Annotated in this window: 53 protein-coding genes and 1 tRNA gene; 21 read left to right on the top strand and 33 right to left on the bottom strand. The window is 72.7% G+C overall.

The genetic code is table 11. From position 1 onward, the window contains the following. Nucleotides 1–4 precede the first annotated feature (4 nt). Both NDW01_RS38710 and NDW01_RS38705 read left to right on the top strand, forming a co-directional pair. Nucleotides 5–211 carry a hypothetical protein gene (locus NDW01_RS38710; RefSeq protein ID WP_252829426.1) on the top strand — a complete coding sequence of 69 codons (207 nt, stop codon included), beginning with the start codon at nucleotides 5–7 and terminating at the stop codon, nucleotides 209–211. Nucleotides 212–258: 47 nt separating this feature from the next. Next, on the top strand, nucleotides 259–1,068 hold the full coding sequence (locus tag NDW01_RS38705; protein WP_252829425.1) for a YoaK family protein: 810 nt from the start codon (nucleotides 259–261) through the stop codon (nucleotides 1,066–1,068). 2 nt (nucleotides 1,069–1,070) lie between these two features. Here NDW01_RS38705 and NDW01_RS38700 read toward each other — a convergent pair whose 3' ends face one another. The 4 genes from NDW01_RS38700 to moaA are packed head-to-tail and all read right to left on the bottom strand — an operon-like array spanning nucleotide 1,071 to nucleotide 3,191. Further along, nucleotides 1,071–1,316, bottom strand: coding sequence for a DUF6457 domain-containing protein (locus NDW01_RS38700; RefSeq protein WP_252783593.1), 246 nt, complete (start codon nucleotides 1,314–1,316; stop codon nucleotides 1,071–1,073). Next, nucleotides 1,309–1,893 (bottom strand): molybdenum cofactor guanylyltransferase, encoded by a 585-nt coding sequence (gene mobA / locus NDW01_RS38695; RefSeq protein WP_252829424.1) that lies wholly within the window; start codon nucleotides 1,891–1,893, stop codon nucleotides 1,309–1,311. Before mobA ends, NDW01_RS38700 begins: the two co-directional genes overlap by 8 nt. Next, entirely contained in the window at nucleotides 1,880–2,191 is a 312-nt protein-coding gene (locus tag NDW01_RS38690; RefSeq protein WP_252783595.1) for a DUF3467 domain-containing protein, read from the bottom strand. Before NDW01_RS38690 ends, mobA begins: the two co-directional genes overlap by 14 nt. Before the next feature lie 10 nt (nucleotides 2,192–2,201). Next, nucleotides 2,202–3,191 carry a GTP 3',8-cyclase MoaA gene (moaA, locus tag NDW01_RS38685; protein WP_252829423.1) on the bottom strand — a complete coding sequence of 330 codons (990 nt, stop codon included), beginning with the start codon at nucleotides 3,189–3,191 and terminating at the stop codon, nucleotides 2,202–2,204. 216 nt (nucleotides 3,192–3,407) lie between these two features. Between moaA and NDW01_RS38680 the strand changes: the two genes are divergently transcribed. Continuing rightward, nucleotides 3,408–3,896, top strand: a complete 489-nt coding sequence (locus tag NDW01_RS38680; protein WP_252829422.1) for a DUF4232 domain-containing protein — start codon at nucleotides 3,408–3,410, stop codon at nucleotides 3,894–3,896. Between the two features lie 247 nt (nucleotides 3,897–4,143). Here NDW01_RS38680 and NDW01_RS38675 read toward each other — a convergent pair whose 3' ends face one another. The 4 genes from NDW01_RS38675 to selA form a co-directional block, all read right to left on the bottom strand. Continuing rightward, complete coding sequence (locus NDW01_RS38675; RefSeq protein WP_252829421.1) at nucleotides 4,144–4,998, bottom strand: class I SAM-dependent methyltransferase; 855 nt, start codon at nucleotides 4,996–4,998, stop codon at nucleotides 4,144–4,146. A 113-nt stretch (nucleotides 4,999–5,111) separates the two neighbouring features. After that, on the bottom strand, nucleotides 5,112–6,305 hold the full coding sequence (locus tag NDW01_RS38670) for an RtcB family protein (RefSeq protein ID WP_252829420.1): 1,194 nt from the start codon (nucleotides 6,303–6,305) through the stop codon (nucleotides 5,112–5,114). 92 nt (nucleotides 6,306–6,397) lie between these two features. Further along, nucleotides 6,398–8,128, bottom strand: coding sequence for a selenocysteine-specific translation elongation factor (gene selB / locus NDW01_RS38665; protein WP_252829418.1), 1,731 nt, complete (start codon nucleotides 8,126–8,128; stop codon nucleotides 6,398–6,400). Further along, a complete protein-coding gene (selA, locus tag NDW01_RS38660; RefSeq protein ID WP_252829417.1) occupies nucleotides 8,119–9,423 on the bottom strand; it encodes an L-seryl-tRNA(Sec) selenium transferase in 1,305 nt (434 codons plus the stop codon). Before selA ends, selB begins: the two co-directional genes overlap by 10 nt. Before the next feature lie 313 nt (nucleotides 9,424–9,736). Here selA and NDW01_RS38655 point away from each other — a divergent pair, with 313 nt between their 5' ends. After that, the gene (locus tag NDW01_RS38655) at nucleotides 9,737–10,678 is read left to right on the top strand and encodes an ornithine cyclodeaminase family protein (protein WP_252829415.1); all 942 of its coding nucleotides are present in this window, start codon (nucleotides 9,737–9,739) and stop codon (nucleotides 10,676–10,678) included. Between the two features lie 201 nt (nucleotides 10,679–10,879). On the opposite strand, the gene NDW01_RS44570 is transcribed toward NDW01_RS38655, so the two are convergent. From NDW01_RS44570 to NDW01_RS38635, 4 genes are all read right to left on the bottom strand, one after another. Next, the gene (locus NDW01_RS44570) at nucleotides 10,880–11,014 is read right to left on the bottom strand and encodes a DUF397 domain-containing protein (protein ID WP_406567802.1); all 135 of its coding nucleotides are present in this window, start codon (nucleotides 11,012–11,014) and stop codon (nucleotides 10,880–10,882) included. Between the two features lie 25 nt (nucleotides 11,015–11,039). Continuing rightward, entirely contained in the window at nucleotides 11,040–11,915 is an 876-nt protein-coding gene (locus NDW01_RS38650; RefSeq protein WP_252783604.1) for a helix-turn-helix domain-containing protein, read from the bottom strand. Nucleotides 11,916–12,187: 272 nt separating this feature from the next. Next, nucleotides 12,188–12,787, bottom strand: coding sequence for a DJ-1/PfpI family protein (locus NDW01_RS38640; RefSeq protein WP_252829413.1), 600 nt, complete (start codon nucleotides 12,785–12,787; stop codon nucleotides 12,188–12,190). Next, nucleotides 12,784–13,740, bottom strand: a complete 957-nt coding sequence (locus NDW01_RS38635) for a GlxA family transcriptional regulator (RefSeq protein WP_252829411.1) — start codon at nucleotides 13,738–13,740, stop codon at nucleotides 12,784–12,786. Before NDW01_RS38635 ends, NDW01_RS38640 begins: the two co-directional genes overlap by 4 nt. A gap of 99 nt (nucleotides 13,741–13,839) precedes the next feature. Between NDW01_RS38635 and NDW01_RS38630 the strand changes: the two genes are divergently transcribed. Beyond that, entirely contained in the window at nucleotides 13,840–14,364 is a 525-nt protein-coding gene (locus NDW01_RS38630; RefSeq protein ID WP_252829410.1) for a DinB family protein, read from the top strand. Nucleotides 14,365–14,528: 164 nt separating this feature from the next. On the opposite strand, the gene NDW01_RS38625 is transcribed toward NDW01_RS38630, so the two are convergent. Both NDW01_RS38625 and NDW01_RS38620 read right to left on the bottom strand, forming a co-directional pair. Next, nucleotides 14,529–15,194: a hypothetical protein gene (locus NDW01_RS38625; protein WP_252829408.1), complete on the bottom strand. Its 666-nt coding sequence runs from the start codon at nucleotides 15,192–15,194 to the stop codon at nucleotides 14,529–14,531. Nucleotides 15,195–15,728: 534 nt separating this feature from the next. After that, a complete protein-coding gene (locus NDW01_RS38620; protein WP_252829406.1) occupies nucleotides 15,729–16,124 on the bottom strand; it encodes a MarR family winged helix-turn-helix transcriptional regulator in 396 nt (131 codons plus the stop codon). 85 nt (nucleotides 16,125–16,209) lie between these two features. Between NDW01_RS38620 and NDW01_RS38615 the strand changes: the two genes are divergently transcribed. After that, nucleotides 16,210–17,724: an MFS transporter gene (locus NDW01_RS38615; RefSeq protein ID WP_252829405.1), complete on the top strand. Its 1,515-nt coding sequence runs from the start codon at nucleotides 16,210–16,212 to the stop codon at nucleotides 17,722–17,724. A gap of 18 nt (nucleotides 17,725–17,742) precedes the next feature. On the opposite strand, the gene NDW01_RS38610 is transcribed toward NDW01_RS38615, so the two are convergent. Then, on the bottom strand, nucleotides 17,743–18,498 hold the full coding sequence (locus tag NDW01_RS38610; protein ID WP_252829403.1) for a protein phosphatase 2C domain-containing protein: 756 nt from the start codon (nucleotides 18,496–18,498) through the stop codon (nucleotides 17,743–17,745). Between the two features lie 625 nt (nucleotides 18,499–19,123). Between NDW01_RS38610 and NDW01_RS38605 the strand changes: the two genes are divergently transcribed. Then, on the top strand, nucleotides 19,124–19,849 hold the full coding sequence (locus NDW01_RS38605) for an acetate uptake transporter family protein (protein ID WP_252829402.1): 726 nt from the start codon (nucleotides 19,124–19,126) through the stop codon (nucleotides 19,847–19,849). A gap of 344 nt (nucleotides 19,850–20,193) precedes the next feature. Continuing rightward, nucleotides 20,194–20,394, top strand: coding sequence for a hypothetical protein (locus NDW01_RS38600; RefSeq protein ID WP_252829400.1), 201 nt, complete (start codon nucleotides 20,194–20,196; stop codon nucleotides 20,392–20,394). A 97-nt stretch (nucleotides 20,395–20,491) separates the two neighbouring features. Here the strand turns inward: NDW01_RS38600 and NDW01_RS38595 are convergent, their stop codons facing one another. After that, the gene (locus tag NDW01_RS38595; RefSeq protein WP_252829398.1) at nucleotides 20,492–21,019 is read right to left on the bottom strand and encodes a hypothetical protein; all 528 of its coding nucleotides are present in this window, start codon (nucleotides 21,017–21,019) and stop codon (nucleotides 20,492–20,494) included. A 141-nt stretch (nucleotides 21,020–21,160) separates the two neighbouring features. On the opposite strand from NDW01_RS38595, the gene NDW01_RS38590 reads away from it, so the two are divergent. From NDW01_RS38590 to NDW01_RS38580, 3 genes are read left to right on the top strand one after another with little or no spacing between them, the layout of a single operon-like run. Beyond that, complete coding sequence (locus NDW01_RS38590) at nucleotides 21,161–21,991, top strand: alpha/beta fold hydrolase (protein WP_252829396.1); 831 nt, start codon at nucleotides 21,161–21,163, stop codon at nucleotides 21,989–21,991. A 2-nt stretch (nucleotides 21,992–21,993) separates the two neighbouring features. Further along, nucleotides 21,994–23,235 (top strand): hypothetical protein, encoded by a 1,242-nt coding sequence (locus NDW01_RS38585; RefSeq protein WP_252829394.1) that lies wholly within the window; start codon nucleotides 21,994–21,996, stop codon nucleotides 23,233–23,235. Nucleotides 23,236–23,295: 60 nt separating this feature from the next. Next, complete coding sequence (locus tag NDW01_RS38580; protein WP_252829392.1) at nucleotides 23,296–23,715, top strand: winged helix-turn-helix transcriptional regulator; 420 nt, start codon at nucleotides 23,296–23,298, stop codon at nucleotides 23,713–23,715. Between the two features lie 181 nt (nucleotides 23,716–23,896). Here NDW01_RS38580 and NDW01_RS38575 read toward each other — a convergent pair whose 3' ends face one another. The 5 genes from NDW01_RS38575 to NDW01_RS38555 all read right to left on the bottom strand — a co-directional run bounded on the left by NDW01_RS38575 (nucleotide 23,897) and on the right by NDW01_RS38555 (nucleotide 29,511). Next, a complete protein-coding gene (locus tag NDW01_RS38575; protein ID WP_252829390.1) occupies nucleotides 23,897–25,423 on the bottom strand; it encodes an alpha/beta hydrolase domain-containing protein in 1,527 nt (508 codons plus the stop codon). 156 nt (nucleotides 25,424–25,579) lie between these two features. Further along, nucleotides 25,580–27,778, bottom strand: a complete 2,199-nt coding sequence (locus tag NDW01_RS38570; RefSeq protein WP_252829389.1) for an alpha-L-rhamnosidase C-terminal domain-containing protein — start codon at nucleotides 27,776–27,778, stop codon at nucleotides 25,580–25,582. A gap of 537 nt (nucleotides 27,779–28,315) precedes the next feature. Continuing rightward, nucleotides 28,316–28,411 (bottom strand) — tRNA-Sec (locus NDW01_RS38565). 14 nt (nucleotides 28,412–28,425) lie between these two features. Further along, entirely contained in the window at nucleotides 28,426–29,130 is a 705-nt protein-coding gene (locus NDW01_RS38560) for a YidC/Oxa1 family membrane protein insertase (protein ID WP_252829387.1), read from the bottom strand. A gap of 123 nt (nucleotides 29,131–29,253) precedes the next feature. Beyond that, the gene (locus NDW01_RS38555) at nucleotides 29,254–29,511 is read right to left on the bottom strand and encodes a DUF6412 domain-containing protein (protein ID WP_252829385.1); all 258 of its coding nucleotides are present in this window, start codon (nucleotides 29,509–29,511) and stop codon (nucleotides 29,254–29,256) included. A 104-nt stretch (nucleotides 29,512–29,615) separates the two neighbouring features. Here NDW01_RS38555 and selD point away from each other — a divergent pair, with 104 nt between their 5' ends. The 3 genes from selD (at nucleotide 29,616) to NDW01_RS38540 (ending at nucleotide 32,262) form a co-directional block, all read left to right on the top strand. After that, complete coding sequence (gene selD, locus NDW01_RS38550; protein WP_252829383.1) at nucleotides 29,616–30,623, top strand: selenide, water dikinase SelD; 1,008 nt, start codon at nucleotides 29,616–29,618, stop codon at nucleotides 30,621–30,623. A gap of 69 nt (nucleotides 30,624–30,692) precedes the next feature. After that, the gene (locus NDW01_RS44110) at nucleotides 30,693–31,334 is read left to right on the top strand and encodes a trimeric intracellular cation channel family protein (protein ID WP_252785916.1); all 642 of its coding nucleotides are present in this window, start codon (nucleotides 30,693–30,695) and stop codon (nucleotides 31,332–31,334) included. Between the two features lie 151 nt (nucleotides 31,335–31,485). Then, nucleotides 31,486–32,262, top strand: coding sequence for an LppU/SCO3897 family protein (locus tag NDW01_RS38540; protein WP_252829382.1), 777 nt, complete (start codon nucleotides 31,486–31,488; stop codon nucleotides 32,260–32,262). Nucleotides 32,263–32,371: 109 nt separating this feature from the next. Here the strand turns inward: NDW01_RS38540 and nrfD are convergent, their stop codons facing one another. From nrfD to fdh, 3 genes are all read right to left on the bottom strand, one after another. Further along, entirely contained in the window at nucleotides 32,372–33,280 is a 909-nt protein-coding gene (gene nrfD, locus NDW01_RS38535) for an NrfD/PsrC family molybdoenzyme membrane anchor subunit (RefSeq protein WP_252829380.1), read from the bottom strand. 89 nt (nucleotides 33,281–33,369) lie between these two features. Continuing rightward, entirely contained in the window at nucleotides 33,370–34,206 is an 837-nt protein-coding gene (locus NDW01_RS38530; protein ID WP_252829378.1) for a 4Fe-4S dicluster domain-containing protein, read from the bottom strand. Nucleotides 34,207–34,211: 5 nt separating this feature from the next. Further along, the gene (gene fdh / locus NDW01_RS38525) at nucleotides 34,212–37,484 is read right to left on the bottom strand and encodes a formate dehydrogenase (RefSeq protein ID WP_406567801.1); all 3,273 of its coding nucleotides are present in this window, start codon (nucleotides 37,482–37,484) and stop codon (nucleotides 34,212–34,214) included. 113 nt (nucleotides 37,485–37,597) lie between these two features. Here fdh and fdhD point away from each other — a divergent pair, with 113 nt between their 5' ends. Both fdhD and NDW01_RS38515 read left to right on the top strand, forming a co-directional pair. Next, nucleotides 37,598–38,407, top strand: a complete 810-nt coding sequence (fdhD, locus tag NDW01_RS38520; RefSeq protein WP_252829374.1) for a formate dehydrogenase accessory sulfurtransferase FdhD — start codon at nucleotides 37,598–37,600, stop codon at nucleotides 38,405–38,407. 22 nt (nucleotides 38,408–38,429) lie between these two features. After that, nucleotides 38,430–39,335, top strand: coding sequence for an alpha/beta fold hydrolase (locus NDW01_RS38515; RefSeq protein ID WP_252829372.1), 906 nt, complete (start codon nucleotides 38,430–38,432; stop codon nucleotides 39,333–39,335). 55 nt (nucleotides 39,336–39,390) lie between these two features. Here the strand turns inward: NDW01_RS38515 and yczR are convergent, their stop codons facing one another. Next, nucleotides 39,391–40,809 (bottom strand): MocR-like transcription factor YczR, encoded by a 1,419-nt coding sequence (gene yczR / locus NDW01_RS38510; RefSeq protein ID WP_252829370.1) that lies wholly within the window; start codon nucleotides 40,807–40,809, stop codon nucleotides 39,391–39,393. 122 nt (nucleotides 40,810–40,931) lie between these two features. Between yczR and yczE the strand changes: the two genes are divergently transcribed. Further along, the gene (gene yczE, locus NDW01_RS38505; RefSeq protein ID WP_308211866.1) at nucleotides 40,932–41,591 is read left to right on the top strand and encodes a membrane protein YczE; all 660 of its coding nucleotides are present in this window, start codon (nucleotides 40,932–40,934) and stop codon (nucleotides 41,589–41,591) included. Between the two features lie 3 nt (nucleotides 41,592–41,594). Here the strand turns inward: yczE and NDW01_RS38500 are convergent, their stop codons facing one another. Next, a complete protein-coding gene (locus NDW01_RS38500) occupies nucleotides 41,595–43,160 on the bottom strand; it encodes an MFS transporter (protein WP_252829368.1) in 1,566 nt (521 codons plus the stop codon). 151 nt (nucleotides 43,161–43,311) lie between these two features. On the opposite strand from NDW01_RS38500, the gene NDW01_RS38495 reads away from it, so the two are divergent. Further along, nucleotides 43,312–45,114: a glycoside hydrolase family 15 protein gene (locus tag NDW01_RS38495; protein ID WP_252829367.1), complete on the top strand. Its 1,803-nt coding sequence runs from the start codon at nucleotides 43,312–43,314 to the stop codon at nucleotides 45,112–45,114. A gap of 117 nt (nucleotides 45,115–45,231) precedes the next feature. Here the strand turns inward: NDW01_RS38495 and NDW01_RS38490 are convergent, their stop codons facing one another. The 4 genes from NDW01_RS38490 to NDW01_RS38475 all read right to left on the bottom strand — a co-directional run bounded on the left by NDW01_RS38490 (nucleotide 45,232) and on the right by NDW01_RS38475 (nucleotide 50,373). Next, the gene (locus tag NDW01_RS38490; RefSeq protein ID WP_252829365.1) at nucleotides 45,232–48,003 is read right to left on the bottom strand and encodes a M48 family metalloprotease; all 2,772 of its coding nucleotides are present in this window, start codon (nucleotides 48,001–48,003) and stop codon (nucleotides 45,232–45,234) included. Further along, complete coding sequence (locus NDW01_RS38485) at nucleotides 47,990–48,457, bottom strand: hypothetical protein (RefSeq protein WP_252829363.1); 468 nt, start codon at nucleotides 48,455–48,457, stop codon at nucleotides 47,990–47,992. Before NDW01_RS38485 ends, NDW01_RS38490 begins: the two co-directional genes overlap by 14 nt. 99 nt (nucleotides 48,458–48,556) lie before the next feature. Beyond that, complete coding sequence (locus NDW01_RS38480) at nucleotides 48,557–49,420, bottom strand: hypothetical protein (protein ID WP_252785925.1); 864 nt, start codon at nucleotides 49,418–49,420, stop codon at nucleotides 48,557–48,559. Next, the gene (locus NDW01_RS38475; protein WP_252829362.1) at nucleotides 49,417–50,373 is read right to left on the bottom strand and encodes a S66 peptidase family protein; all 957 of its coding nucleotides are present in this window, start codon (nucleotides 50,371–50,373) and stop codon (nucleotides 49,417–49,419) included. Before NDW01_RS38475 ends, NDW01_RS38480 begins: the two co-directional genes overlap by 4 nt. Nucleotides 50,374–50,712: 339 nt before the next feature. On the opposite strand from NDW01_RS38475, the gene NDW01_RS38470 reads away from it, so the two are divergent. The 3 genes from NDW01_RS38470 (at nucleotide 50,713) to NDW01_RS38460 (ending at nucleotide 53,909) form a co-directional block, all read left to right on the top strand. Continuing rightward, nucleotides 50,713–51,468: a glucose 1-dehydrogenase gene (locus NDW01_RS38470; protein WP_252829360.1), complete on the top strand. Its 756-nt coding sequence runs from the start codon at nucleotides 50,713–50,715 to the stop codon at nucleotides 51,466–51,468. 200 nt (nucleotides 51,469–51,668) lie between these two features. Next, entirely contained in the window at nucleotides 51,669–52,838 is a 1,170-nt protein-coding gene (locus tag NDW01_RS38465) for a glycoside hydrolase family 3 N-terminal domain-containing protein (RefSeq protein ID WP_252829358.1), read from the top strand. Between the two features lie 168 nt (nucleotides 52,839–53,006). Then, nucleotides 53,007–53,909, top strand: coding sequence for a sulfotransferase family protein (locus NDW01_RS38460; protein ID WP_252785929.1), 903 nt, complete (start codon nucleotides 53,007–53,009; stop codon nucleotides 53,907–53,909). 295 nt (nucleotides 53,910–54,204) lie between these two features. Here the strand turns inward: NDW01_RS38460 and NDW01_RS38455 are convergent, their stop codons facing one another. The 3 genes from NDW01_RS38455 to NDW01_RS38445 all read right to left on the bottom strand — a co-directional run bounded on the left by NDW01_RS38455 (nucleotide 54,205) and on the right by NDW01_RS38445 (nucleotide 55,463). Beyond that, the gene (locus tag NDW01_RS38455; protein ID WP_252829357.1) at nucleotides 54,205–54,606 is read right to left on the bottom strand and encodes a hypothetical protein; all 402 of its coding nucleotides are present in this window, start codon (nucleotides 54,604–54,606) and stop codon (nucleotides 54,205–54,207) included. 24 nt (nucleotides 54,607–54,630) lie between these two features. After that, entirely contained in the window at nucleotides 54,631–55,158 is a 528-nt protein-coding gene (locus tag NDW01_RS38450) for a hypothetical protein (RefSeq protein ID WP_252829355.1), read from the bottom strand. Between the two features lie 128 nt (nucleotides 55,159–55,286). After that, a complete protein-coding gene (locus tag NDW01_RS38445) occupies nucleotides 55,287–55,463 on the bottom strand; it encodes a hypothetical protein (protein ID WP_252829353.1) in 177 nt (58 codons plus the stop codon). Nucleotides 55,464–55,630 lie beyond the last annotated feature (167 nt).

The following is a 55,630-nucleotide window of genomic DNA, read 5'->3' as shown; positions in this document are numbered from 1 at the left end:
GGAGGTGACCGCTGCCGAACCCCTCCAGTGCTCCGCCAAGGGCTGCCGGGCCGACGCCCGGTGGGCACTGCGCTGGAACAACCCGAAGATCCACGATGCCGAACGGCGCAAGGTCTGGCTGGCCTGCGACGACCACAAGGAGCATCTGAGCACGTTCCTGGCACGACGCGGCTTCCTCCGCGACATGATCCCGGTCGACGATCTGCCTTAGCCGGCGGCAGCCTGCACGGCCACGCACCTGCACGGCCACACACCGGGATGGGAACGACGGCGGGCGGGAACACGACCTGCGTGAGCCCGCGGAGACGATTCGCATGGCCGGCGCGGGCCCGGGGGTTCGCCCGGCCGCTCCGTTCCGGGTGGGAGGTACGTCCGGCGGTCGCGCCACGGGCGGGGGCCGTCACGGCGGCCGTCATCCTGCTCGCGCTGGGCTCGGGGGCTGCTGACGCGTTCAGTTTCGTGGCGCTCGGCGCGGTGTTCACCAGCGTCATGACCGGCAACCTCGTGCTGCTCGGCGTCGCCGTCGTGCACGCCGACGCGGGCGGCGTCGTACGCTCCGCGGTCTCTCTGGCGGCGTACGCGGCCGGAGTGCTCGGCGCCGCCCGGTGGCTGCGGGACACGTCGCCCGCGGGCTCCGGGCCATGGCCGGGCCGGGTGATCACGGCGCTGGCCGCCGTGCCCACGGCGCAGACCGCCGTGCTCGCCGGCTGGCTCGCCGCGGCGGGCCGTCCCGGCACCGGCCCGCAGGTCGCGTTGATCGCCGTGGCCGCCGTGGCGATGGGCGTTCAGGGCACGGCGGTCAACGCCCTGGCCGTGAGCGGAGCCGCGACCACCTACCTCACCGGAACGCTGACCGCGCTCATGACCGAGACGGCCACCACCGGAGCACCGCACGTCATGCGACGGCGCGCCGCGGCGCTCGCGGCCGCGTTGAGCGGTGCGGCCCTGGAGGCGGCCCTGCTCGCCTGGCTGCGCCCGATCGCCCCGGCGCTGCCCCTGGCCGCCGCCCTCACGGCCGTGGCGGCCATGGCCGCGGGCCGGGGCGTTCCCCGGCCCCGGCGGTCATGAGGCTACGAGGGCCGGGCCTCACGGCGTGCGGGCCACTCGTTCGCGAGCGCGGTGACGCGGGCCGCAGCGTCCCGCGCGGGCTCGCCGCGGCCCACGGCCAGGCCGAGCAGGTAGGCCGTGAGAGGAGCGGCGGGCCGGGCCACGCCGTGCGCGACGTCGCGGGCCAGGTCGAGGACCAGATCACGGTCGACCTCCGCGCGGTCGATGCCGAGTTCGGCGCATGCCGTGTCGAGCCACTCGTCAAGCATTGTTCTCCTCGATCAGCCGGGACGCCTGCGCGACGTCGTCCTCCGTGTCACAGTCGTACCACGCGGGCCGGCGGCGTTCGGCGGCCCGTACGCGGACCGGATCGAGCGGCGTCATCAGCCCCCGCAGCGACGCACCGGGATATCCGGCCAGAGCGGTGCGCAGGGCCGCGGTCCGCCACATGCCGGTCAGCCACTGGGACCGGCCTTCGCCGTCGACGTACACCGCCCCGTCCCGGCCGCGGGCGCGTCGGTGCAGAGCCGCCACGTCGTCCGCGGTGAGGAACGGCAGGTCGGCGGCGAGTACGGCCACCCAGGGCTCCTCGACCCGCGCCAGACCGGCGCGGAGGGCGGGCACCGGCCCGCCTCCCGGCGGGTCCTCACGGACGCTGATCGCGGCGGGCAGCTCGGGGCGGCTCGGCCCGACGAGCACGATCCGCCGCGCGTCCGCCACGGCCGCGCCGACGCGCTCCACCAGCGTCCGCCCGCCGACGAGCAGGCCGGGCTTGTCGGCGCCGCGCAACCGTGACGCGGCCCCGCCCGCGAGGATCACGGCGTCGTACGCGTCATCCCTCGTCATGCGCGCTCTTGCCGCTCTCCCGCTCGTACGCGCTGAGATTCTGCTCGAGGGACTTCATCAGCTCCCAGACCTGGCTCGGCGGAATCCGCACCCGGGACACCACCTGCGCGGGGACGTGGACGTACGAGGCGCCGCTCTCGTCGTCCCGCATCACCTCCGGCGGGCGCACCGCCGTGGAGAAGTCAATGACGAACGAGTCCTGAGTGCGCCACACCGACGCGAACCCGGCGTACGCCCCCACCTCGTGCTCGGGCGGCACGGTTATCTCGACCCGGTGTTCCTGCGGCTGCTCGGTCACGCGTCCCTTTCTACCCGCCGATCGCGGACATCGGGCGCGCGGGCTGCAGGAAGCCGACGTCGTCGATGCCGTGACCGGCGCGCTTGGCCGCCACCGCGGCCGTCCAGCGCTCGGCGAGGTCGTCGTCCGAGGCGCCGGACCGCAGGGCGGCGCGCAGGTCGGACTCCTCCCGGGCGAACAGGCAGTTGCGGATCTGGCCGTCCGCGGTCAGCCGGACGCGGTCGCACGCTCCGCAGAACGGCCGGGTGACCGAACCGATGACGCCGACCCGCGCGGGGCCGCCGTCGACGACGAACGTCTCGGCCGGCGCGCTGCCGCGTACGGCCGTGTCGTCCGGCACGAGCGTGAACTCCGGCGCGAGCCGGTCGAGGATCTCGTCGGCGGTCACCATGTCCTCCCGCCGCCAGCCGTGCTGGGCGTCGAGCGGCATCTGCTCGATGAACCGCAGCTCGTACCCGTGCTCCAGGCAGAACCGCAGGAGGTCCGCGGCCTCGTGGTCGTTGACGCCGCGCATCAGCACGGTGTTCACCTTCACCGGCCGCAACCCGGCCCGCTGCGCCGCGGCGAGCCCGGCGAGGACGTCCGCCAGCCGGTCCCGGTGCGACAGGCGTACGAAGGTGTCGCGGTCAAGGGTGTCGAGGGAGACGTTCACCCGGTCGAGGCCGGCCTCGCGCAGCGGCTCGGCCAGGCGGACGAGCCCGATGGCGTTCGTGGTCAGCGACACCTGCGGGCGCGGGCGCAGCGCCGTGGTGCGGGCGACGATGTCGACCAGACCGCGGCGCAGCAGCGGCTCGCCTCCGGTGTAGCGGACCTCGGTGATGCCGAGGCGCTCGACGCCCACCCGCACGAGCCGGACGACCTCGTCGTCGGTGAGCAGCTCCGGCTTGGGCAGCCACTCGAGGCCTTCGGGGGGCATGCAATACGTGCAACGCAGGTTGCACCGGTCGGTGAGGGACACGCGAAGGTCCGTGGCCACCCGGCCGAACCCGTCCATCAACAAGGACGAACCCCCTCTTTCGATACGGACACTCAAGCCTATGCCGTCGCGCCGACAACGCGCGGCCGCCGCCGGGCCCTCCCGGACAACCGTCCTCATCACTTATCCCGAAATCGCCCCTCGTACCGCCCCTCTAAATGATCATGGTCTCTGGACGGGGCACCCGTCCCTCCCGCGCGCAGCGGGAGCCGTATCCGATGGAGAGTGAGAGTCACCCAGGTGAAGCTCAGCACCACGCTCGCGATGACCGGCGTCGCCGGCGCCATCGCGGTAGCCGGTCTCGCGTCACCGGCGCAGGCCGCGACGACGGCGAAGGCGCCGGCCTGCTCGGTCGCCAAGAACAAGCTGGTCCTCCAGTTCGCCCACGGCTACGTCGTGGGCAAAAAGGTCGACCAGCCGCTATCGATCAGCACGAAGAGCAAGAAGACCTGCCTGCTCAGCGGCCGGCCGGTCGTACGGCTGCTGAACAAGAAGCACAAGGTCATCGGCGTCTACCAGGGCGCCAAGGGCCAGGCCCTGGTCGGTGCCGGGCGAGAGGCGGTGTTCCATCTGACCTTCACGACGGGCGGCAAGCACCCCTTCCACCCGGCGTACGTCCGGGTCACGGTGTCGCCCAAGGCCGGAACCTTCAAGACGATCCGCTGGACCTCGAACACCCCGAGCTCCAAGAAGATCAAGGTAGGCGCCCTCAAGCCCTGGCTGGACTGAGCACCCCGTAGCCGTCCCCGTCTTCCCGGCGGGGACGGCTCTACGGCTCCCGGTGAGCCGTTCAAGGCGCTCGCCGGGCCCGGCGGAGATTTTGTGCTTTGCCCGCATGCCGCTCATCCGCCCGCCGGCTACATCGCAGGGTTGACGCCTCGGAGTATGGTCCGGTCTCGGACAAGAGCTGAGCCGACTCCTGTCAGGACCAGGCGTGCCGCCGTACCAGGGCATGCTCCCGCTCGGGTGCTTCGGTTCACGAACCGGAGTCGGCGGGTGTGCGGCCGACGGCCAGGATGTGGGAGCTGGAGGCGATGAGAGCAGGGTCGGACTCGGCGATACGGGCGGCGGTGAGGGCCGATTCGAGCAACGGAGAGTCGGTCGGCGACTCGCCGGTATGCGTCTCGATGCCCTTGAGCGTAGGCCACGCCGGTCCTTCGATTCCGTAGAGCCGGACGTCGGTGAACCCGGCGTCGATCACCTCCGTCCTGAGCTCGTCGGCGGTGTGGAAGTACGCGGTCGTGAATCCGAGCCGGCCGTCATGGCGTCCAGATGCGAGCACGGGAAGCAGGCTGTCAGCGGAGTCCGGTTCCAGACGAGCGGTCGCCGCCAGGTCGAGCAGCCCGGCGTGCCTGCTGATCGCTGCAGCCGCCATCAACCCGGAAGGCCGGAGCACCCTCCGTGCTTCGCGCAGGGCCTGGATGCGGTCGGTCCGCTCAGTCAGGTGATAAAGGGGGCCGAGCAAGAGAACAGTGTCGTACGAGCTGTCCGTGGCCGTAAGGGCTCGGGCATCGCCGAGCTCGGCGGTACACGCGGTCGAGGCAAGGGCTTGCTGTAGGTGTCGTTCGACCGGATCGACCAGGTGCACCGTATAGCCGTGGGAGACGAGCCACCGCGCGTGGACCCCAGGACCGCCTCCCACGTCGAGCACGGCGGCCGGTGCTGCGGGCAGATGGCGTCGAAGCAGCTCCTGGGTGCGGAGGAGCTCCAGCCGCCCGTGCGCCACGGACGACAGGCGAAACACCTCGTCGTAGGCCGAGGTGTAGTAATCGATGATCTCTGGCGCGACCTCAGGTGTCTCCATCGCCCAATCCTTGCCTCGCGCGGCCACCCCCCACGTCATGGATACGCCGGAGCCGTCCCCACCTTCCCGGTGGGGACGGCTCAACGGCTCCCGGTGAGCCCTTCGAGGTCCCCGCCGGGCCGCGACCCGGCGGGAATCTCTCAGCCCTTCACGCAGATCAGCTGGCGCAGGTGGGCGACGACCTCCACGAGGTCGGACTGCGCCTCGATCACGGACTCGATGTCCTTGTACGCCCCCGGGATCTCGTCGATCACCCCGGAGTCCTTCCGGCACTCCACGCCCCTGGTCTGCTCGATCAGGTCGTCCACGGTGAACGAGCGCTTCGCCTGGTTACGGCTCATCCGCCGGCCCGCGCCGTGCGACGCGGAGTTGAACGCCTTCTCGTTGCCGAGGCCGCGCACGATGTACGTGCCGGTCGCCATCGAGCCGGGGATGATGCCGAGGTCGCCGTCGCCCGCGCGGATCGCGCCCTTGCGGGTGACGAGCAGCTCGACATCGTCGTAGACCTCCTCGGCCACGTAGTTGTGGTGGCAGGAGATGACGTCCTCCCAGCGGACCCGCTTGCCGGCGAAGAACCGCGTGACGACGTTCTGCGTGAGGGCCATCATCACGGCGCGGTTGCGCCGCGCGTAGTCCTGCGCCCAGAACAGGTCCCGGCGGTACTCCTCCATCCTGCGCGTGCCGTTGACGAAGACCGCCAAGTCGCGGTCGGGCAGATCCTGGTTGTGCGGCAGGCGCATCGCGGCCTCGATGTGGTACTCCGCCAGTTCCTTGCCGATGTTGCGGGAGCCGGAGTGCAGCACGATCCAGACCGAGCCCTCGTCGTCGGCGCACACCTCCAGGAAGTGGTTGCCCGAGCCGAGCGTGCCGAGCTGCGATGACGCCTTGCCCCGGCGGGACCGCGCCACCGGCGCCAGCTCGTCGTACCGGCTCCAGAAGTCGTACCAGCCGCGTTCCTTGAGCCCGGGGATCGCGGACGGGTCGATGGGCGTCTTGTGCGCCCCGCGCCCCACCGGGACGGCCTTCTCGATCTTCGCGCGCAGGCGGCTCAGATCCTCGGGGAGGTCCTCGACCGTGAGGCTGGACTTGACCGCGGTCATCCCGCAGCCGATGTCCACCCCGACCGCGGCCGGCGCGACGGCGTCGCGCATCGCGATCACCGAGCCGACCGTCGCGCCCTTTCCGTAGTGCACGTCGGGCATGACCGCGAGGCCGTGCACCCACGGCAGGTTGGACACATTGCGCAGCTGGTCGAGCGCGACCGTCTCGACGTCCGCCGGGTCGGTCCACATCCGGATCGGAACGTGGCCGCCCTTCATCGTGCGGTACGGCATCACCATCTCCTCTCCAGATCATCGGTGAGCCGGGTCTATGACGCCAGACAGGCGGTGCCCGGTTCAACCGAATTAATGCCCGGTGGGAGGTCTCAGCGGACGCGGCGCCGGTCCCCGGCGCGTTCGGTGAGGCCCCGCCGGTCGAGGTGTTCCAGCAGCGGGACGGCGACCCGCCGGCTGGTGCCGAGCGCGCGGCGGGCCTCGCTGACCGTGAACGGCTGCGGCAGCCCGGCCAGCAGGCGGGCGGCGTCGGTGTCCGCTCCGGGCAGCAGGACGATGCCGTCGGCGATCCTCAGCAGCGCGCCCGCGCGTACGGCGGCGGCGAGGGCGCGGCCGGTGAGGCCCAGCTCCGCGAGCCGGCCGGCCTCCGGAGCGTGGAACGGGTCCTTCTCGAGATCGTCGCGCAGCCGCCGGAGCGCGCCCGCCACCGGCGCCGGGAGGCCGGCCTCGGCCGGACCGCGCACCCGGCCGCCGTCCAGGCGGAGCGGCGGGCGGGCCAGCGCGTCGACCAGCCGCCGGTCGGGCACGCCCAGCAGGCCGCGCGCCGCTTCGACCGGGAGCCCCGGGTCGAGCGGGTCGGCGGCGTCGTGGCGCTCGACCTCCTCGGCCAGCCTGCGGCGCAGCCCCGCCCAGTGCTCCGGGTCGGCGAGCCAGTCCCCGGCGACCGGCTCGCCCTCGGGGGCGACGCCCATGGCCTGGAGGTCGGGAATTCGGACCAGGCCGTACCGGCGCAGCAGTGCCCCGGCGTCCGGGACCCCGGCCGCCAGTTCGCGGGCGCGGTCGACGGCGGCGCCGCGCCGCCGCAGCACCGGGGGCCGTACGTCGAGGACGGTCACCCCCGCGACGCGCCGGGCGCCGGGGTCGCGCAGGAGCGCGCGGTCGCCGATGTGCAGCGGCAGCGGCCGGGTCAACGCCAGCCGTGCCGTGTCCTCCCCCAGTGGACGGAGGCGTACGGGGACGGCGGCGGAGCCGATGTGCAGGACCGGCTCGCGGGGCAGCGCCGACGCCTCGGTCCCGTGGACGCGGACGTCGACGAGATCGGTGACGGTCCACTCGTCGCTCGTCAGCGCCATGCCGCGCGCGACCTGGTCGCGGTCGACGCCGCGCAGGTTGATCGCGACCCGGGCGACGGCGGAGACGGTCTCGGTGGTCTCCTTCAGCGTCTGCAGGGCCCGGACGCGTACCGGGCGGCCGTCGAGCCGCAGTTCGTCGCCGACGCGGAGCGTCCCCGCGGGCAGGGTGCCGGTGACCACCGTGCCGCTGCCCTTGATCGTGAACGCCCGGTCCACCCAGACACGTACGGGCGCGGTGGCGTCGGGGGCGGGAAGGCGGGCGACGAGCCGGTCGAGGGCGTCCCGCAGGGCGGGCAGCCCCTCGCCCGTGGCGCCGCTCACGGTGACCGCCTCGACCCGCCCGAGGCCGGTACGGGCGATCTCCGCCGCCGCCTCGTCGCGGGCGGCGGCGGGGTCGGCGAGGTCGGCGCGGGTGACGACGAGCAGGCCGTGGCGGACGCCGAGGGCGTCGATCGCCGCGAGGTGCTCGGCGGACTGCGGCATCCAGCCCTCGTCGGCGGCGACCACGAACATGACGGCGGGCACCGGCCCGACGCCGGCCAGCATGGTGGTGACGAACCGCTCGTGGCCCGGCACGTCGACGAGCGCGATCCGGTCCCCCGACGGCAGCGTCGTCCAGGCGTACCCGAGGCCGATGGTCATGCCGCGCCGGCGCTCCTCGGCCCACCGGTCCGGCTCCATCCCGGTCAGCGCCCGTACGAGCGTGGACTTGCCGTGGTCGACGTGGCCCGCGGTGGCGATCACGTGCATGGGCGTTCCTCCCCCGCCGCGACCGCCCGTTCGATCCGCCGCGCCAGTTCGCCGTCGTCGAGGTCGGCGGGAACGGTACGAAGGTCGAGGAGGAGACGGCCGGACTCCAGCCGTCCGACGACGCCGGCCCGGCGGAGCGGGACGGCGTACGACGCCGGCAGGCTGACGGCCGCGCTGGGCAGTCCGACCCCGGGCGCTCCCCCGCCGCCGACCCGGGCGGTCGACTCGACGGCCAGCGCGTCGTGCTCCGGGAGGCCCTTGGCGAGCCGCTCGGCCCGCAGGCGCAGGACGCGAACGTCCGCGTGCAGGGCCTCGTCGGTGGGCGTACGGGGACCGCGGACGGTGGCCTCCAGCGCGGCGAGGGTCAGCTTGTCGACGCGGAGCGCACGGGCGAGGGGGTGGCGCCGCAGGCGTTCGACGAGGTCCGTGCGGCCGAGGAGCACGCCGGCCTGCGGGCCGCCCAGCAGCTTGTCGCCGCTGGCGGTGACGAGGTCGGCGCCGTCCCGCAGGGCGGTGGCGGCGTCCGGCTCTTCGGGCAGGGCCGGGTCCGGGGCGAGCAGCCCGGAGCCGATGTCGACCACGACCGGGACGCCGAGCCCCGCCAGCTCGCGCACCGGCGCCTGCGCGGTGAACCCCTCGATGCGGAAATTGGACGGGTGCACCTTGAGCACGAACCCCGTCTCGGGGCCGACCGCGGCCGCGTAGTCGGCGGCGGTCGTGCGGTTGGTCGTGCCGACCTCGCGAAGCCGTGCGCCGGTGGAGACGAGCAGGTCGGGGAGGCGGAAGCCGTCCCCGATCTCCACCATCTCGCCGCGGCTGATGACGATCTCCCGGTCGCGGCCGAGGGCGGTGGAGGCCAGCACCAGGGCGGCCGCGTTGTTGTTGACGACGTGGGCCGCTTCGGCGGCCGGGCACGCCTCCAGGAGTGCGGCCAGGGCGCCGCCGCCTCGCCGGGCCCGGCGCCCCGTCTCCAGGTCGTACTCGACGTCCGTGCAGCCGGCGGCGGCGAGCACCGCCTCCCGGGCTGCGGCGGACAGCGGGGCGCGGCCCAGGTTGGTGTGCAGCAGGACGCCCGTCGCGTTGATCACCGGGCGCAGCGTCGCGGCGTGGGACGGCAGGGCCGCCACGGCCGCGTCGGCGACGCTCTCGGCGGCGATCTCGCCGCGCCGCGCCCGCTCCTGCGCCGCCACGACGGCGGACTTCACGATCCCCCGCCCCAGCCGGAGACTCGCCTCGGCGAGCCGCGGGTCGGCGAGCACGGCGTCCGTACGCGGAACCCGGCGTCGAGAGTCCATGGCAGAAACCTATGACCAGCACGGCCCCGGACGCCAAGACGGCTCGGCCCCCGGTCGCCGCGTCTCCCGCCGCCGTACGCCTGCCGGGGAGCCCCGGCCCCGGGGGGCGCCTCCCCGGGGCCGGAGGGGCGCCTCCCCGGGGAGCCCCGGCCCCGGGGGGGCGCCCCTCCGGCCCCCTTCACGCCTCGGACACTCCCCTCCCGCCCCGTCCCCGGGCGTCGTTCTCCCGCCTTCCCGGCCTCCGGACGTTCCGCCGGCGCTCAGGACGCCCCTGCGGTGTCCCTCAGGCGCGCGGATGAACGAAGATCGTCCGGTGACCGTACTGTTCAGCCGCAGCGATCTGGAGACGCTCCTCGACCCCCGGGCGTGCCTGGACGCGCTCCGCGCGGGCTTCCTGGCGTCCTCCGGCCCCGTACGGCCCCAGCGTGTCCGGACGGACCTGCCCGGGCCCGGCACCGCGACCGCGCTCATCCCCGGCCTCATCGAGGGCGTGCCGGCCTACACGGTGAAGGTCAACGCCAAGTTCCCGGACGCGACGCCCGCGTTGCGGGGTGTCGTCTGCCTGCACGACCTGCGGACCGGGGAACTGCTCGCGCTGCTCGACTCGGCCACGGTGACCGCCTGGCGCACCGGCCTGGCCGCGGCGCTGGGCACCGACGCGCTCGCCCGGCCAGACGCGGACACCGTCGCCGTCATCGGAGCGGGCGCCCAGGCCGACCTCGTGGTCACCGGCCTGCGCCGCCTGCGGCCGATCCGCGAGCTGGTCGTCACCGACATCTCCCCGGAGCGGGCCGCCGCCTTCGCCGCCCGGCACGGTGGCCGGGCGGTGCCGACGCGGGCCGGGCAGGGTGTCCCGTCCGGCGTCGCGGAGGCGGGCATCATCGTGACGGCGACCTGGGCGAGAACACCGCTGCTGCACGCCGGTGACGTCGGCGCGGGTGCGCACGTCACCTCCCTCGGCGCGGACGAGCCCGGCAAGGCGGAGATCTCGGCCGATCTGCTGCGGGCGAGCCGTACGTTCGTCGACGACCTCGACCTCGCCGTCGCGATGGGAGCGCTCGGCAACGCCGGTCTCGGGCGCGAGCACGCGGCCGGTGTGCTCGCGGACGTGCTGCGCGGCGTGGCCCCGGGTCGCACGGACCCGTCCGAGGTCACCGTCTACGCGCCCGTCGGCCTGCCGTGGCAGGACCTGGCGCTCAGCTGGGCGGCCTACCGGGCCGCGGGACCGGCCAGGCGGTTCGACTTCCTCGGCTGAGCGCGTTCCCCGGCCGGGTACCGCCGTTCTCCGGCGAGCGCTCGTCGGTCCGGGAGCGGCGTGGCGGCCGATCCCGATCGGTCCACTTCCCTCGCCGCGCCGCGAGGGAAGTGGGCCGTCATTACTGCTATTCACGCACAAACGCTCACAATATTGCTATTGCGAGCGATACAAGTTATTCGTCGTTTTTCAGTTGTGGCGCTACTCCGCCGCCCGAGCCACGTCGTCCTCCGACGCGGCCTGCGGCACCGACGCGACCTCGACGCATGCGCCGTTGGCCATGCTCCGAGACCCTTTGCGCCAGATGACGCCGGGATGCCTGGTTGCCTGGTCCATCATTATCACCCCCCTTCGGTATTTATTAAGATCCCCACGCATCCCGGGCGATCCTGGAGATCATTTCCACGGATTCGGCAGGCGGGAGCGCCTCTGCACTGAGTCGTTCGAAACTGAGCCGATGCCGGTAGGTCTCGGTCTCTTCTTCGAGATACGAGCAGCCGTTCTGATGCTCGATATAGATCACATCATGGAACTTGATGCCCCCGACCTGCGGGAACTGCAGAAGCGTGAAGGACCCCGTGGCGATCGGATGGGGCCCATCAAGTGGAAGCACTTGAAGTGTGACGTTGGGCAGCTCGGCCAGCTCCACGAGACGTTCGAGCTGCTCGCGCATGACGCTCGCGTCTCCGTACCGGCGCACCAGCGTCGACTCGTCCAGGACGAGGGACAGCCGCAGCGGCGTCTCGCGCTTGAGCACGGACTGCCGCGCCAGCCGAGTCTCCACACGCGCGTCGACCCGGCTCGGCGGGATGACCTCGATCGAGTGCGACCACTGCTCGACGGCCGAGGCGTACGCCTCCGTCTGCAGCAGGCCGGGCACGACCTGGGTCTCCCACTGGAGGATCTCCTCCGCCTCCATCTCGAGCCCGATGTAGGAGGCGTACTGCTCGGGGAGGGCGTCCGAATACGCCTCCCACCAGCCCTTTCGAACGGCGTCCCGGGCCAGCTGGAGCAGTTGGTCCCGATAGGAGCCCTCGACACCGTAGAGATCCAGCAAGCTCCTCACGTCTCCCAGACGGGGGGCTTGGCGGGCATTCTCGATACGGCTGACCTTCGATGCCGACCATCCGAGTCGGTCGGCGACGTCATCGCCGGTCAGTTCGGCTCTTTCGCGGAGGCGGCGCAACTCGGTTGCCAGTCTGCGGTTACGAACCGTGCCACTTCCGGGCCCGGGCACCTTGTTCCTCCCCAGCCGACCGGCGAGACCTCACCGGTCGAGCGTTACTACCTCAGCATAGCCGTTATAGAGGTCGGCCGTAATAGTGTCAAGAAATCGCCGTCACACCATTTAGTGAAACTTGCGATGCAAATATACCTTAGCGGACGCGACGCGGCGAGCCGGATCGCCCGGATGGGCGATCCGATTCCTACCCCGCATACATAGCAGCCCATCCGCCCGTTCGGCCCCGCAGCCTCCCATCTTGTGACGCTGCCCACATCACCTTTCGCTCAGGCGTCCTGGGGTTCGTCGGCGAGGTACGGGGGGGCGGGCTCGTACTGGATGTATCGGCGCACGGCCCGGGCGTGCTGCCTGCCGTGCAGCCGGCCGATCAGCCACAGCGCCATGTCGATGCCGGCCGAGACGCCCTGACTGGTGACGAGGTTCCCGTCGACCACGTAACGCGCGTCGCGTACGACGGTGACGTCCCCTCGTGCCTGCAACGTGTCCTCGAAGGCGTGGTGCGTCGCCACCCGGCGCCCCCGCGCATGCCCGGCCTCGTGCAGGAGGAGCGCGCCCGTGCAGACGCCGGTGACCCAGGACGCGCCGGTCCGTCCGATCCAGTCGATCAGGGTCGGGTTGGACACCTCGCGCCGGGTGCCCTGGCCGCCGGGCACCAGCAGGACGTCCAGGGGCGGGTGGTCGCCGAAGGAGTGGTCGGCCAGCACCCGGAGTCCCTTGCTGCACCGCACTACGCCGGACTTCTCCGCGATGGTCACCGCGATGTCGGCTCCGTCGCGGAGCATCGAGGAGGCGGTGAAGACCTCCCACGGTCCCACGACGTCCAGTTCCTCCACGTCGTCGAACAGCAGTAGTCCATAAGTGGTCACGCGCACTCCCTGGTCGATCGGAAACGGTGCCGGTAGTCGGACGGGGGAACGCCGACATGCCGGTGGAACGCCCGGCGCAGCGTCTCGGCGGTTCCGAAGCCGCACCGCCGGGCGATGGCCTCGACCGGGTCGTCCCCCTCGGCCAGCGCACGGCGCGCCGCCTCCACACGGACCCGTTCGACGTACGCCGCCGGCGGCACGCCGAGTTCGGCGGTGAACCGGCGCTGCAGGTGACGAGGGCTCAGCCCGGCCCTCTCGGCGAGGTCCCCGATGCCGTGGCGGGCCCCCGGAGACGCGTGCACCGCGTCGACGACGGCGCGGATCGGGTCGCTCGACGGCTGCGCCGACCACAGGGGGACGCTGAACTGCGACTGGCTCCCCGGCCGGCGCAGGAACATGACCAGCTCGCGGGCCACCTCGTGGGCGACGTCGCGGCCGAGATCCTCCTCGACCAGCGCGAGGGCCAGGTCCATGCCCGCCGTCACGCCCGCGGACGTCCAGAACCTGCCGTCCCGGATGAAGATCGGATCGCAGTCGACGATCAGCTCCGGATGTTCGGCGGCGAGCTGGTCGCGGCGCTTCCAGTGGGTCGTGACCCGCCGGCCGCGCAGCAGTCCCGCCGCCGCCGGCAGGAATACCCCGCTGCACACGGACGTGACACGCCGGGCCGTGGCCCCCGCCGCCGCGATCCAGCCGACCAGCGCGGAGTTCAGGCGGGCCGCGTCGACGCCCGCGCCGCCCACCACGACGAGCGTGTCGACACCGCCGGGGTCGACGTCGTCCACCCCGAACTCGGCGTACACGGGCAGGCCGCTCCGCGAGCGTACGAGCCCGGCCCGCGGAGCGACGATCCGCGACCGGTATCCCGCGTGGTCGAACACCTCGTACGGTCCGGTGAGGTCGAGCGACTGGAAGCCGTCGAAGACGACGAAACAGATCGGGGGCGCGTCCACCTCCCCAGGCTCGCCCGCCGCTCGCGATGGCGTCAACGACGGGTACCCCACGGATCACGCCATCGCGCCGCCCGCGTCCGGCTCCGATACCGTCGGACGATGATCGGCCCCAGGAACGCCGCGCCCGAGCCTCCGCAGACGATGAGCGATCCCGCCGAGCTGCTCGCCGCGTACCTCGACTTCTACCGGGACGCCGTCCTGCGCAAGCTGGACGGCCTGTCCGAGCGGCGACTGCGCGGCAGCGTGCCGCCCAGCGGATGGACCCCTCTGGAGCTGCTCAAGCACCTGGCCCACGTCGAACGGCGGTGGCTGGAATGGGGGTTCGCCGGGGAGCCGGTCCGGGAGCCCTGGGGCGACGACGGGCCGGACGGCCGGTGGCACGTCGCCGACGGCGAGAGCGTCGAGGAGGTCGTGGCGTTCTTCGCCGAACAGTGCCGGCGGTCCCGGAAGATCGTCGCGGCGGCCCGCCTGACCGACGTGGCGTCCGACGGCGGCCGGTTCGCGCGGCCGGCGGTCCGGCCGACGCTGGGCCGGATCCTGTTCCACCTGCTGCAGGAGTACGCGCGGCACGTCGGGCAGCTCGACGTCGTACGCGAGCTGATCGACGGAACGGTCGGCGAATGACGGATCCCTCGACGCCGCGGTACGGGAGCCGATCGGACTGAGCCGTCCGTACGCCGTCAGGGCCGCGCGAGCCGTCACGGGTAGGCGAGCGGTCACGGCTCCGCGAGCGGTCACGGCTCCGCGAGCGGTCACGGCTCCGCGAGCGGTCACGGCTGCGCGAGCGGTCAGGGTGCCGCGGGGCGCCTCGCGGTGAGCTCCGGCTGGTCGAGCACGACGCCCTCGTGGCGCCACAGCCGCCGTACCCCGTCCCGCAGGCGGGCGTCGGCGCGGGCACGGGCGACGAACTCCTCCGCGGTACGGGCGCCGGTCAGGCGTGCCAGGCGGGGAGACGCCGCGAGGAGCCCCGTCAGCAGCTCGGGCTGTCCGGCCAGGCCGATCGGGGCGCCGTCCTCGCCGGTCAGGCAGCCGTGCCGCCCGGCGTACAGGTCACAGATGAACGGCCCCCGGCCGGGCAGTTCCGCGGTCACCGACGCCGGCAGCCGTGTCCGGTGGTAGTTCGGCTCCGTACGGTCGACGGCCGTCAGCTGCTCGTCGTCGAGCCACAGGACGATCAGTTCGGTGCTCGCGCCCGGGCTGAGCACCGGGACGGCGGGCACGTATCCCGGCCGGCTCACGTGCGCGGACGCCCCGGCGGTCAGCCCGGACACGCGGGCGTACGTCATGGGGACGACCACGCGCGTCCACCGTGCGAGCTTCCTCACGAGCTGGGCGGGCGAGGCGTTCGACCCGATGGCGAGCACCGGCCGGCGTTCGGCCATCACCGGCCTGCCGCAGGCTCTCAGCGCGTCGTCCAGTGGGATCTCCGGCCCGCCGAACACGTGCGGCGGCACCGCCGACGCATCGATGAGCCAGTCCCCGGGTGGTGGCTGCGCGGCCGGTCGAACCGCCGAGCCGGCGTCATGGACCGCCGTGCCGGCCGCGGCCTCGGGAGCGGCAGCGGTTGCCCGAGGGTGGGCGACGTCCGTTGGGGCATCGGAGGCGACGCGTGTCGCGGCATCGGCGGCGGGGTCCGGCCGGGCAGGCGGGCGAACGACGAGCGGTGCGGACGCGGCGCGCATGCCGAGGAAACATCCGTCGACCAGAAGCCCGGATCCGGGCGGGCGGCGCCCGGGATAGGTGAGGGGCCGGGCGATGGGGTCCTCGGCATAGCCGAGGGCATGGAGCTCGCGTCCGGGGGCGGTGACGGGCGAATACGCGGAGCCCGAGAGGTGATCTGGTCCGTGATGGCTCGGTCCGTGATGCACGGCTCTCCTGCCGCCGCCTCTGTCGGCCCAGAGCGCGCGGCGGGGGGGTGGTCGGGGGTCGGTCTCCCCCGATGGTACGCGGAGGGCCGCCGACGAGGTCAGGCTCGGACCGCCTCGAGGTCAGGCTCGGGCCGGCTCGGCCGCGAGATGCTGGGCGAGGACGGCGCGCTGGGTCGTGCGCGCCCGCGAGTGGCGCTCCCGCCCGGCGGCGGTGAGCTTCACGAAGATCGCGCGCCGGTCGTCGGCGCACATGGACCGCTCGACGAGACCGTCGCGCTCCAGACGGGCGACCGTCCGCGACAACGCGCTCTGACTGAGGTACATCGAACCGGCGAGGTCGTGCATCCGGAGGTCGCCGCAGGAGGCGTCGATCAACCGGTCCAGCACTTCGAACTCGCTCATCCCGATCCCGTGGGCCTCCTGCAGCGCACGGTCGAGAGCGCACGAGACCGTGCTGTAACAGGCCAGGACGTCGCGCCAGCGTCGCACGAGGTCGGTCTCGCCCGTCTCCGTCATGCCCGGACCATAACACCGACCCCCCGAAGATGCAACTGCATTTAATGCGTGGACATCTGATGCACATGCATGTAACTTCCCTGTCGTGACCACCACAGCAATCCCTGACTCACGCACGCTTCCCGGTGCCCCGGCCGCCCCTCACCGGTGGCCGACCCGCCTGTGGGGCATCCTGGCCGTCCTCTCCCTGGTCCTCTTCCTCGACGGCCTCGACGTGTCGATGGTCGGCGTGGCGCTCCCGTCCATCGGCAGGGCGCTGGGCCTGACCACCTCCAGCCTCCAGTGGATCGTCAGCGGATACGTCCTGGGCTACGGCGGGCTGCTCCTGCTCGGCGGCCGCACCGCCGACCTGCTCGGCCGGCGGCGGGTGTTCCTGATCGCGCTGGCGGTGTTCGCCGTCGCCTCACTGCTCGGCGGCCTGGTCGACTCGGGTCCGCTCCTGATCGCCACCCGGTTCATCAAGGGGGTCAGCGCCGCCTTCACGGCGCCCACCGGCCTGTCGATCATCACCACCACGTTCGCCGAGGGCCGGGCGCGCAACAAGGCGCTCTCGATCTACACCGTGTTCGGCGCCAGCGGTTACTCGTTCGGACTGATCTTCGGCGGGCTCATGACCGGGCTCGGCTGGCGCTGGACCTTCCTGATGCCCGTGCCGATCGCGCTCATCGCGCTCGTCGCCGGATTGTCGCTGATCCCGCGTGACCGCCCGGCCTCCGAAGGCGGCCACGACGTCCTCGGGGCGCTCACGTCCACCACGGCGATGCTGCTTCTGGTATACGACCTGGTGTCCGCCCCGGACCGCGGCTGGACCGCCCCGGTGACGCTGGCGCTGTTCGGCGCCGTCGTCGTGCTGCTCGGCGCGTTCCTCCTGGTCGAGCGCCGGGTTCGGCACCCGCTGGTCCGGCTGGGCATCCTGCGCAAGGGCACGCTCGTACGCGCCAACCTCGGGATCGTCGCGCTGCTCGGCTCGTACACCTCGTTCCAGTTCGTCGTCACGCTGTACCTGCAGTCCGTCCTCGGCTGGGCGCCGCTGACGATGGCCTTGGCGCTGCTGCCCGCCGGGCTCCTGGTGGTGCTCAGCGCGCCGTTCACGGGGGCGATGATCGACCGCTTCGGCACGGCCCGGTTCATCGTCGGCGGGCTGGTCGCGATGTCGGCCGGCTACCTGCTGTTCCTGCGCGTCGACACGCATCCGGTCTACGCGCTGGCCATCCTGCCGACGGTGCTGTTGCTCGGCTCCGGCTTCGCCCTCGGGTTCCCGTCCATCAACGTGCAGGCGACGGCGGGTGTCGAGGACGACGAGCAGGGGCTCGCCGCCGGGCTCGTGCAGACGGCCGGTCAGGTCGGCTCCGCGCTCGTCCTGGCGGTCACCACCGCCCTCATCACCGGCGACGACACGACACCGCAATCCCACTCCCCCGCCGCCATGCTCGCGCAGTACCGGCCCGGCCTGGTCTTCGTCACGGCCGTGGCCGTCGGCGGGCTGCTCATCTCGCTCGTCCCCCTGCTGGGCCGGCGGGCGGCGCGGCAGGGCACGCCGACCCGAGCCGCCGCGGCTCAGCGGATCACTGAGGCCGCTCGACCCGGCGACCACGGGTGACCGGAGAGGCGGGGGTCGTCAGGTCGGCATGGTCGCGAGCAGCGCGGTCGCGTCGTCGTGCGGTTTCGCTCCCGGTATCGGCCGCGCCCGCTCCGCCTGCCGCACGAGGCCGATGACGTGTGCCGGACCGCCGGTTCGCACGGTCTCCAGCAGACTCGGCCAGTCGTACCCGTAGTGCTCGACCAGCCGGGTCACTCCGTCGGTGAACATCGCCACCTGGTCGACCTCCGGCTCCGGGAAGGCCGCCGTCACCGCCTGATGGGCGGCCTCCGGAGTGCTGCCCGCGACCCAGAAGCCGCCCTGCCGGTTCCGGTGCGCCCGAACGAGTTCGAGCGTGTACGGGCGCCCGCCCGGCAGGTGCGCGAGGCGATCGTCCTCCACGATCCGGATCCGGCCGTCACGACCGCGTACCGCGATCGGGGAGTCGGCCAGGACGAGGCACTCGACCTGGCCGTCGCGCCGGCGCGTCACCGCGAGAGTGGATGACGGACTGTCCGGATTGGCCAGGTCGCAGGTGCCGCCATGCGACGCGCGGACCTGCTCGATCGCGTCGGCCACGAGGTCGGTGAGCGGGCCGCCGGCGGCCTCGGCCAGCCGGGCGCTCAGCGCACCCGCGAGCCGCCGCACCAGCCACGCGACGTCATGGACGCAACCGCTGTCCACGCCGGGGGGCGCGGTGGCCCCGTCGAGCACGACCGCCCAATCCGGACCGGCGACCACACAGTCCTCGTTGACGGTGCCGGGGGCCGCCCGGGTCGCGTAAGTGATCTGCACCGACTGCTCAACCTCCGTTCGCGATCCCGGCGGACGTCCTCGCCCGCGCCGGGCGTTTCGCCGCCACCTGACCGTAGCGCCGGTCCGCCACGGGCTCGTCTCCGCCATCACCGAGCGGCGAGGATCGGGCCGACGGGCCGACGGCGGGCGGCCGACGGCGGGCGGCGGACGGCGGACGGCGGCGACAGTGCCCGGTACGCGGAGGAGCCGACCGTCCCACGCTCCGGCGCTCGTACGCCTCGACGCGGAAGTGGGAGCGAAATGCTCGGCGAATCCTCGCGTCGGCGATGCGCGAATCCCCATCAAAAGATCGGTTACCTCGGCCCGCGCAGCGGGTCGAGAAGATTTCTCTCTTCTCGCCGCCGGCCCGCTTCACCGCAGGTGGCCATGGGTGCGAGACGGAACTTCCGTGACTGAAGCGGCGACGGATAAAGGTGCGCCAATACACCAATATCTACCCATAAGAGGTTTTTGGCGGGTGGAATCGCGGTATGGACAGTTCGGGCATCCGTGAGCTAGGGGGGAGGATGCCATGACCGAATCAAGGGGCCAAGGCGCCTATAACAGACCCACGGGAACCGGAGCCAGGGGGCACGAGACCGCCGGTACACCCACGGGCGGGGAGATGGAGACCGAGCAACGCGAATTCTCGTTCTGGCAGGACAGGAGCCGGGTGTTCCTGCAGCCGATCGCCGCGCCGTCGATCCTCGGTCTCTTCGGGCTGGCGACGGCGACCTTGATGGTCGGCGCGTGGATGGCGCGATGGTACGGGGGCGCACTCAGCCCGGTGATCCTGTTCCCCTTCGTGCTGACCGCCGGCGGGCTCGCGCAGTTCCTGGCGGGCATGTGGTCCTACCGCGCCCGAGACGGCCTGGCCACCGCGGTACACGGGATCTGGGGGGCGTTCTGGCTCGCGTTCGGCCTCATGTTCATGATGGTCGCGGCGGGGGCCTTCCCCATCGTGCTGGCACCGCGGATCGGGGTCGCCAACACACCGTTCGCGTTCTGGCTGATCGCGCTGTGCGTGATCACCGGTCTCTGCGCGATGGCCGCGACGGCCGAGAGCATGGGCCTGAGCCTCGTGCTCGTTCTGCTGGCCGTGGGGACCGGGTTCGCCGCCGCCGGCTTCTTCGCCGGGGCGTCATGGCCGGTCATCATCGCGGGCTGGCTCTTCGTGGCGTCCGCCGCGGCCTCTCTGTACGTGGCCGGCGCGATGATGCTGGAGGGCAGCTTCGGGCGGACCATGCTGCCGCTGGGCAAGTACAGGGCGGCGGCCAACATCCCGGGCCGGAGGATCACCCGGCCCCTGGAGTACAAGTACGGACAGCCGGGGGTCAAGATCGGCCAGTGACCGGCTCCCGCGACCGCGGACGCTCCTCCGAGGGCGGCACAGCCGCCCTCGGAGCCTTCCGCCCTCAGAGGTCGCGTCGCCGTCCTCCGGAGCGAGCGGCCCAGCGGGCGGCCCGCTCCGGAGGACGGCGCCGTCGATGACGGCCGGACACGGGCAGGGAGAATCGAGAAGGGGACGCGAAGCGCGGCGGACCGCACGCCCCGGCCCGGGGGTTCCATCGGCCGGGGAAGACCTCACCGGTCACCCAGGGGACGAGGAAACCCCTGGCCAGAGGCGGTCCTCCCGTCCGCTACGCTCGACAGACAGTCTGATTTATGACGGTTTGTCCAGCGGGAGTCCCCCTCATGTCTCGTGTGGCCGAGTTCTGTAGAGCCCTGACGCGCCGTTCCCTCCGCGCGTACCGCCTCGCCTGCGCACGCGACGACGCGGCGACCTGGAACGTCGTCGTGCCCGACGGCGTGTGGTCATGTTCCGGATGCGACGCGGTGCTCCTCCAGGCCGAGGCGCCGTCGTGGCACGTGTGCAGCGGCCACACCACCGTCTGAGCACCGTCCCCCCGCACCGGCGGAGAAGCCGATCGCCCGGGCCGGACGCGGAACGCCGGCCGTGCCGCCGCGGCGATGACTTCTCGCTCAGACGAGTTCACGCGACACTGAGCGTCGTCACTCCCGTCGCGTTCGTCAGGCCGGTGGTGAGACAGCGCACCGCGCTCGGCTGTGGAAGCGTGACCGTCTGAATCGCCGTCCGGCCCGTGAAACGACCCCGGGTGATGCGGCCGGTGATCGTGGTGATGACCTGACCGGCCACGGCGGTGCTGCTTCCGGTCGCGTCGAGGACGCTCGTGTCTCCGGTGTTCCACCGGAACGTGCGCCGGGCCCGAAAGCCGTCGAGCAGATCGCCGCAGCCCGCGAAGATGGTGAAGCGCTCCGCGTACGCCCCGCTCGTCATCGCCCCGCCGCCGACGCAGGAGCCGAAACGCCCCGCGGTCGTGATCTCGATGTTCCGGGGCCGCAGGAGCACTCCGGGCCGGTAGGCGACGGTCTCGGTGCCCTGGCACTGCAGGAGGGCGGGCGACTCCGCGGCGGCCGGGCGCGCGCTCGGCACGATCGCCCCGAGCACCGCTGCGCTCGCCGCGACGAGGACACGCGCTGGAGTTCCGTGGTCGGCCATGGAGGTTCCTCCGTCATCCGTGACGCGTCGCTCACGGTCGGTGAGCGATCCGGCCGGACCATGAGAGCACATCCTTGACCACATGCGCGTACTTTCCGGTTAACTCCCGTGACTTTGTGCGATGATGGCTGTCCTCCTCGAATGTCCTGGAGCGTCATGGCCGCCGTCGAAGTCGGCAGGCTCGCCGTGCCCGGCGCGAGCCTGCATTACGAGGTCCGTGGGACGGGCCCCCTGTTGTTACTGATCGCCGCGGGGTCCTCGGACGCGACCGTGTTCGAAGAGTCGGCGGCGGTCCTGGCCGCCCGCCACCGGGTGATCTCCTACGATCCGCGCGGCAACTCCCGCAGTGTCCTGCACGGACCGCCGGTCGACCAACGGGTCGAGGTCCACGCCGACGACGCCGCCCGCCTGATCGACCATGTGGCCGCCGGTGGGGAGCCGGTGCGCGTCTTCGGCAGCTGCTCGGGCGGGCTGGCCGCGCTCGAACTCACGATGGGCCGGCCGGACCGGATCCAGCGGGTCGTCGTGCACGAGCCGCCCGCGATGGCGCTGCTGCCGGACGCCGAAGAGCACCGGGCCTTCTTCGAGGACGTCCACGAGGTCTTCCGGCAGGAGGGCGTCACCGCAGCGCTGGACAGGCTCAGCGCCATCTTCGGCGGAAGCCCCGCGCCGGCGCTGCCCCGGGCACACGACAACAGCACGTTCTTCCTCGCCCACGTCATGCGGCCGTTCACCCGCCACGTGCCCGACCTGACCGCTCTCGAGGCGGTCGCGGGCCGGGTCGTGACGGCAGGCGGCGAAGCCTCCCGGACGTACGCCGTCCACCGTCCGGTGGTCGCCCTCGCCGAGCGGCTCGGCCACCGGCCGGTCCTCTTCCCCGGCGGTCACATGGGGTACGCCAAGGACCCGGTCGGCTTCGCCGGCCGGCTCATCGAGGTGCTCGCGGCGACGGCCCCGTCCCGGGGACGGTAACGATGCGGATCATCATGGGGGCGCAAGGCTGCGGCTTCGGACCGGCGGCCGAGCTCGTCGCCGTCTCACGGCTGCTGACCGGCCACGAACGGGTGTTCGTCGGCGATGGCGTGGCGGCCGCCTTCGCGCACCGGAACGCCGACGCGTTCGACGAGCTGCACGAGCGGCCGCCGGGGGCCGTGTCTACGGCGATCGATGACCTGGTCGGGTCCGGTGACCTGGTGATCTCGGTGATGGAGGCGGACCTGGTCCTGCGGGCGGCCACCGTCGGCCGCCCCGCCGTGGTGGTGGACAGCCTGTTCGGCTTCTGGTCACTGCGCCGCCCGCTGGCCGCCGTCCAGCGCCTGTGCGCGAGCCTGCCGCGCTCGTCCTTCGCCGCGGCGGCCCGGCATCTGGCCGGCCTGTCCCCGCACGAACGCATCGTCGCGGCGCATCTGCTCGCCGCGCACAGTGTCGTGCAGACCTTTCCCGGCGTTCCCGAGCGCGCCGCCGCGTTCGCCGCTCTCGGGCCCGGCCCCGAGATCCACCTGACCGGCTCGATCATCGACCTGGAAGGCGTACGGGAGGTGCCGCAGGACGCCGCCCCCGGATGCGACCTCCTCATCAACGTCGGCGGTTTCAAGAACTTCCTGCTGGACTTCGACGTCAACGACGACTACCTGCGGTTGCTGCACCGGTGGATCCCGGACCTGCTGCGGGACTGGCCGCGGTTCGCGCGGGTGCTGGTCTGCGGCGGCCCCTACGGGCCCGGGCGGGAGCGGACCTTCTCGGTCGCGGGTCGCCGCGCCGACTTCCGTCTCCTGCCCCAGCGGGAGCTGCTGCGGTGCGCGGCGGCCGTCCCCGACTACCTGATCGCTCCAGGCCTGACCGCGCTGCATGAGGCGATGGCCCTCGGGCGGCTGCCGCTCGGGCTGCCCGAACAGCACTACGCGCACGTCTTCACCGTGCGGCGGCTCGACGGCACGCTCTTCGGCCGCTCCGCCGGCCGATTCGCCGACGTCCTGCCGGATCACCCCGTGCCCGAGGACGACCTTGCCGGAACCGCGGCCCTCGTACGGATCGCCGGTCGTATCCGCCAGGACGACGGGCTGTACCGGCGGTTCCGGAGGACTTTCAACGAACGGATCGAACACCACCTCTCCCTCGGCACGGCTCGGCGTGCCGAGGGCGTCCGGGAACTACGGGAGGCACTCGGCGGCGACCCGATCCCGTCGGTGATCGCGAAGATCATTCCGCTGGGCTGAAGGCGGCCGACGATCAGGATGACGCGTAGCAAGTCGCTTTCCCTCGGTTGGTTTGACCTCATGCCGAAGGCTCCCCCTGTCCGTCGCCCCCGCCCGGGAACGCCCGGCCGTGCCGCGCTGGCCTGGCTGCCCGACGGCAAGCCCGCCGACGTCCACAGCGCGCCGTGCCCGTCACGGGCCGCGCTCGACCGCATCGCCGACAAGTGGACGGCGCTGATCATCGGCTCACTGGCCGAGGGGATGCGACGGTTCTCCGAACTGCGCGCGGAGATCGACGGGGTCAGCGACAAGATGCTCACCCAGACGCTGCGCAGCCTGGAGCGTGACGGACTGGTCGCCCTTACGGCCCACCCCACGGTGCCACCCCGGGTGGAGTACCGCCTCACCGACCTCGGCCGTACCGTGACGGAACCGCTGGCGGCGATACGGGACCGGGCCGAGCGGCACATCAACGAAGTGGAATGGGCCGCCGGCCGATGAGGCCGGCGCCGGCCGGTGAAGCGACCGCCGACCAGTGAGGCCACCGCCGGCGAACAGGCGACCGCGCCGACCGCGGGCCGTCCGCGATCTGGCCGGCGCGGCGTCCGGGCCGATGCGGCCCGCGCACGGCCCCGCCCCGGGCCGATCCCGGGACGGGGCTCGCGGCCGGACCCCTCTGAGGTCAGCCGCCGATGCTGGAGTTCTGCGCGGCGGTGACGATGGTCGTGGCGTCCTCCGGCAGGAGATACCCGGCGTTCACCGACGCCTGCGCGGCCGCCCGTACCTTGCCCACATAGTCCGCGTGGGTCGGGTAGAGCCGGCTGAGCACCGGCTCGGTGTTCAGCGGAGGTGCGGGGTCGGACGGGTCACCGGCGTTGTGCCGGTCCCAGGGGTCGGCGTCGCCGTTCCAGGGATCGCTCGCGCCGTACAGTCCGCAGAAGACGCCGCCGCCGCTGGTGTCCCGCAGCCCGGTGAGCGTACGGGTCGGCACCGCGACGTCGGGCAGCCGGATCCCTCCGGTGGCCAGACCGGTGCTCGGGTCGCGCACGTCGGCGTTCAGCGCGGGCCCGCTCGGCGGCGGGGCCCCGCCCTGCGCCCAGTCGGCCAGGTGGCGCAGCGCGGCGTTCATCGCGTAGTGACCGGGCCCGTCGTTGTACGGGGCCGACCCCGCGGCGCAGTCGGGCTGTGGCGCGGCGGAGCCCGCGGACTTCTGCACGGTCGGGTTGCCGAGGTCGTACGCCCACTGGTCGCCGTGCGAGGTGCCGGCCAGCTCCCAGTGCACCACCCGGTTCGTGTCGGGCTGCCGGGCGGCGAAGGCGAGCGGGACGTCGGTCTCGGTGAGCACCACGAACGTCGGTACGGACAGGTCGGTCCGGATGCGGGACGGGTTCGGCATCAGCAATGTGTCGGCGGCGTTGCCGGTGATCGGCGCGGCGACGGCGCTGTTGCTGTGGATCATAAAGCCGTCGTAGACCTGCGCCACCGGCTGGACGGCGTCGGCGTACGTCGTCATGAACCCGGCCGACTGCGACTCGCCGTCGGCGAGCAGCGTCCTGATGTGCAGCCCGCCGAGCGGGTCGGGCCCGTTCGGCGTGCGCAGCGCCTGCCCGGCCTGGGAGAAGATGTCGTACGAGAAGGCGTCGCCGGGATGGAAGAGGGTGCCGTACCGCTCCGGGTCCCAGCCCTTGAGACCGTGGATCTGGCCGAGGCCGCCGTTCACGCCGACCGCCTGCGCCGAGACACCGACCCAGGCGTAGCCCTTGCGGAGCAGTTCGTCCCGTGCGAACCAGTAGTCCGGAGAGAGATCGATCTGCCCGCTGACGTTGAGCCACTCGACGACGACGGTGCCGTTGAACTTCGCCGGGTCGGTGGGCCGGCGGACGAGGATCCGGGTCCGGTACGGGGCGCGGAGGGACGCGCGGACGCCCCATCGGCCGTCCGAGGTCCAGATTCCGGACGGCGCGTAGGCCGTGGCGGTGCCGGAGATGAAGTACTCGCTCTCGGTGTAACCGAACGAGCCGAGGTCCTCCGCCGCGGCGAGGAACGGGAAGCCGTGGTCGCCGGTGGGCGGCAGCGTGATGGTCGGGCCGGCGACTGCGGCCCGGGCGGCCGAGGTCGCCGCCGGGGCGCCGAGGAAGACGGCGCAGAGCACCGCTCCCAGCGCCGCGGCGATCGACCGCCGCCACGGGAACCGAACGGGTAGGCGCACGGGTGCCTCCTGGGGAACCGGGGTCAGGGAAGCACAGTGTCGACCGTCCGCCTCGGCCGGGAATCAGGGAAATCACCGGCCTTGCAACTTCGGCGGGCTCCCGATGGCGGGGCCGCCGTGACCGCGCTGAACACCCTGCGTCCGCACCGTGGCGTGCTACGCGCTCCAGGCGAAGGTGTGACCGCCCCGCACCTGTTCGAACACGATTCGATCCCCCTCCCGATGCGCGTGCACGCCGCGGACCGGGTGGCCGTCCCGCCATGCGATCCGGCCGTCCATCGCGATGGTGCGGTCGCCGTGGAAGGTCGGAATCGCGACCCGCCCGGTGGTGTGCTCCGGCGCCGCGACGCTCAGGGTGAACGAACCGTCGTCCTTGCCGCGCTTCCACGCGGTGGAGATGGCCCCGCCGGGCACGGGCACGGTCCCCTGGGCCCAGGACAGGTCGACGGGGTCGGGGCTGACCGTCCAGCGGGCGTATCCGTCGCTCACCGGCCGCACGCCGAGAACATCCATGGACAGCGCGGGCACAGCGGTGCTCCATGCGTGAGCGAGGTCGGCCCCACCGCCGGTCCCGGTCCCCGCTCCCCCGGGTGTCCCATCGGCCGCCGACTGCTCCCACGGAGTACCTGGCCCGTTCTCGATCATGTGGTTCCAGGCCGTACGGATGAGACTCAGCGCTCCGGTGCCGTCGCCGTACTCGAAACGTCCCAGGGACTCCCGCGCCATGATGTACGGGGACAGCTGCCGCGTCATGTACGGATCGTCGGGATACTCCCCGGTCGCCGTTCCGTAGGGAGTTCCCAGCCGCCGCTTCAGGAAGGCCATGGCGCTCTTCGCCTGTTCGGGGCTGAGCAGCCCGAACGCCAGGGCTCCGGAATTGGCGTCGGAGCTGTGAGTCCGCCGTGGATCATCCGTGTTGAGGAGCATGGCCCCCGCCTTGGCGTCCCAGAAGGTCCGGAGGATCGCGGCGCGCACCTTCGTCGCGCGTGCATCGAGCGACCTCGCCGCCACGGCGTCTCCGGCCACCGACCGTTCGAGAGAGGCCAGGGCGCGCAGAGCGCCGTAATAGGCCTCGTTCGTGTAGGCGTCGACGCCGTCGGCCTTGTCCGGCGGGTGCCAGTTGTAGCCGGGCTTCCCGGCGTACGTCCCGGTGCGGAAGAGCACGCCGTCCGCCGGGTGGGCGGCGAAGAGACGCACCGCCCGACGAGCGACCGGCAGCATCGACTTCACGAACCGGGCGTCCCCGGTGTACCGGAGGTAGTCGTCGAGGGCGACCACCCACCACGCGGTGAAACTGTCGAGCCGGACCATGCCCGCGTCACCGGGCGGCTCGAACCCCTTCGGTGAGCCGTCCGGCGGTCCAGGGTGACCGAGGTCGCACGGGACGTCGATGCGCGAGGCCGCCGGGAGTCCGCCATCGGGCTCCTGCTGGCAGGCGAAGAGATTCAGGCTGTCACGGACGATCCGGCGGTACGCGCCGCTCTGGTAGTACGCGGCCTGCGCGACCAGTTGGAGATCCTCGGCGTAGACGACCCGGTCCCGCTTAGGACCGTCGACGATGACCCACCGCGCGCCCGGGTTCTTACGGGTGTCCCGGACCGTCGACAGGTCGATCCCGTACGCGCTGGCGTACCACGCGCGGTCGAGGACGGGATCGCTGGACAGGAAGTGTCCGTCGTAGGCGCTCGCACGATTGGTCTGCCGCACCCGGACGAAGTCGAAGGTCGCGGTGCCCGGCCCGTCCAGCGTGATCGCTATGTATCGCTGGGAGCCGCGCAGTCCGGGACTCCGTAGGACGGTGGGATGACTCGTCGGCTTGAACACGTCGGCGCGCCCATCGGGATCGTCATCCGTCCCCAGCGTCTTGCCGTGATAGAAGAAGTCGTCCGGGTCGGTGTCTCCGTCGCCCCAGCGGCCGAGGAACTGACGGCCCTCGGCGTAGGACATCCGGATCGGCGCACCGGACGCCTTCCGGACGCCGAGTTCGATGCGTCCGCTCGCGAGGACGCCGAGATCGACGATCAGCCGCACGCCGCCGTCTCCGGTCGTCGTCAGCGTGGTCGTTCCACCGCCTTCGGCGCGCAGTCCATCGGGATTCGTCACCTTCCCCGCGCTTCCCTCGACCGTGACCGAACGTGGCCGTACATATCGGCCGGGAACCGCCAGCACGTGCGACCGCCAGTCCAGATCCGGCGCCGTCGCCGTTCGCGACAAGGCCACGGCGTTCGCCGCCAGGCTCTGCCGGCCGCCCGGCCCCGCACACGCAGCGCCGGGGAGGACGAGCGCCGCGCCGACGGCGCCTGTCAGCAGTGCGCGGGCGGTGGATCCGACCCGCCCGGGTCTTGCGCGATTCATTATCTTCCTCCGCCAGAGAGGTTCGGAAAAGTCAGTGACATGCGACTGAATTGAGTCGGTCGGCCCGCTTTGACTGACCAGCCTCACCTCGACGCGCCTCAAAGTCAAACGGCCGGACAATCGGCGCCCTGATCAGCACTAACCTCTGAATTCCACCTTCGTGTAATTGCGGTACCGGCCCGGAAGGACTTGGCTGGGCATTCAGTTCCGTCGGCCGGTATTCAGGCGATCCCGGCTGGCATCCGCGCCGATACCGCCCGCCTGAAACCGCGCTGTCTTCAGAGGACCCAAGGCGGCGCGGGTGACACATGAGCGGGTGACACATGAGAGGTGAGTCTCTCCCTGCCCACCAGGCCCGGGAGGGGCAGGAAGGCGCGAGCGCCGTCCGTTCTTCATGCGACGCGAGCGGGGGCGGAGTGCCGCCGAGCGTGTGGGCGGGGCTCAGCGCCGAACATTCGCGTCGTCCGCACGACGAGAGGACCGGTTCGCTGCCGGTTCGCTGCCGGTTCGCGCCGGTCAGCGCGGCGCTGAGGCTGGTGGCGGAGGCGTACGGGAATCGAACCCGCCGTCGACGCCGAGCGCCGACCAATGGTTTTGAAGACCACGAGGGCCACCAGGCACCCTCCCGCCTCCGCCGCAGAGCCTACTCAGCCCGCGGTGCCCCCGCGCCACAGGAGGGCGCGCTCGGCGGTGCTCCACGCGGTCGACGTCAGCAGGTACAGAACGGCTGCGAGTGGAACGTATGCGGCGACCACGACGGTGCCGAAGGGCAGCAGGCGCATCATCCGGCCGACCGGCTCGGCCGGGGCCGGCCGGTCGGCGTTAATCCGGCGCGACGTCCACCACGCCACCGCCGCCAGCGCGACGAACAGGGAGAGGAAGACCAGGCCGTGCGGGCCGAAGGCGCCGGACGACAGGAGCCATCGGTTCCCCAGCGGGACGCCGAAGAGGGTCTGAGCGAGCAGCAGGTTGGCATGGCCGCCGACGGCCGGGGACAGGAACAGCCGGTAGACGACGGCGAAGACCGGCATCTGCAGCAGCGCCGGGCCGAACCCGGCGAACATCGACGTGCCCTCGGCCCGGTACAGCGCGGTCACCTCCTGATGGGCGCGGAGCGGGTCGTCGCGATGACGTTCGCGCAGCGCCTCGACCTTCGGGGCGAGCCGGCGGCGGGCGCGGTCCGCGGCGGCCTGGCGGCGGCTGAGCGGGTGGAGGGCGAGGCGGACCCCGGCGGTGAAGACGACGATGGCCAGGGCCGCGCCGAGGTCCCCGGTGAGCGGGTGCAGGGCGGACACGAGTCCGGTGACGAGGTCGTACGCCACGCGTACGGGACCGTCGAGAACGGCGAGCATGAGAGAGACGACCCTTCGGCGGTTGGTCGGTGGGGACGGCGGGGGGCCGCACAGGGCCGGTCCCGCATCGGCCGCGCCGGGAGACGCGGACGGTATCGGGGGCGGTGCGGCGTACGCGTGTCCCTACGGGGCTCGCACTCGAGGGCGGCCGGGCGCGTCAGGGTCGCGGAGACGCAGGAGCGCCGAGCGGCCCGCGCGCTCGCGCAGCGCGGCGGCGCGGATGGGCGGGCCCGCCGTGAGGATCACCGGGACGCGGTGGGCGACCAGGACGATGAGGCCGGCGACGGCCAGGGTCGCCGCCACGACGAGGACGGCGGACGAGGCCGGCGCGTCGGTGAGATCCCACCACGCGATCATCGCCGCGACGACGGCGGCGAGCATCCGGCCCATGCTCTACCAGACGCGCCCGCCGCGCGCCCGGTTCCCGCGACGGGGGGAATCCGGGCGTCGCCGGAGGCGGGCCGCCGCCGCGATAGGTTCGCCGTATGGGCAGCAGTGAAGCGCTCGGGGCGGCGTACCGCCTGACGCAGTTCGCGCACGGCGGCGGATGCGCCTGCAAGATCCCGCCCGGTGAGCTGGAGGAGATCGTCGCCGGGTTGATCGACACGGAGCGTCCGGACGATCTGCTGATCGGGCTGGACGACGGCGACGACGCGGCGGTGGTGCGGATCCAGGGTGACCGAGCGGTGGTGGCCACCGCCGACTTCTTCACCCCGGTCGTCGACGACCCGTACGACTGGGGACGGATCGCGGCGACGAACGCCCTGTCGGACGTCTACGCCGTCGGTGGCGCTCCGGTCGTCGCGGTCAATCTCCTCGGCTGGCCCCGTGACACGTTGCCGATGGAACTGGCGCGCGAGGTGCTGCGCGGCGGTCTCGACGTCGCACGCGCGGCCGGCTGCCATGTCGCGGGCGGGCACAGCGTGGATGATCCAGAGCCGAAGTACGGCATGGCGGTCACCGGCCTGGCGGATCCCGAACGGCTGCTGCGCCTGGACGCCGGGCGGCCCGGCGTGCCGCTCTCCCTCACCAAGCCGCTCGGCGTCGGAGTGCTGAACACGCGGCACAAGGCGACGGGTGAGGTGTTCCCGCAGGCCGTCGCGGCGATGACGACGCTCAACGCCGAGGCGTCACGGGCGGCGCTGGAGCACGGTCACCGCTGTGCGACCGATGTCACCGGGTTCGGGCTCCTGGGGCATCTGTACAAGCTGGCGCGGGCGAGCGGTGTCACCGCCGTGGTCGACGCCGCGGTCGTTCCCTATCTCGACGGCGCGCGCGACGCCGTGCGCGAGGGGTACGTCTCGGGGGGTACCCGCCGCAACCTCGCCTGGGTGACGCCGCACGCCGACTTCGGCAAGGTGCCGGAGGAGGACCGGCTGCTGCTCGCGGACGCCCAGACGTCCGGGGGGCTCCTCATCGCCGGTGAGATACCGGGCGCGCCGTTGGTGGGCGAGCTCGTCCCGCGCGGGGCCACCGCCTTGATCGTGCGGTGACACGCCCGTACGTCACGGCCTCGCCACCCCCCGTGCCCCGAACGACGGCGGACACGGCATGATCCGACTGTGAGCTCCGTCCACGGCACCGAAGTCGAGTACGTCATCGACCTCGCCGGGATCTTCGTGTTCGCGGTCACCGGCGCGCTCGTCGCCGTTCGTAAGCGCTTCGACGTCGTCGGGATGGCCGTGCTCGCGGAGATCACCGCGCTGGGCGGCGGGGTGCTGCGCGACCTCGTCATCGGGGCCGTGCCGCCGGCGGCGTTCCGCGACGTGGGCTACACGGCGGTGCCGATCGTGGCCACGGCGCTGACCGCCGTCTGGCATCCGCACCTGGAGCGCATCCGCCGGACGGTGCTGGTGCTCGACGCCGCGGGACTGGGGCTGTTCAGTGTGGCCGGCGCGATGAAGGCGCTGACGTACGGGCTGGGGGCGCCGGCCGCGGCGGCGCTGGGCGTGACGACGGCGATCGGCGGCGGCATCCTGCGGGACGTGCTGGCGCGGGAGGTGCCGAACGTCCTCCACGACCGGCAGCTGTACATCATCCCCGCCCTCCTCGGCGCCGGGACCGCCACCGGCGCGTACCTGCTCGGGGCGCGCGGTTACCTCGTGACCCTGGTCACCGCCGCGCTGGCGTTCGGGGTCCGGCTGCTGGCACTCCGCCTGCGGTGGCGGATGCCGCGCGCCCGCGGGCACGAGGACCACGCGTGATCCGGTACTGTCCGGCTTCGGTCAGGCACGGATCGGCGGGATCCGGGACTCGAAACCTAACGTCTTAGGTAAAGGCCGGTTTGCACATCGGCCCGCAGACTAGTTGGCTAGTACAGCTTTCGTGGGGTATTGCAACGAGGGGCGGTCGTCCGTGCACGAATCACCTGAGAGCTACGGCCAGGGGCCGTACTCGAACCAACCGCAGGGTCAGGGCGGCTACCCTCCGCAGCAGCCGTACCCCGGCCAAGGCTATCCGGGACAGCAGCAGCCCTACCCGGGCCAGGGAGGCACGGGTCAGCAGCCCTACCCCGGCCAGGGAGGGCAGCAGCCCTACTACCCGAGCGACCCGTACGGCGGCGGCGGTCAGCAGCCTCCGCCCGGCGGCCCGTGGGGCGGCGGAGGTGGAGGTTTCGGTCCGTCTGAGCCGTCCGGTCCGGGCGGGTGGGGGCCGCCTCCGGGGCCGCCGCGCAAGAACAACGGCCCGATCATCGTGGTGGCGATCGTCGCGGCGCTGGTCGTGCTCGGCGGCGGCGGCGCGATCGCGTGGGCCCTCAGCAGCGACGGCCACTCGAAGAAGCCCATCTCCCTTCCGACGCCGTCGTTCAGCGTGCCCACCGGCGCGCCCACGGGGGGTTATCCGACGGTCGAGCCGAGCCCGACCGACAGCCCCGACGTGCCCACGTCCTCCCCGACCCTGGACGCGGCGGCGACGGTGCAGCCGGGCGACTGCGTGCGCAACGCCGGCACGGACTCCGCCCCGCACCTGGTGCAGACGACGTGCCACTCGGGGACGTACAAGGTGCTGAAGCGGTACACCGGCACGTCCGACTGGGACAAGTGCAAGAACGTCGCCGGTTCCACGGCGAAGTACCGCCGGAAGAACGACATCACCATCCTGAGCTTCGTCCTCTGTATGAAGAAGCTCTGAGCCCGGAGAGGGAAGTCGCTCCGCGGCGAGCCGACGGCCGAGGCCGCACGACTCGAACCGCCCCGGCACAGAACGTGTGGCCCGGACCGTGAGGTCCGGGCCACACGGCTCAGGACACGGTGCGGCGTTCGCGCTGGGGGATCACCGTGTACTTGGGGTCCTCCGCCGAGGCGTGCCCGGCGTAGAGGACGGCGAACCGGGTGCACAGCGCGCCTCCGGTGAGCGCGAGGCCGGCGATGACGCCGGCCGCCCGGCTCCGGCTCGCCGCGACGGCGCCGACCGCCCCCACGACGGTCAGCGCCCGACCGGTGCGCAAGAGGACGCCTGCGCGTCCGGTCCGGTAGGGCTCGGAGACGAGCTCCGGGCGTTCGCGCAGGCCCATGCCGCGTTCGAGGGCTCCGGCGGCGGCCAGTTCGAGACCGGCGCCGAGGAGCGCCATCCGGCGCGCGGGGCCCGCGTCGCCGCGGGGGGTGGCGATCATGGTGACCGCTCCGCCGCTCGCCAGGGAACTGCCCGCGAACAGCAGCGGCAGATGCCGGTAGGCCTCATGCCAGGCGGGCACCGCGGTGTCGGCCAGCAGGACGCCCGTGTAGGTCGCGACGAGGGGACCGGTCACCGCTGCCGCCGCGCCGGCCGCCCGGCCGAGGCCGGGGGCGATCCCGGTGACGGCGGACGCCGCCGCCGCCATCGTGAACCCGCCCTGACCGGCGAGGATCCATGAGCCGACGCTCATCGGCGAGGTCGGCTTGAACATGCGCAGCATGTTGAGGAACCGCTCGGGCCGCCCGAGCTCGGCGACGAGCAGCCCGGCGCCCGCCGTGCCCGCCGCCGCGGCCGTGATCCTGCCGGTCAGCGCCAGCCGCTGCCGTCCGGTGGCGTCGGCCAGCGCCGCCATCGTCGAGGAGGCGCCCGACAGGCCGCCCAGGTAGAGGTAGCCCGGCATGTGCGGGGCCTTCCAGCGCGGCTTCTTCAGGATCGGGCGGCCGTAGTAGGAGCGGAACTCCGCGCGCGGGACCATGCGCTCCTCACGGCCTCCGCCTCCGCCTCCTCTTCCGCCGCGTCGCTCTTCTCGTCGCCCGGTGCGCCGTTCGTCCCGATCCGGCTGCATCAGCGCCTCCCGAGGAACGACAGGGCCACTCCGCCGGCCAGGGCCAGGGCCGCGCCGCCGGCCCACTTCCACATGGCCGGCAGGTCGCGGGTGGTGACGACCGGGTCCGGCGGCAGGCCGTACACCTCCGGCTCGTCGAGCAGCAGGAAGAAGGCACCGGCACCGCCGACGCCGTCGTTCTCGTCCTCGCCGTACAGGCGGGCCTCCGTCACGCCCTCCTCGTGCAGCGCGTCCAGCCGGGCCCTGGCGCGCTCGCGCAGTTCGTCGAGCGGGCCGTACTGGATGGAGTCGGTCGGGCACGCCTTGGCGCAGGCGGGTTCGAGGCCGTCGCCGATCCGGTCGTAGCAGAGCGTGCACTTCCACGCCCGCCCGTCGTCCTCGCGGCGGTCGATGACGCCGTACGGGCAGGCGGACACGCAGTAGGCGCAGCCGTTGCAGACGTCGGACTGGACGACGACGGTGGCGAACTCGGTGCGGATGAGCGCGCCCGTGGGGCAGACGTCGAGGCAGGCGGCATGCGTGCAGTGCTTGCACACGTCAGAGGCCATGAGCCAGCGGGTGTCGCCCCCGTCGCCGACCTGACGCGGCCGGGTCTGCTCGACGAACGCGACGTGCCGCCAGGTGCTGGCGCCGAGCGCGCCGGTGTTGTCGTAGGACATGCCGGTCAGCGCGAACCCGTCGTCGGGGACGGCGTTCCACTCCTTGCAGGCGACCTCGCAGGCCTTACAGCCGATGCACACCGAGGTGTCGGTGAAGAACCCGCGGCGCTCGGGCGCGCCGGTGTAGCCGGCGTCCTCCGCGACATCCGGGAGGGGGCCGTACAGGCTGTTGCTCATTCCGTTCAGTCCTCCGGGATCCCGGCCATGCGGCGGTAGCGTCGCACGAGGGCGCGCAGGGCCGGCCCCTGCGGGCGGCGTCCGGGTCGGATGTCGCAGGTCGCCGCCTTGCTCTCCTGAATGTGGGTGTTGGCGTCCAGCACGATCGGCAGCAGGTCGTTGGCGGAGTCGCCGCGGACGGCGCCGGCCGAACCCCAGTGGTACGGCAGCCCGATCTGGTGGATGACCCGGCCCTGGATCCGCAGCGGCCGGACCCGGTCGGTGACGAGGACGCGCGCCTCGATGGCGGTGCGCGCGGAGATGATGGTCGCCCAGTCACCGTGGACCAGGCCCCGCTCGGCGGCCAGCTCCGGCGACACCTCGCAGAACATCTCCGGCTGCAGCTCCGACAGGTACGGCAGGAAGCGGCTCATGCCGCCCGCCGTGTGGTGCTCGGTCAGCCGGTAGGTCGTGAAGACGTACGGGTAGACGTCGCTGTCGACCGGTTCGTACCGGTTGCCGGGCCGGTCGTAGGTCTGCCGGACGGGGTTGCCCTGCTGCTTGTACAGCAGGTTCTCCACCGGGGACTCGTGCGGCTCGTAATGGGCCGGCAGCGGCCCGTCGACCAGGCCGCGCGGCACGAACAGCCAGCCCTTACCGTCGGTCTGCATGATGAACGGATCGGTCCCGGCGAGCGCGGCCTCGGCCTTCGCGTCCGGCGGCGGCTCGTACGACGGCGGCTTGGTCTTCTCGAAGTCGGGGACGTCGTGGCCGGTCCACTGCTCGCCGTCCCACCAGACGTACGCCTTGCGCTCGCTCCAGGGGCGGCCCTGCGGGTCGGCGGAGGCGCGGTTGTAGAGGATGCGGCGGTTCGACGGCCAGGCCCAGCCCCACTCGGGCGCCACCCAGGACTGCTCCGATCCCGGCTTGCGCCGGGCCGTCTGGTTCACGCCGTCGGTGTAGCAGCCGGAGTAGATCCAGCAGCCGCAGGACGTCGAACCGTCGTCCTTCAGCGCGGTGAACCCGGACAGGATGTTCCCGTCGGCGTCGTAGCCGTTGATCTCACGCAGCACCGCCTCCGCGGACGGGTCGTGGTGCGGCCCCTCCTCCGGGTAGTCCCACGTCAGGTCGAGGACCGGCCGGTCGACGGGGTCGGCGGAGCCCTCCAGTCGCTCCCGGATCCGCAGGCCCAGCCGGTAGATGAACCACAGGTCGCTGCGGGCGTCGTCCGGCGGGTCGATCGCCTTGTGGTGCCACTGCAGCAGCCGCTGGGTGTTGGTGAACGTCCCGTCCTTCTCCACATGGGAGGCGGCGGGCAGGAAGAACACCTCGGTGCCGATCCCCTCGGGGGTCAGCTCACCGGTCTCGATCTCCGGGGAGTTCTTCCAGAACGTCGCGCTCTCGATGAGCTGCAGGTCGCGTACGACGAGCCAGTCGAGCGCGGCCAGCCCGAGGCGCTGCAGCCGGCCGGCCGCCGAGCCCACCGCCGGGTTCTCCCCCAGCAGGAAGTAGCCCTTGACCTTGCCCTCGATCTGGTCGAGGACCGTGTGGTACGTGCCGTGGTCCCCGGTGAGGCGCGGCAGGTAGTCGAAGCAGAAGTCGTTCTCGGCGGTCGCCGCGTCGCCCCACCACGCCTTGAGGAGGCTGACCATGTAGGACCGCTTGCGCCCCCAGAAGCCGGTGTCCCCGGCGGCGCGTTCGAGGTAGGTGTCGAGGTCCTCATGGTGGTGGGCGTACGGCATCGGCAGGTAACCGGGCAGCAGGTTGAACAGCGTCGGGATGTCCGTGGAGCCCTGGATGCTCGCGTGCCCGCGCAGGGCGAGGATGCCGCCGCCGGGCCGCCCGATGTTGCCGAGCAGCAGCTGCAGGATCGAGGCGGTGCGGATGTACTGCGCGCCGACGGTGTGCTGGGTCCAGCCCACGCTGTAGACCCAGGCGGTGGTGCGGTCGCGCCCGGAGTTCGCCACGATCGCGTCGGCGAGCTCGGCGAAGTCGTCCGGCGCGATGCCGCAGATCTGCTCGACCATCTCCGGTGTGTAGCGCGCGAAGTGCCGCTTCAGCACCTGGTAGACGCAGCGCGGGTGCCGCAGCGTCTCGTCGCGCTCGTCCGCGTGGCCGGTCTGCGACGAGGTCGCCTCGTAGGTGGCGCCGGGGCCGTGCTCCTGCGTGATGCGGCCCGACGGTCCGCCCGGACCGTCGCCCTGACTCGTGCCGCCGTCCGGGTCGTCGCCCTTCTCCTGCTCGTCGCGCGCTCCGGCGGCCGGCGCCTCCTGCTCTCCCCCGGCGTACGCCCAGGTCTCCGGGTCGTACGAGGAGGTCTCGGCGTCGTAGCCGGAGAACAGGCCGCCGAGGTCCTCGGTGTCCTGGAAGTCCTCGCTCAGGATGACCGAGGCGTTGGTGTAGCGCAGGACGTACTCACGGAGGTCGTGCCCGCCGCTCAGCACATGGTTGATCAGCGCGCCGAGCAGGACGATGTCGCTGCCGGCGCGGATCGGCATGTGCCGGTGCGCCACCGCGCTCGTGCGGGTGAACCGCGGGTCGATGTGGAAGATCCGCGCCCCGCGCGCCTTCGCCTCCATCACCCACTGGAACCCGACCGGATGGCACTCGGCCATGTTCGAACCCTGGATGACGATGCAGTCGGAGTTCGCGAGGTCCTGCTGGAACGTCGTCGCGCCGCCACGACCGAAGCTGGTCCCCAGACCGGGGACGGTGGCGGAGTGTCAAATACGCGCCTGGTTCTCGATCTGGATCGCGCCGAGGGCGGTCCAGAGCTTCTTGATGAGGTAGTTCTCCTCGTTGTCGAGGGTGGCGCCGCCGAGGCTCGCGAAGCCGATGGTGCGGCGCACGGGCTTGTCCTCGAAGGTGTCCTGCCAGCCCTCGCGACGGGCCGCGATGACCCGGTCGGCGATCATGTCCATCGCCTCGTCGAGGTCCAGCGGCTCCCACTCGGTGGCGTACGGCCGGCGGTAGAGGACCTTGGTCTGCCGGGTCGGCGAGGTGACGAGCTGCTTGCTGGCCGAGCCCTTGGGGCAGAGCCTGCCGCGGGAGATCGGCGAGCCCGGGTCGCCCTCGATCTGGACGACCTTCTCGTCTTTGACGTAGACCTTCTGCCCGCAGCCGACCGCGCAGTAGGGGCAGATCGAGTCGACGACCCGGTCGGCCTGCTCGGTGCGCGCCCGCAGGGCGTCCGTACGCGAGGAACGGGCGGCCCGGCCGCGCCCCAGCGGGTCGGTGCCGGTCAGCTGCCGGAACACCGGCCAGGACTCGATGCCCACGTCTGCCGCCCCCTCCCGGATCGCGCTCGCCGTCGACCACTTCCCCTTTCCCGGCTCTTTATAGCACCGTGCACCGCACTTTTCCCGGAAGCCCCGGCGGGCCTACGTCGGCGTTTCCCGGGTACGGTCGGATCATGGGCCGAGTGACCGTGCGACGCCGGATCGCGCACATCGACGAAGGAGGACGCCGGGCGAGGCCGGACACGCTCGTCGTCGAGGAACCCCTCGAGATCCGGCTGGGAGGGCACCCGCTGTCGGTCACCATGCGGACGCCGGGGAACGACTTCGACCTGGTCACCGGTTTCCTGTACGCCGAGGGCGTCATCCGGGCGCCGGAGGACGTCGCCGCGATGCGCTACTGCGCCGACACGGACACGTTCAACGTCGTCGACGTCGCGCTCGCGGCCGAGGTGGCCCCGCCCGAGGTCTCGGTGGAGCGTTCCTTCTACACGACGAGCGCGTGCGGGGTGTGCGGCAAGACCAGCATCGACGCGCTCCGGCAACGGGCGCGCCATGACATCCGGTCGGACACGACCGTCCTCGACCCGGACGTCCTGGCCGCCCTGCCGGACGCGCTGCGAGAGGCGCAGCGGGTCTTCGAGCGGACCGGCGGCCTGCACGCGGCCGGGCTGTTCGACGCGAGCGGCACGCTGGTGGTGCTGCGCGAGGACGTCGGACGGCACAACGCGGTCGACAAGGTGGTCGGCTGGGCGCTGAAGGACGGGCGGCTCCCGCTCGCCGGGCACGTGCTCCTGGTCAGCGGCCGCGCGTCGTTCGAGCTCACGCAGAAGGCCATGCTCGCGGGCATCCCGGCGCTCGCGGCCGTGTCCGCGCCGTCCTCGCTCGCGGCCGAACTCGCCGAGGAGGCCGGCATGACCCTCGTCGGCTTCCTGCGCGGGCACTCGATGAACGTCTACACGGGGGCCGAGCGGATCAAGGACTGACCGCGGTCCTACGGTGGGCGCCATGTCCGACGACACGCGAACCCGCAGGATCCACGGCGACGGCGTCGACCTGGCGGTGTACGAGCGCGGCTCCGGGCCGACGGTGCTGCTGGTGCACGGCTACCCGGACACGCACGCCGTGTGGGACGCGGTCGCCGCACGGCTGGCGGACCGCTTCCACGTGGTGGCGTACGACGTGCGGGGTGCGGGCGCGTCCTCGCGCCCGGCGCGGCGGGAGGCGTACGGGTTCGAGCACCTGACGGCCGACCTGGGCGCCGTGCTCGACGCCGTCTCCCCCGGCGCGCCCGCGCACCTGGTCGGCCACGACTGGGGGTCGATCCAGTCCTGGGAGGCCGTGCGGGAGACGCCCGGCCGGTTCGCCTCCTTCACGTCCATCTCGGGGCCCTGCCTGGACCACGCCGCGTACTGGTTCCGCACGCGCCCGCGGCGGCTGTCCGGCGTCCCTCCCGTCGCGCGGCAGCTGCTGCGATCCTGGTACCTCGCGGCCTTCCAGGTACCGGTCGTGCCGGAACTGGTCTGGAGGCGCGGGCTGGCCGGCCGGTGGGGCCGCCTCCTGGAACGCGCCGAGGGCGTGCCGCGCGGCGGCGGGCACCCCGCGCCCACCCTCCTCCAGGACGCCGTGGCCGGGCTGAACCTCTATCGGGCGAACATGCTCGGCCGGAGCCGCACCGCCCGCCGGGCCGGCGTGTCCCCGCGGGTGACCGTGCCGACGCAGGTGATCGTGCCGACCGGTGACGTGTACGCGACCCCGGCGCTGGCGGCCGAGGCGCCACGGCCGTTCACCGAGCGGCTGCGCGTACGGCCCGTCGCAACGTCCCACTGGGGGCTCCTCACCCGGCCGGAGGAGTTCGCCGGGCTCATCGCGGAGCACATCGACCAGTCGTCCGCGCCCGACGCGACGCGTTAGGGCCTGTCTCAAAGCCCGCGCCACGCAGGAGGACGGCGGGGCTTCGAGACAGGCCCTAGACGAAGGCGGGCCGGGGACGCGGCGCGCCGACCGCCTCGCGGGAGGCCGCGGCGAGCCGGGAGACGGCGTCCCGCAGCGTCTCCGGCGGGAGCACGTAGGGCACGCGGAGGTGGTCGTCCAGGACGCCGTCCACGCCGAAGGCCGTGCCGGGCACGACGTGCAGGCCGTACCGGCCCGCGGTGGCCGCGAGCGCGGTGCTCGACGTCCCCGGCAGCCGGACCCACAGTGACAGCCCGCCCGGCGGGACGGTGAACGTCCAGTCGGGACACTCGCCGCGCAGGGCCTCGGCGAGGACCGCGCGACGCTCCCGCAGCATCGCGCGCCGCTCGTCGGCGACCGCGTCCATGCGGCGGAGAAGCCGGGCGGCGATGAGCTGTTCGAACACCGGGCTGGCCAGGTCGACCGCCTCGCGGGCCTCGGCCAGCCTGCGGACCAGGGCCTGCGTCGCCCGGACCCAGCCGATGCGCAGACCGCCCCACAGCACCTTGGACGCCGACCCGATGCTGATCACGCGTCCGTCGGTGTCGTGGGCGGCCAGCGGACGCGGCCGCGCGACGTCGTCCAGGGCGAGTTCGGCGAAGGTCTCGTCGCCGATGACGTACGTGCCGGTGGCGCGCGCGGCGGCGACCAGCGCGGCGCGGACCTCGTCGTCCATCAGCAGCCCGGTGGGGTTCTGGAAGTCGGGGATGAGGTACGCCAGGCGGGCGGCGGACTGGCGCAGGCCGCTCGTGATGAGCTCGGCGTCCCAGCCGGCGTTGACGCCCGTGGGCACCAGGCGCGCCCCGGCCCGGCGCAGCGCGTCGAGGGCGTGCGGGTACGTCGGCGACTCGACGAGGACGGGGTCTCCCGGACTGACGAACGCCTGGAGGACGAGGCACAGTCCGTGCTGCGCCCCGGTCGTGATGAGGATCTGCTCCGGCAGCGTCGGGACGCCGCGCGCGGTGTAACGCGCGGCGACGGCCTCGCGCAGCGCCGGCAGGCCGAGCGGCTCGTAGCCGGGTCCGCAGGCGTACGGCGAAAGCTCCGCCACGGCGGCGGCGGCGTCGTCCTCGAAGCCCCGGGGAGCCGGCGGCGCGACGCGGGCCAGGTCGATCAGCGAGCGGTCCTCGGCGAGGCCGTGACGGGCCGCCTTCGCGCTGCCGGCGGGCAGCGCCGTCCAGCTGCCCGCGCCCTGGCGGCTCTCGACGTACCCCTCGGCGCGCAGGGCGTCGTACGCGGTGGTCACCGTCGTCCGGCTCACGCCCAGCGCAGCCGCGAGGTCCCGCTCGGCGGGCAGCCGCGTGCGCAGCGGGAGGCGGCCGTCGAGGACGAGGCCCCGCACGTCCCGGGCCAGCACCGCGTACAGCGGGCGGCCCTCGGGCGTGCCGCCGAGCAGCCGGGCGAGACCCGTGGCATTGATGGTCCGGGAAGTCATATGGCCACTTTTCCGGATTGGCCCTTAAAGAGCAAGCCACTTCCGTGAGTGAATCGGCGGCAGACCGGGGCCCGGCGCCACTTCCAGCGCCCGGCCTGGACAGATGTGAGCGGAGGAGACCGTTGATCGCCCGCCGATTGGCCCAGCTGTACGTTGGATTGGCCCTCTACGGGCTTGGGATCGCCCTGCAAGTGGCCTCGCGGCTCGGCAACGACCCGTGGGACACCCTTCACCAGGGGCTCGCCCGCCATACCGGTCTGTCGATCGGCACCTGGATCATCATCGCGGCCGTCGCCGTGATGGCCCTGTGGATCCCGCTCCGTCAGCGGCCCGGCGTCGGCACGATCAGCAACGCGCTCCTCGTCGGCGCGTTCGCCGACTTCTTCCTCTGGGCGCTCCCCGACCCCCGGGCGGTCGCCGTGCGGTGGGGCTACCTCGTCGCGGCGGTCCTCGTCGCCGGGTTCGCGACCGGGTGCTACATCGGGGCCGGGCTGGGGCCGGGACCCCGCGACGGCCTGACCACCGGCCTGGCGGCCCGCGGCCACTCGATCCGCGTCGTCCGCACCGGCATCGAGCTGACGGTGCTCGCCGCGGGCTGGCTGCTGGGCGGCACCGTGGGCATCGGCACGCTCATCTACGCGGTCACGATCGGCCCGCTCACGCACGTCTTCATCCCGATGCTGGAGATCAAGGCCGCGCCCCGTACGAAGACGCGCGGGCATCCGGAGGACGACGCCCTCCCGGCCGCGCCGGTGCCCGCCGAATGCGGCGACGCCGCCTAGGCTCTAGGCTCCCGCCGTTCCCGCTCCGGCGGGCCCCGTGCCCGTCGGCCCGGTACCGGTCGGCCCGGTGCCGTTGTCGAGCCGCCGGCCGACCTTTTCGGCGGTCCGGCGCGCCGCCGACAGCGGCGTCGCGACGTCCTCCAGCGACGCACGCTCGGCCCGGACGCCGTAGACCGCCTCCACCACTCCGGCGACGAGCATGATCCCCGCCGCGATCAGGTAGGCGATGAAGAGCCGGCCGGGGTCCGGGTGGTCCTTGTCGCCGATCAGCGCGCCGAAGATGGTCGGGCCGAGGGCGCCGAACACCTGGGCGATCGCGAAGAAGAGCGCGATCGCCTGGGCGCGGAGCTCCAGGGGGAAGATCTCGCTCACGGTCAGGTAGCCGGAACTCGCCGCCGCCGAGGCGACGAAGAAGATCACCGACCACAGGATCGTCTGGGTCAGGGCGGACAGCTCGCCCAGCTTGAACAGGTAGCCGCTGACCGCGAGCAGCGTGCCGGAGAACAGGTACGTCCCGGCGATCATGCGCTTGCGGCCGATCGTGTCGAACAACGGCCCCAGCACCAGCGGCCCGAGCAGGTTCCCGGCCGCGAAGGCGAAGAAGTACTTCGGCACGTCGTGATCGGCCACCCCGTAGAAGTGGCTGAGCACCAGGCCGTACGTGAAGAAGATCGCGTTGTAGAGGAACGACTGGCTGATCATCAGCGTGGCGCCGAGCAGCGACCGCGACGGGTACTCGCGGAAGAGCGTGCGCCCGACGGTCAGGAACGACACGGACTCGTGCGGGTGGACGTCGAGGTACCGGCTCTCGTCGACGGGTGGCAGCCGGTGGCCGGTCGCCTCCACCTCGCGCTCGATCTGCGCGACCGTCTCCTCCGCCTCGTCGGCGCGCCCGTGCATGAGCTGCCATCGAGGGCTCTCCGGCAGCGTCCTGCGCAGCGTCCAGATCCCCACGCCGATCACCGGGCCGATGAAGAAGCCGATCCGCCAGCCGAGGTTCTGGGGCAGCAGGTGCGGGTTCAGCAGGACGTACTCGCCCAGGGACGCGAGGATCGCGCCGAACCAGTACGTGCCGCTGACGGCCAGGTCCACCCGCCCCCGGTACCGCGCGGGGATCAGCTCGTCGATCGCCGAGTGGATCGCGGCGTACTCCCCGCCGATGCCCATGCCGGCGATGAACCGGAACAGCAGGAAGATCCCGTAGTTGAACGACAGGGCGGTGAGGGCGTTCGCCGCCAGGTACAGCCCGAGCGTGGCGATGAACAGCTTGCGGCGGCCGAGCCGGTCGGACAGCCGGCCGAACACCAGCGCGCCGACGACCTCGCCGAGCAGGTAGACCGTCGCGGCGAACCCGACGGCGCGGGAGCTCAGCCCCAGCGTGCCGTGGTGCTGCAGGACCGGCCCCACGATGCTGGCGATCTGGATCTCCAGCCCGTCCAGCACCCAGGCGACGCCGAGCGCGACGATCATCCGCGTGTGGAACCGCGACCAGGGCAGCCGGTCGATCCGGGCGGGTACCAGGCTGCGGACGACGTCCGGCGGAGACGCCGGGCCACCGGTCTCGTGCATGTCATCTCCTTGGTCCTCGCACCGCCGCGAGGGACAGGGGAGACGTAACCGACCGATCAGGCGATAAACAACGATGTGGTACCGGCCTTAAGCGGTGCGCCCGGCTCGTGCCACGCTACGGTACGACGGGGATCCGACACATGAGGGGGCGATGTTGCCCGGACGCATCGAGGATTACGCGCTCATCGGCGACCTGTTCAGCTGCGCGCTCGTCGGGCTGGACGGCTCCATCGACTGGCTGTGCCTGCCCCGCTTCGACTCCCCCGCCTGCTTCGCCGGGCTGCTCGGGACGCCCGACAACGGCCGCTGGCAGATCGCCCCGGTCTCCGGCGGACGGGCGACCCGGCGCCGCTACCGCGGCGACACGATGATCCTGGAGACCGAGTGGGACACCCCGGACGGCACCGTCCGGGTCATCGACTTCATGCCCGAGCGCGGCGAGGCCGCCGACGTCGTCCGCATCATCGAGGGCGTGTCCGGCCGGGTGCCCATGCGCCTCGACCTGCGGCTCCGGTTCGACTACGGCCGGGTCGTCCCCTGGATGCGCCGCATCGGCGACCACCTCACCGCCACCGCCGGGCCAGACTCGGTGTGGCTGCGCAGCCCGATCGAACTGGAGGGCCGCGACTTCGCGCACCGGGCGACGTTCGTGGTCTGCGAGGGCGACTCGCTGCCGTTCGTCTGCACCTGGCACCCCTCCCACCTGCCCGCGCCCCGTGACGTCGACCCGTACGAGGCCCTCGACGGCACGGACCGCTTCTGGACGGGCTGGGCCCGCCAGTGCACCTACGACGGCCGGTACCGCGACGCGGTCGTCCGCTCGCTGGCGACGCTCAAGGCCCTGACGTACGAGCCCACCGGCGGCATCATCGCCGCCGCGACCACCTCGCTGCCTGAGGACGTCGGCGGCGTGCGCAACTGGGACTACCGCTTCTGCTGGCTGCGCGACGCGACGATGACCCTGGAGGCCCTGCTGCGCAGCGGCTACCGCGACGAGGCCAAGGCCTGGCGGGCCTGGCTGATGCGCGCCGTGGCCGGCACCCCCGAGGACCTGCAGATCATGTACGGCGTCGCGGGCGAACGCCGGCTGGAGGAGTACGAGCTGCCGTGGCTGCCGGGGTACGAGGACTCCCGGCCGGTCCGCGTCGGCAACTCCGCGTCCAAGCAGTTGCAGCTCGACGTCTTCGGCGAGGTCGCCGACTCGCTGTACCTCGCGCTGAACACCGGCATCCAGCCCGAGCGGCACGCCTGGTCGCTGCAGCGCGCGCTGACGGAGTTCCTCGAGGACCACTGGAGCGACCCGGACGAGGGGCTGTGGGAGGTCCGCGGCCCCCGGCGGCACTTCGTGCACTCGAAGGTCATGACGTGGGTGGCGGTCGACCGCGCCGTACGGATGATCGAGCGGTTCGACCGGCAGGGCCCGCTCGACAAGTGGCGGGCCCTGCGCGACGAGATCCACCGCGAGGTGTGCGCCAAGGGGTTCGACTCCGACCGGGGGACGTTCACCCAGTCGTACGGGTCCAAGGAGCTCGACGCCGCCCTGCTGCTCATCCCCCGCGTCGGCTTCCTGCCCCCCGACGACCCGCGCGTCGTCGGCACGGTCGAGGCGATCCAGCGGGAGCTCACCGTGGACGGCTTCGTCCAGCGGTACGAGACCGGAGAGCAGGACCAGGGGGTCGACGGGCTGCCGGGCCGTGAGGGGGCGTTCCTCGCCTGCAGCTTCTGGCTCGCCGGCGCGCTGCGGCAGATCGGCCGGGTCGACGAGGCCCGCGAGCTGTTCGAGCGGCTGCTCGACCTGCGCAACGACGTCGGCCTGCTGGCCGAGGAGTACGACCCGCGGCTGCGCCGTCAGGTCGGCAACTTCCCGCAGGCGTTCAGCCACGTGCCCCTCGTCCTCACCGCCTACGACCTGGACGGTCACGACGGCGTCCGCCGCGCCCGCGCGGCCTCCTGACCCGCTCCGGGGCCGGTCCCGGATCCTCGTGGAGCGGCCTGGGTTCTGGCTGCCGACCGACGACGCGGCGAGGCGCCGCCTGGGTACCGCGCGCAGTAGGACAGCGTGGGACAGGACCTAGTGGAGCCGGCGGGGCGGGCTCGACGGCCCGGTGCCGTACGGCTTGATGCTCTGCTCGAGGCGTTTCAACATCGCCATCAGGGTCTGTTGCTCGGTGAGCATCGATCGAGTCGCCATGAGGAGGCGTGTCATGTCGTGGGCGTCGAGTGCCGCGGCACAGTCGCCCGCGCTCCCGCGCACCTGGGCGAGCACCGACGCCCACGTGCGTTGCAGCGCGATGTCGGGGACCGGGAAATAGCGGTCCGGCGGATACGTGTCGGCCTGCACTGCCGCGCAGGCCGCCTTCAAACTTCCGTCGGTGATTCCGCCGCCGTGAGCCTCCGAGAACACCTGGTCGTACGTCTGGAAATCGCGCAGGAGGCGGTTCGTCATCGAGCCGCCGCCGTACCGTAGCCAGGCGATGAGCTGCCAGGCATGGATCTTCGGGCTGGAGGGCGGTTCGGGTGCCGCCAGAGGCACGGTCACCGCCTGCGCGGCGGCGCCCTTACCTGCCGGTGCCGGCACGGCCAGTGCCGTACCCGCCGCGACGGCCGCCAGAGCGAGGGCGATCCCGGTCAGGCGCAGCCAGGGACGACGACCGTCTCCCCCCTCCCGCGCCCCGCTGGCGGCTGGGTCTTCGCGGCCCGGCCGCCACGCGCCGGCGAGCAGACGAACAACCGCGCCGAGGAGGCCGGCGCCGGCGATCCCCAGCGTCACGGCGAAGTACGCGACGAAATGCGGGATCTCCCGCACGGACCAGAGGGGCCGCCAGCCGACGCAGGTTGTCGACGTGACGTTCAGCGGACCGAGGCAGCCGTCGAGCGAGGCCAGGACGAACTGTCCGGCGACGCCGAGCAGGGCGGAGAAACCCGCGCCGGCCAGCACGGTGGGCAGGGTCCAGCGCAGCGCGGACAGCCCGGTCAGCGCGGTCCCGGCGACCGCGGTCAGCGTCATGAGCCCCAGGTAAACGTAGAAATACTGACCGAACCGCTGCGCCATCGGGGGCATCCACGTGTGCAACTGGGCCCGTGCCGCCGCCGTCAGTACCAAGGTCAGTAGAGCCCCGCTCACCGCGACGACCGCAACGACGCGGGTGCGGGGCCGGTCGGCGCCCCGCAGGCGGGCGAACAGCGACCAGCTCCACAGCGCGGCCGACGCGGCGGTGAGCGACCACCGATCCGCGAACCAGTACAGCCCCTGCATGGCGTCAAGGACGGCCGGCCATCGGTAGGGTCCGGTGGCGGCCGGAGGCGGTGCGATGCGATCGATCAGGGTACGGAGCTGCCCGTGCGTCACCATGTTCCCGGTCGCGAGGAGGAGCCCGGGTGCCTGCCACCAGGCCAGCCAGGCCGCGAGCACCGTGGCCATGAGGGCCAGTCCCAGCCAGATGACGAGGTTGTCCGAGAACCGGCGGCCGCCGGACCGCAGCCACAGCGCGGCGCATTCCGCCGTCCAGGCCAGCGTCACGAGGCCGATGGCCAGGACGATGAGAAGCGCGAGCGGATGGCGGGGAAGGAGGTGGGTCCCGGCGGTCCGTGACAGCATCGACTCCCCGGCCACCATGCCGACGCCGAGCCAGAAACCCGCGATCGCCCCCTGCCTGCGGGGGGTGGCGGTACCGTGCCGTCCCGCGTACCAGGCGGCACGCCAGACCGCCCGGCCGGCGATCAGCGTCATCAGGGCGGTGCCCACCGCCGGTGCGGCCCGCCGGACGGCGTGGCCGGGGATGTGGAATGTTCCGGTCAGATCCGGTAGGAGCCCGGCGACCAGCATCGCCGCCGCGCCGGTGAGGAACAGTGGCAGGGCCGCGACTCCGTAGAGCGGCGCCGGGTCGGTCAGCCATCGCCGCCGCTCGGCCCAGTGAGGATGCGGGCTCAGGAGCCGGCCCAGCCGGCGCACCACTCCGGCCTTTACGGGCGTCCAGGCCCGTGGGTCGGCGCCCCACCCGGCCGCGGTCCGGTCCGCGTACGCCTCACGAACCCGCAGCACGTCGGCACGTGCCAGGATCACCAGGACGAGCAGGAAGGCCGCCAGAGTGAGGTCCCGGGCGGTCGCCGGGCGCGTGCCGGCCGCGAAGGGATTCTCGCTGTCCACCCCCTCGACCAGGAGTTTCGCCTCATACACGGCGAAGGGCAACAGGACCGTGGCCGCGAACACCCGCCACAGGGCGACCGTCGCATACGTCACCGGAACGTCCCCGTTGCGCAGGTGCGCGAGCTCGTGGAGCACCACGGCGCGGAAGAGTTCCGGTTCGGCGGCGCGCCGGACGATCAGCCCGCCGCTCAGCCGGACGGTGTACCGGCCGCGGCGACCGAAGACGACCGCGCCCACCCGGGAGGCGGCGGGATCGAGGACGAAGCGCGGCGCGTGCTCCAAGCCCGCGATCCGTACGAGGTCCCGCAGCTCCGCGTCGGCCTCGAACGGCACGACCCTCCCGCGGCGTCCCTTCCAGGCGGGCAGGAAGAGGTACAGCAGCCAGGCGAGGATCGCGACACCGGCGACGATGGATGCCGACCACCACCACGGGGCGGGGACGACGTAGTGATGAGTGCAGTCGGCTAATGCCCGCGGGTAACGCATCATGGCCAGCTCGTTGTCGAGATGGCCGGCGCCCGGGTCCGCCCCGGCCGCGAGCAGGCAGCCGAGCCCCTCGTCGACGTGCCCGCTGCTCCGATCCTGTGGCAGCCAGCCCTCCGTCACCATGTATCCCGTGGAGACGGCCATGACGGCGATGAGCAGGACGAAACGGGCGGTGGTGCCCGGCGCGGGCTCTCGGTCAGCCGGCCGCATCGTCGATCGCCGGGGTGTCCCCATCGGCCTCACCGGCCGTCAGCACCAGATGGGCCACAAGGCTGTCGGCGAGAGCCTCGGCCTGCCGGGCCTCGACGCCGCGGGCGGGCGCCAGCTCCAGCACGCGGCGGCGCACCAGCTCCAGCTGCGCCCGCGACAGCGGGGGGATGGTCCGTGGCGGCCGCTTCCGCCGCCACCGGCCGGACAGCCGTTTGCCCACCTGCCCGGTGATCTTGCGGATCAGTTCGTCGAGGACGATCCACAGCACCGGCGTGACGGTGACGACGAGCTCGCCGAGGCCGAATCCGAGGGGTTCGCGGCGCCGGCCGGGGTGGCTCAGCCGCCGGACGATCGTGTCGTCGTCGAACGCCTCCAGCGCCTCGGCGACCGGCAGCTCCTGCGGCGCGACCTCCGTTACGACCTCACGGACCACGTCACGGACTCGGACCGCCATGCCCCGGACCTCCCGTCGATCGAACGCCTCAGCAGGATACGTAACCGCGCGCCGTAGAGAGCCTGATTCGCGGTGGATCGTGCCAGGAAGGTGGCCAGGTTACGGGAGGCTGTCGAGGAAGCGCATGAAGTCGGCGGGCAGCACCAGGCGGCCGCCGATCGTGCGGGTCTCCAGGAGGGTGAGCCTGCCGTCCCGGCTCCAGAACAGCTCCGGGGTGAGGGACCCGGGCCCCTCGTCGTAGGCGTTCCTGGCGAAGGCGAGCAGGCGCTCGGCCGTGATCAGCGCGGTGTTCTTGCGGATGGCGCAGGCGGCGATCGCGCTCCGGGTGGGGGCGACGGCCAGCGCGCCGTACGGCCCGGGGTCGAGGTAGGCGTCCAGCCAGAGCAGGTGCGTCGCGGCGTAGAACGTCTGCCCCTCCAGAACGCGGATGCCGGTGTCGTCGATGACGTCGCACTCCAGCGGGCCGTCGGCGCGCACGCCCTCGCGGCCGACGGCGAACAGCTCGTCGGCCGTCACCGGCCACGTCACGGCGTCGTCGGTGACGATGGTGCGCACGGTCGTGGGGGTGTCGGCGACGATCGCCTCGATGAGCCCCGGCGCGAACGGCCGGCAGATGAGGCGGCCCGTGCGGGCCTCGGCCGGATAGACGCGGGCCCGCAGCAGCCCGCGCACCAGCGGGAAGTCGCGCAGGTCGAGCGGCTCCTCGATCGCCGTGATGATGGTGCCGACATGGTCGGCGACCAGGGCCGGCCAGTCGTCGCGCGGCACCTGCCGGGCCAGCTGGCGCAGGTTGCGCATGCCGATGTGGAGACGTTGCGGGCCGTCGAGGAGCATCGCGTCGTTCTGGACGGGTCGGCAGCCGTACCCGTGGCTCTCGGCCACCAGCACGACGAGCGAGTCGAGGGCCCGGTCGTCACCTCCGGCCGGGGCGGGCCGGTGGTCGCGGCGTTCATACGTCGTCATGGTGTCTCCCCCGCGAAGGCGCCCGGAGGTCCGGACCGCCGGCCCCGGGCGTCCGGCACGCCCGGATGAAGTACGAGCGCGTCCGCGTCGAGCATGACGGAGGCACCCAGCCGGATGGTGAGCTGCCGGGGGCCGTGCCCGACGGGCACGCCCGCGAGGATCGGCACGCCGAGCGGGCCGAGACGGTCGGCGAACACCGCGTCGAGGTCGCCGCAGCCGGTCCAGGTGCCGAGCACGATCCCGGCGACACCGTCGAACCAGCCCGCCTGGCGGAGCTGGGTGAGCATGCGGTCGACGCGGTAGGGCGCCTCGCCGACGTCCTCGAGAAAGGCGATGCGGCCGGTGGCGGGCTCCGGTGCGTACGGCGTGGCGAGCAAGGAGGTCAGGAGGGCGAGGTTCCCGCCCGTCAGGGTGCCCGTCGCGCGGCCCGCGCGCAGCGCGTGCGTGCCGGCGACCGGGGCGCCCCGGTCGAAGAGGGCGGCCCGCAGGTGGTCGAGCGCCTCCGGCTCCGCGTCGGCGATGAGGGAGGCGACCATCGGCCCGAACGAGGTCGCCACCCCGAGGCGCCGCCCGAACGCGACGTGCAGGGCGGTGATGTCGCTGGACCCGTGCAGGAGCTTCGGTGCCGCGCGGCCGAGCGCGGCCCAGTCGAGGTGGTCGAGGACCCGCGCGGCGCCGTATCCGCCGCGCGCGCAGAAGACGGCCGCGATCTCCGGGTCGCACCAGGCCGCCTGCAGGTCGGCCGCGCGGTCGGCGTCGGTGCCGGCGAGGTGCGGCAGACCGGGGGCGACGTCGAGCACGTGCCGCCCGAACGTCACCTCGAGGCCCAGGCTCCGCAGCACCGCGGCACCGCGCTCGAGGCGGTCGGAGTCGACCGGGCCACTGGGGGCGACGACGGCGACTCGATCCCCGGCGTGCAGCGACGATGGCTGACCGCCCCCGGGGTCGCGCATCCGCCCCTCCTTGTTATGTGCTGCGTCAGAGCATGGCACCAACAACCCCCGCAGCGGAAGAGGTGAGGTGTCGCGCGACCGAGCCTGTGGTGTCAGCGCACCCCTGACACGATGCGGTCAGCAACGTCCCCGATCGGCTCGCGGATCACGCGGCAATGCGATCATACGGTGTTCGCCGTCCCTTAACGATCCGGAGCCCGCCGGTCACTCCTCGCCCGTCCCGTCCGGATTCCGGCGGCCGGGCGCATCACCGGCCAGGCGATCCACATCAACGGGGGCGCGTTTCCGGGCCGCTGACCTGCCCGATCGGGCCGTGAACCGATGCTGCATCATCGGGGGATGCGATTCTCAGGACGTTCGGTGGTGGTGACCGGCGGCGGTGCCGGGATCGGGCGGGCGATCGCCCTGCGGTTCGGAGCGGAGGGTGCGCGGGTCCTCATCGCCGACCTGGACGCCGCCGGCGCCGAGCGCACGGCCGGTGAGATCCCCGGCGCCCGTTCGGTCGCCGTCGACGTGACCGATCGCGCGAGCGTCCGGGCGGCGCTGGCGGACCTGCCCGTCGACGTCCTGGTCAACAACGCCGGGGGCGCGACCGACGCCGCGTTCGAAGAGCTGCCCGAGGACCTCTGGGACCGCGACGTCGACCTGTGCCTGAAGGGAACGTTCCTGTGCACCCAGGCGGTCCTGCCGGCGATGCTGCGGCGGGGCGGCGGCGTCATCGTCAACGTGGCCTCGGTGAACGGCCTCACCCATCTCGGGAACGAGGCGTACAGCGCGGCCAAGGCGGGTGTCCTCAGCCTCACCCGCGGCGTCGCGGTGCGGTACGGCCCGGGCGGGATCCGCTGCAACGCGGTCGCGCCGGGCACGGTCCGCACGAGCGCGTGGGACGAGCGCGAGCGCCAGAGTCCCGGCGTCCTGGACCGCGTCGCCGGCTGGTATCCGCTGCGGCGCGTCGGCACTCCGGACGACATCGCCGCCGCCGTGCTCTTCCTCGCCTCCGACGAGGCCGCGTGGATCAGCGGCGCGACGCTGCCCGTCGACGGCGGGCTGCTGGCCGGCAACCAGCGCATGACCGACGACATCATGGGCGACTGAGCCGTCCCATGGGCCGGCCCGGCCCGGTGCGGGGGTGGTCGCGCCGATGCCCGGTCACGGCGGGAGGAATCGCCGTCTCACCGGCCCCGGCGGGGTCCCGTGCCCGGCGGCGTTCCACAATCGGAGAAGGGGCCCGCACGCGGGCGGCGGGCGGCCGCGCGGCCCCCCGCCGCGGAGGGGCCTCCGAGCGGGGGGACGTCATGGAAGACCCGATCCGGCCGCCGACCCGGCGGGACGCGAGGGAAGACCCGCCGCAGGGGAACGCGGCGGAAGACCCGGCCCGGCCGCTCACGCGGCGGGACGCGATCCGCGCCGGTCTGACCGTCACGGCGCTCGCGCCGGTGCCCGCGGCCGTCCTGGGCTCGACGGCCGGCCTGTCACCGGAGCAGCAGGCCGGGCAGCGCGTGATCTTCTCCTACTCCGGAACGGCCGTCCCGGACGCGCTGCTGGCGCAGATCGAGGCCGGGACCACGGCGGGCGTCATCTTCTTCGCCGACAACGTCTCCGGCCTCGACCAGATCGCCTCGGTGGCCCGGCGGCTGCAGGCCGCGCGGAAGGCGGGAACGGATCCGCTGCTGCTGATGACCGACCAGGAGGGCGGCCGCGTACGGCGGCTGCCGGGCGGTCCGGTCAGGTCGCAGAAGGAGATCGGCCAGGCGTCCGATCCCGTCACGGCGGCGGCCCGCTCCGGTACCGAGGCCGGGCGGCTGCTCGCGGGCGTCGGGATGAACGTCAACCTCGCGCCGGTCCTCGACGTCCATCGGGCGGAAGGCGACTTCGCCGACCGGCTGGGGCGCTCGTACAGCACGGATCCGGCGGTGTGCGGCCGGCTGGGCGCCGCGTTCGTCACGGCCCAGCAGCGGGCCGGGGTCGCGGCGACCGTGAAGCACTTTCCCGGGCTGGGCGCGGCCGGCGCCGAGGAGAACACCGACCTGCGCCCCGTCACGCTGAGCGTCCCGCGATCGACTCTGCGGAGCGTCGACGAGGCGCCGTACGCCCCGGCGATCACGGCCGGGGTCCGGCTCGTGATGCCGTCCTGGGCCGTCTATCCGGCGCTGGATCCGAAGCGGCCCGCGGGCCTGTCCCCCGTGGTCCTCGAGGAGCTCCGCGGCCGGATCGGCTTCCGTGGCGTCACCGTGAGCGACGCGATCAACGCGGGCGGCCTGGAGGGGTTCGGCACGTACGCGGAGCGGGCGGTCGCGGCGGCGCGGGCCGGGATGGACCTCATCCTCGTCTGCTCTCAGCGGGTCGGCGACGGGCAGGCGGTGGTCTCCGGTCTCGCCGGCGCCCTGCGGGCCGGGCGACTGGACCGGCGCGGCTCCGACGCCGCGCGGGCACGGGTCGCGAACCTGCGCCGCGGCTCCGCCTGAATCTTCGTGTTTCGGACAGGCTACTGCGGCAAAATCCGGGTTCCTGGCACTACCATCCGATGTGTCCGTCAACCGGTCGTGGGCACGGCCGACGCATCCGGAGAGAGGCCCCATGAGTGGCGATCAGGGCGATGGCGACCTGACCGGGGTGGCAGACTGATGGGACCCATGCGCACGACGTCCCCCCACATCCTGGTGGTCAACGGCACCAAGGTCCGCCGCCCGGTGTTCGTCCTGGGCGCGCCCCACTCGGGAACCGACCTCCTCGCCCGTGCTCTCAGACGCTCCACCGGATTCCACGTCACGCTGGGGCGCCCCGGCGTCGTCCGGACGGTGTACGCCTTCGCCCGGCGGCCCTCGATCGCCACGGAACGCGGGCAGGGCGCGGCGCGGGTGCTGCGCGACGCGTACGCGCACACCTGGCAGGTCACGCGGGAGGGCTGCGGCGAGTGCCCGGCGGACTGCCGCGAGCTGGGCCGGATCGGCGCCGACGGCACGTGCGCGGACCCGCGCGGCGTCCAGCGCTTCGCCGACGCCACCCCGGACCTGATCTACAGCACGGACGTGATCCTCGACGCCTTCCCCGACGCGCAGCTCATCCAGATCATCCGGGACGGCCGGGACGTCGTCGCCGGGATGCTCACGGACGAGCGTTGCCTGGCGTGGTTCCGGCCCGGGTTCGCCAATCTCGACGAGGTCTTCCCCAATCCGTTCTTCGGGGTCGAGGACGTCACCGAACGCGCCCGCTGGCCCCAGGCCGGGGTCGCGGTGAAGTGCGCGCTGCGCTGGCGGGGGTCGATCCGGCTCAGCGCCCGGCTGCGCGCGCAGACGCCCGAGGAGCAGCTGTTCACCATCCGGTACGAGGAGCTCGTCGCCCGGCCCCGCGAGGTCGTCTCGGCGCTGTCCGACTACCTCGGCCAGCGGGTCGCCCGCACCGCGCTGTACGGCATCCACGACGGAGGCGTCGGCCGGTGGCAGGAGGAGCTGACGCCCAAACAGGTGACCCAGGTGGAGAAGATCGCCGGGGCGGAGCTCGGCCGTCTCGGCTACCGGCTCAGCGACCGGGTATAGCCCGCGGGCTCCCGCGTTCGGCATAGCGCCAGCCGATCGCCAGTCCGGCCGCACCGCACCCGACCAGGAGTGCCGTGATCCGCCGCATCCCGCGCCTGTTCTTCACCATCGCGCTCACTCCGCAGTGACGATCCGCCGCTCGCCTCATGCTGTCCCGAGCGCGCGACGGCGGCGTTGCGATGAGAATGCGCTCAGGTGAAACCCCGTGGGCGGCCCACGGCGTACGGCCGGAACGGACGAGGTGCCCGCGGGCCCGGGGCCGCCGGGCGGCGGCCCCGAACGCCGGACGCGGATCTCAGTCCTCGTTGTCCCCGTCGTCCCCGTCGTCCCGGCCGGACCCGCTGAAGACCGACTCGTGCGTACGGTCGATGTCGTCGCCGGACCCGTCCACGCAGCGCACCGTGACGCCGTGGCCGGGCCCGTGGCTCGTGGCGCATCCGTTCGGCTGCCGCACCGGTGGCCGTCGTCGCCCTCCCGCCGGCTCCGGTACGGGGGTGGCCCCCGCACGGAACGCCGAGAGCCACGGCCGCCGGTGCCGGACCTCACGGAACAGCCGGTGATGGGCCAACCCGGCCCGGGCGGTGTGGTGATGGGAGATGTCCACGTCCCGGTTCACCGGTTCGATCCTCTGACGGCAGCCGGTCGCCGCCAGCGCGGCTCCTAAGAGCGCGCCCGCCATGACGATCGAAAATCTCATCTGGCCCCCCGATCCACGTCCCGCTCAGGGACTGAAGTAGTGCTGCATCCGGGTGATCCGGCCCCGGCCGTCGAACCACAGCTCGAACATGTGCGACCTGTCCAGCAGCGGATGGAGTCGCGTCTGCAGCTTGATGAGCAGGGTGCGGAACTCCTCCGGGGTGAGCCGGATCCCGCGTACCCAGTCGGTGACGCCGTCGTTGGCGATCGGGGCGGACGCCCGGATCACCACCCCGGACGCCAGCCGCAGCGGCACGTAGCGCCCCACGTCCGCCGGGTGCACCGTCTCCGGTCCCCCGGGCTGGACCTTGCGGGCCGGCGCGAACAGCACGGTCTCCGCCGTCGGGCCGGCCATGACGAGTCCGAAGACGCGGGAGCGGTCGGCGTACGCCGCCCCCGGCGCGGTGGTGTCCGGGCCCGCCGACGGGACCCCCGGGCCGGGCGGGTCGGTCCGCTCATCGGTACGCGCGCCGGTCAGCAGCAGCGTCCCGGCGCAGGCGACCAGCGCGACGGACGTCACCCAGCGTGCCCGTCTGGTATACGCAGCGCTCACGCTCGGGATCTACCCTGGTCTCCACCAGGTCATTCCTCTGTACTGACCGGGCAATGGCGAGTCACCACATATGACGGAAAGCCCATTGCGTCCGATTCACCCGTCATGACGGCATGGGACGCCGCAGATCACGCCCGGTCGGGGTTCTGCTCACCGCCGGCGTTCTCGGGATCCCGCCTGCGGACGTGGGAGGCGGGGCGTTCGAGTTCTTCGGCGACGAGCCGGCCGACCTCCCGGAACAGCTCGCTGCTCGGCCAGATCTCACGCGGTGGGGGGATATGGGTACGGGCTCGGTCACCCGGCATCGCCATCGACCGTTCCCTTCGTTGTCGCGGACGGATGATGAGTCCGTCTACCCGCGAACGGCCGATGTACGCGGGGCCGTCCGCTTCCCGGTGGTCGGCGCGGCCCCCCCCCCCCGGCCGCCCCCCCGAACAGCACCGCCGAGTCCACCGGGGCGCGGGCGTCCCGG

Origin of the sequence: Actinoallomurus soli (genome assembly GCF_024055715.1) — a bacterium.
In the GTDB taxonomy this organism is placed as follows: domain Bacteria; phylum Actinomycetota; class Actinomycetes; order Streptosporangiales; family Streptosporangiaceae; genus Actinoallomurus; species Actinoallomurus soli.
Note: the sequence above shows the minus strand (reverse complement) of the source record. Positions and strands in the feature narration are given on the sequence as shown.

What these genes read in the sequence shown, in the direction of transcription:
- NDW01_RS38670 (WP_252829420.1), bottom strand. Translation starts at nt 6,305, where the DNA reads ATGCCGTACCGCACGATGAAGGGCGGCCACGTTCCGATCCGGATGTGG.
- NDW01_RS38600 (WP_252829400.1), top strand. Translation starts at nt 20,194, where the DNA reads ATGTCTCGTGTGGCCGAGTTCTGTAGAGCCCTGACGCGCCGTTCCCTC.
- NDW01_RS38595 (WP_252829398.1), bottom strand. Translation starts at nt 21,019, where the DNA reads ATGGCCGACCACGGAACTCCAGCGCGTGTCCTCGTCGCGGCGAGCGCA.
- NDW01_RS38445 (WP_252829353.1), bottom strand. Translation starts at nt 55,463, where the DNA reads ATGCCGGGTGACCGAGCCCGTACCCATATCCCCCCACCGCGTGAGATC.
- yczR (WP_252829370.1), bottom strand. Translation starts at nt 40,809, where the DNA reads ATGACTTCCCGGACCATCAATGCCACGGGTCTCGCCCGGCTGCTCGGC.
- nrfD (WP_252829380.1), bottom strand. Translation starts at nt 33,280, where the DNA reads ATGGTCCCGCGCGCGGAGTTCCGCTCCTACTACGGCCGCCCGATCCTG.
- selD (WP_252829383.1), top strand. Translation starts at nt 29,616, where the DNA reads ATGGGCAGCAGTGAAGCGCTCGGGGCGGCGTACCGCCTGACGCAGTTC.
- NDW01_RS38705 (WP_252829425.1), top strand. Translation starts at nt 259, where the DNA reads ATGGGAACGACGGCGGGCGGGAACACGACCTGCGTGAGCCCGCGGAGA.
- mobA (WP_252829424.1), bottom strand. Translation starts at nt 1,893, where the DNA reads ATGACGAGGGATGACGCGTACGACGCCGTGATCCTCGCGGGCGGGGCC.
- NDW01_RS38515 (WP_252829372.1), top strand. Translation starts at nt 38,430, where the DNA reads ATGTCCGACGACACGCGAACCCGCAGGATCCACGGCGACGGCGTCGAC.
- NDW01_RS38560 (WP_252829387.1), bottom strand. Translation starts at nt 29,130, where the DNA reads ATGCTCGCCGTTCTCGACGGTCCCGTACGCGTGGCGTACGACCTCGTC.
- NDW01_RS38475 (WP_252829362.1), bottom strand. Translation starts at nt 50,373, where the DNA reads ATGCGCGACCCCGGGGGCGGTCAGCCATCGTCGCTGCACGCCGGGGAT.
- selA (WP_252829417.1), bottom strand. Translation starts at nt 9,423, where the DNA reads ATGGACTCTCGACGCCGGGTTCCGCGTACGGACGCCGTGCTCGCCGAC.
- NDW01_RS38590 (WP_252829396.1), top strand. Translation starts at nt 21,161, where the DNA reads ATGTCCTGGAGCGTCATGGCCGCCGTCGAAGTCGGCAGGCTCGCCGTG.
- NDW01_RS38700 (WP_252783593.1), bottom strand. Translation starts at nt 1,316, where the DNA reads ATGCTTGACGAGTGGCTCGACACGGCATGCGCCGAACTCGGCATCGAC.
- NDW01_RS38630 (WP_252829410.1), top strand. Translation starts at nt 13,840, where the DNA reads ATGATCGGCCCCAGGAACGCCGCGCCCGAGCCTCCGCAGACGATGAGC.
- NDW01_RS38490 (WP_252829365.1), bottom strand. Translation starts at nt 48,003, where the DNA reads ATGCGGCCGGCTGACCGAGAGCCCGCGCCGGGCACCACCGCCCGTTTC.
- NDW01_RS38555 (WP_252829385.1), bottom strand. Translation starts at nt 29,511, where the DNA reads ATGCTCGCCGCCGTCGTCGCGGCGATGATCGCGTGGTGGGATCTCACC.
- NDW01_RS38530 (WP_252829378.1), bottom strand. Translation starts at nt 34,206, where the DNA reads ATGAGCAACAGCCTGTACGGCCCCCTCCCGGATGTCGCGGAGGACGCC.
- NDW01_RS38570 (WP_252829389.1), bottom strand. Translation starts at nt 27,778, where the DNA reads ATGAATCGCGCAAGACCCGGGCGGGTCGGATCCACCGCCCGCGCACTG.
- NDW01_RS38585 (WP_252829394.1), top strand. Translation starts at nt 21,994, where the DNA reads ATGCGGATCATCATGGGGGCGCAAGGCTGCGGCTTCGGACCGGCGGCC.
- selB (WP_252829418.1), bottom strand. Translation starts at nt 8,128, where the DNA reads ATGCACGTGATCGCCACCGCGGGCCACGTCGACCACGGCAAGTCCACG.
- NDW01_RS38580 (WP_252829392.1), top strand. Translation starts at nt 23,296, where the DNA reads ATGCCGAAGGCTCCCCCTGTCCGTCGCCCCCGCCCGGGAACGCCCGGC.
- NDW01_RS38605 (WP_252829402.1), top strand. Translation starts at nt 19,124, where the DNA reads ATGGAGACCGAGCAACGCGAATTCTCGTTCTGGCAGGACAGGAGCCGG.
- NDW01_RS38460 (WP_252785929.1), top strand. Translation starts at nt 53,007, where the DNA reads ATGCGCACGACGTCCCCCCACATCCTGGTGGTCAACGGCACCAAGGTC.
- NDW01_RS38465 (WP_252829358.1), top strand. Translation starts at nt 51,669, where the DNA reads ATGGAAGACCCGATCCGGCCGCCGACCCGGCGGGACGCGAGGGAAGAC.
- NDW01_RS38455 (WP_252829357.1), bottom strand. Translation starts at nt 54,606, where the DNA reads ATGAGATTTTCGATCGTCATGGCGGGCGCGCTCTTAGGAGCCGCGCTG.
- NDW01_RS38620 (WP_252829406.1), bottom strand. Translation starts at nt 16,124, where the DNA reads ATGACGGAGACGGGCGAGACCGACCTCGTGCGACGCTGGCGCGACGTC.
- fdhD (WP_252829374.1), top strand. Translation starts at nt 37,598, where the DNA reads ATGGGCCGAGTGACCGTGCGACGCCGGATCGCGCACATCGACGAAGGA.
- NDW01_RS38500 (WP_252829368.1), bottom strand. Translation starts at nt 43,160, where the DNA reads ATGCACGAGACCGGTGGCCCGGCGTCTCCGCCGGACGTCGTCCGCAGC.
- NDW01_RS44570 (WP_406567802.1), bottom strand. Translation starts at nt 11,014, where the DNA reads ATGGACCAGGCAACCAGGCATCCCGGCGTCATCTGGCGCAAAGGGTCT.
- NDW01_RS38470 (WP_252829360.1), top strand. Translation starts at nt 50,713, where the DNA reads ATGCGATTCTCAGGACGTTCGGTGGTGGTGACCGGCGGCGGTGCCGGG.
- NDW01_RS38495 (WP_252829367.1), top strand. Translation starts at nt 43,312, where the DNA reads ATGTTGCCCGGACGCATCGAGGATTACGCGCTCATCGGCGACCTGTTC.
- NDW01_RS38485 (WP_252829363.1), bottom strand. Translation starts at nt 48,457, where the DNA reads ATGGCGGTCCGAGTCCGTGACGTGGTCCGTGAGGTCGTAACGGAGGTC.
- NDW01_RS38480 (WP_252785925.1), bottom strand. Translation starts at nt 49,420, where the DNA reads ATGACGACGTATGAACGCCGCGACCACCGGCCCGCCCCGGCCGGAGGT.